The organism is Apibacter sp. B3935 (assembly GCF_009827705.1).
GTDB lineage: Bacteria > Bacteroidota > Bacteroidia > Flavobacteriales > Weeksellaceae > Apibacter.
Genome location: NZ_WINL01000001.1, coordinates 634,387 through 692,057, shown reverse-complemented (window position 1 = coordinate 692,057; position 57,671 = coordinate 634,387). Strand labels below are relative to the sequence as shown.

Genomic DNA, 57,671 nt, shown 5'->3' with positions numbered 1-57,671 from the left:
GAAAAGTTTCAGAATTCGAATAGAAAACTTCATTAAAATAAGTGTAAGCTTTATTATATCCACTATTATTTTTATATAAATCATTTAATGCATTTACTAAAGACAGATTTTTATTTTTAGTATCAAGATTTATTTGACTTTCTTCTACCAATTGATTTTCATACTCTTTTCTTTTTTCGATAGCATTTGATTTAAGTAACCCTTGATTTTCGCCGATCCATTTTTTCCATCCGTTAGCGATAGATGCATATTTTGCCGCATATTTTATTTTTATTTCTTTATTTGCACGCATCGCATGATCTAAAATTTTTAAAGATTCATTACGTAAAGAAATTCTTGATGGATTGGTTATTTCCAATAGTTGTTCAATAGCAGATGCCGGTAAATATTCTTGAGTTCTCCCGGGAAATCCGTATACAAATGAAAAGTCATTTTCTTTTTTCTCTTTAATTGAAATAGGCAAATAATACTTGGGGGTATAAGGAATATTATCTTTAGAATATTTTGCCGGATGATTATTTTTATCTGCATAAATCCTAAATAGGGAAAAATCTCCGGTATGCCTAGGCCACATCCAGTTGTCGGTATCTGATCCGTATTTTCCAATAGAAGATGGAGGAGCTCCCACTAATCGGATATCTTCGTAAGTTTCTGTAATAAAAGCATAATATTGATTACCGTTGTAAAAAGGCAAGATGGCAATGTCATGATAGTACTCTTTTTTAATGGTTGAACTAATTTTATTAATATTATTTTTAATAATAATGTTTCTTTGTTGTTCAGTAAAATTATCGCTTATACCCAATAATATTTGAGAAGTTACATCTATAATATCAACAATAAAAGTTGCTTTTAAGCCTTCGTTCGGTTTTTCTTCTTCATAGTTAGAAGCCCAAAATCCATGGGTTAACAGGTCATTGGTAACTGTAGAGTGTGATTGTATGCTAAAGTAACCGCAATGATGGTTAGTAAGTAATAATCCCTTAGGTGAAATAACTTCAGAAGTACAGCCTCCTCCGAAATGAGCAACCGCATCTTTTATGCTTGGATTATGGGTATTAAATATTTGTTTTGGAGATATTTTCAAACCCATTTCCTTCATTTCTTTTTCATTGAGCTGATTAGGTATCCACATACCCCCACCCGTTTGAGAGATTAAAAATGAAGCATTAAAAAAACAGGTTAATAAAAAAGATTTTAGCGTAATTTTTTTCATTGATATTATAATTAGTTTTTCAAAAATATAAATTTATTAATAATATAATAACATAAAAAAGTTAGAATGCATATTTAAAAGAAAAATTAATTAGCTTTGTGTAACTAATAAAAGTTAAGATTTTAACACATAAGTAATGATTAATGTTATGATTCGCATATAAATTGTAACCAGTAAAATAGACTAAATAGTGGTATGGACGAAATAGACTTAAAAAAAGAAGAAGAAGAAATAGTCAAACGTTACAAAGATATGCTTCGTAACACCTACAGAGATTTGACTACAGAAGATAAATCTCTGATTAGAAAAGCTTTTGAAGTTGCAAAAGAGGCCCATAAGGATCAAAGGAGAAAAACCGGAGAACCTTATATATATCACCCTTTAGCCGTAGCTAAAATTGTTGCTGATGAAATAGGCTTAGGAGCAACAAGCATAGCATGCGCTTTACTGCATGATGTTGTGGAAGATACTCAGTATACCATTGAAGATATTTCCAATTTATTTAACCCTAAAGTAGCTAAAATTATAGATGGACTTACCAAAATATCCAACATAGACCATCAAAATCTTTCGTTACAATCCGAGAACTATAGAAAGTTGTTACTTACCTTGTCTGAAGATGTTAGAGTTATTTTAATTAAGATAGCTGACAGACTTCATAATATGAGGACTTTAGACAGCATGAAAAGTTCTAAACAGAAAAAAATTGCTGCTGAAACCACCTATATATATGCTCCTTTAGCTCATAGAATGGGGCTATATACCATAAAATCTGAGCTTGAAGATTTGAGCTTAAAATATACCGACCCGGAATCTTATTCTTTAATCGTTAAAAAACTTGAGGAAACAGAAAAAGACCGTCAACGATATATTGAAGAGTTTTCAAGGATTATGCAAGAAAGCTTAAATGCCGAAGGTTTGAATTTTACTATTAAAGGACGACATAAATCCGTTTTTTCAATTTATAAAAAAATGAAAAAACAAGATGTTTCCTTTGAGGAAGTTTTTGATTTATTTGCTATTAGAATTATATATAAATCTGATTATAAAAATGAAAAATTCCTGGCTTGGAAAATTTATTCCATAGTTACGGATAAATTTATGCCTAATCCCAGCAGAATGAGGGATTGGATTACAACTCCCAGATCCACGGGATATGAAAGTTTGCATGTTACCGTCATTGGTCCGGAATCTAAATGGGTGGAAGTACAAATCCGATCGGAGAGAATGGATGAATTGGCTGAAAAAGGTATTGCCGCTCACTATAAATATAAAGAAGGATATAAGGGAAGAGAAGATAATCAAATAGAAAATTGGATATCTCAAGTCAGAGAAATGTTGGAAAACTTGGGAACGGCCTCTACAAAGGAATTATTAGATGATTTTAAATTAAACTTATACACAAAGGACATTTTTGTCTTTACTCCTAAAGGAGATTTAAAAGTACTTTCTGCAGGAGCAACGGCTCTAGATTTTGCTTATTCCGTGCATTCCGGTATCGGAGATCATTGTTTAGGAGCTAAAGTGAATAATAAATTGGTGCCGTTAAGTTATAAGTTATCAAGTGGAGATCAGGTGGAAATACTGACGTCCAATGTTCAAAAACCTAAAGCAGATTGGTTGGATTTTGTCGCCACTTCAAAAGCAAAATCAAGGATCAAAGCGGCATTGAATTCGGAAAAAAGAACATATACAGAAGAAGGTAAAGAATTATTAATTCGTAAGTTACGGCATTTAAAAATTAATTTTTCAGAAGAAGAATTAAATTCCATTCAAAAATTTTTCGGAGCAAAAACCAGTCACGATGTTTTTTATCAAGTAGCTACCGGTGTCATCGATAGTAAAGCACTAAAAAAATATAGAGATAGTAAAGGAGTTTTAACGAACTTATTATCCAAATTAAGAAAAAAAACCTCTATAATCACTGAAAATAATTTTCTAGAACCTAAAGAGGAGGAAAATTATGATATGATTGTTTTTGGAGACGATGAAGAAAAACTAAACTATCAATTAGCGCAATGCTGTAATCCAATTCCGGGTGATAATATTTTTGGATTTGTAACGATAAACAGTGGTATAAAAGTTCATAAAGAAAGCTGTTCCAATGCTATTGATATGCGAGCTAATTATGATTACAGAGTAATTCCGGCTAAATGGGTAAGTAGTTCAAGCAGGGATTTTCTGATAGAAGTTTCATTACAAGGAATTGACAGAAACGGTATTTTTAATGATATAACCACTCTTATTTCTAATAAATTTAAAATTAGTATAAAAAAAATAAATATTAATTCCGAAGATGGAATATTTTACGGAAATTTAATATTATTTGTAAAAAATACTCTTCAATTAGAACAAATTATAGAAGAGTTGCATAATATTGAAGGTATAACCAATGTTAAAAGATCTGAGATAAAAAAATAATTTATTATATAGTTCCTTTGTTATAATTTTGAGTATAATTTATAATTCTATTAAAAAAGTTTTTTTAATATAATATAGATTTAAGGTAATCTCAGCGAAGAAATTAATTATAAACTAGAAAAAACACTTTTTGTTTATCTCAAAGTTGAAAGAAACAATTATAAGATAATTAAAAATTGTTGAGCAATAAGATGGAAGTTGTTTGTTCTACTCAACTAAAATAAACAAAGTGTGAATTTTAATCTTTTTCATTGAGTAAATCTTGATAAGCAATTTTTAAAGCCTCCTTTTCTTGTTTATTTACCTCCGGATATTTCGGGTTCATAGATTTTAATGTTTCATTTATGATGTAAGCCATTATCAATTGCCCGTAAGATTTATTATCAAAAGGAACAATAAACCAGGGACAATTTTCAGTGGATGTTTTTTCAAAAGCCATAGCGAAAGCTTTTTGATATTCATTCCAAAATTTACGTTCTTTTAAATCAGAAGCTGAAAATTTCCAATTTTTTTCTTTTTCATTAATTCTTTTAATAAATCTTTTTTTCTGTTCGTCTTTACTTATATTGAGGAAAAATTTAATAATTCGAGTACCATTGTTAAACATACGATTTTCAAAATTTTTAATTTCCTCATATCTTTTTTCGAAAAAAACATCATTAATATCTTTGACAGAATTTATAGTAGGAATTTTTTCATTTAAAATAAATTCAGGATGTACTTTGCAAACTAATACGTTTTCATAATGAGAACGATTAAATATTTCTATTTTTCCACGTTCGGGCATTTTGATAATATGTCTCCATAAATAATCATGTTCATATTCTAAAGAAGAAGGTGTTTTAAAAGATGATACATTTACTCCTTGAGGATTTACTCCCGTCATGATTGCTCGTATGGAACTGTCTTTTCCGGCAGCATCAATTCCTTGTAAAATAATTAATAAAGATTGTTTGTTTTCAGCATTTAAAATATTTTGATAATAATCTATATTTTTAATTATTTTCTTTATCTCTTTTTTATTTTTTTTGAAATTTTCAGGTGATTGAGTAGTATAATTTTTAAGGTTTACTGATTTTCCTTCTAACACACGGAAATCATCTATGGTAATTTTCATAATATATTATATTTTAATTGTTTTTTATATTAATTGTTTAAACGAACAAAATAAACTAATTTTTTTATAAAATAGAATGTTATAAATAATTTGTAAATTTATTCTGATGTGTAGATGTGAAAATATTGTACCAAAGTATATTTTTATATTCTTATTTTTTTCTAAAAAATATATATCAGAATTTATAAAAGTATTACACACGAATGATCACATGTATAGGTAAAAATGTGTATAAAATAGGAAGTATAAAAAATATGATTTACTAACTAAGAAAAAACAATGCGAATATTAGTTCCTATGTATAAGCCCATTAGAGAACTGGCCCCTCCAACGGTTTTTAAATTACTCTTATACATGGAAATTTGTAAATAGCCCGAAGAATTAAATATAGCAAAAGCTTTTCCATGATATTTTTTGTCCTCAGAATCTGTCCCAAGTATATCGGTATATTTAGATTTAATTTCAGTGAATTGAACGTTTCTGGCAAAAATTATAAAGTCCTTTTTTTTTCCAAATTGGTGAAATTGTTCTTTACTAATGTTGGTTATTGCATTACCGAAATTATCTACATGAATAACCATTCCTGTTAACGAATTATCTTCGCTTTTTTCGACCGGTTTGGGTTGAGTTAATTCTTTATAAGAATTTATTTTTCTACCTATTAATTCTATTTTTCCGCCTCTGGCAAGATGACAGGCCACAGGAATGAAAAGATCTTTAGTTAAAAAATGAAGATCATCGTATTTATTAATCGTGATTTCATATACTTGATCGGGAATATATTCTTCAGCGATTAAAGAAAGAATGCCGTTATCATTGCATATAAAAAAATGACCGTTAATTTCTGCAGCTAAAGATTTTACAAATGGAGAAGGCAACGCGTCGATACCAATTATATGAATGGTTCCTTTAGGAAAATTTTTGTATGAATTTTGAATAATATAAGCAGTTTGAATTAAATCAAAAGGCATAATTTGATGTGAGATATCAACGACTATAATATCCGAAATTTGGCTGTATATAGCACCTTTAAGAGCAGCCACATGGTAATCGTCTAAACCAAAATCGGTAGTGAGTGTTATTATTCCCATTTTTTATTATCCTACACAAAGTTATTGCTTATTTTTGTTATGTAAAATTAAAAAAGGAGTTAAAATTTGAATCAAATACGAATTACTTTAGAAGGGGTGGATTTAAAAACTTTCTATGGTGAATATAATCAAAACTTTAATCTGTTGATTAATCATTTTCCCAAATTAAAAATTATAGGAAGGGATCGGGTAGTGTCGGCAGCAGGAAATGATGCGGATTTAACTTTGTTTAATAATAAAGTTAAAGAAATAACAGAATATATAAACAGATATAATAAGTTAAATGATATCGCTCTGGAGGGAATACTCTCTAATGGAGAAAAGCAGAATGAACTTAGAGCCGAATCTGAGGATATTATTGTTCACGGAATAGGAGGAAAACTTATTAGGGCTAAAACAGAAAATCTTAAAAAGCTGGTAAAAGCAGTTGAAAACAATGATATGGTATTTGCCATTGGTCCGGCAGGAACAGGTAAAACCTATACTAGCGTTGCTTTAGCTGTAAAAGCTTTAAAAGATAAACAAGTAAAAAGAATTGTGCTTACTCGCCCGGCTGTGGAAGCAGGGGAAAGTTTAGGATTTTTACCCGGTGATTTAAAAGATAAATTAGATCCCTATCTTCAGCCTTTGTATGATGCATTACGAGATATGATCAGTCATGAAAAACTGGCTTCTTATATTGAAAAAGGAGTCGTACAAATTGCTCCTTTGGCATTTATGAGAGGTCGAACATTAGATGAAGCCTTTGTAATTTTAGATGAAGCTCAAAATACGACCCATTTGCAAATGAAAATGTTTTTAACGCGTATGGGGGCTAATGCGAAGTTTATTATTACAGGAGATCCCGGGCAAATAGATTTGCCTAAACATCAGAAATCCGGATTAAAAGAAGCTGTTCATCTTTTAAAAAGAGTTAAGGGAATAGGTTTTGTGCAATTGACAGAAATTGATGTGGTAAGACATAAATTAGTAAGAAAAATATTAGAAGCCTATCATAAACAAGAAGAGATTGAAGAATAGTTTTTCATTTTCTTTTCTAAAACAAAAGATCTTATTGAAAAATAAAATCCTTATTAATTTACTTATTTATAAGTTTTAATAAGAAACAGATTAATAAAAATTAATCCTTCATACTATAAACAAATAGATATATTTTCGAATTTTTTAAAAATAAATTGAATAATCAGTAATAAAAAGATAAAGTAAAAAGAATTACTTTATAAATCAGATTTTAAATTTATCCTTAACAATTTGAACCATTTTATTATAGGTTTCTTCTTTGCTTAAATGAGTGTTATCGATAAGAATGGCGTCTGCTGCCTGAGTTAGTGGTGACACCGATCTGCTGCCATCAATGTAATCTCGTTGCTTAAGATTTTCTTGAACTTCTTCTAAAGAAATGTTTTTGTGTTGATTTTTATATTCAGTGAATCTTCGTTTAGCTCTTTCTTCTATACTGGCAGTAATAAAAAATTTTAAATCGGCATTTGGAAATACGACCGTTCCAATATCTCTACCATCCATAACAATCCCGCCGTTTTTTCCTATATTTCTCTGTTGTTTTACTAAATATTCTCTTACTTCAGGTATTTTTGCCACCCATGAAACATGTTCAGATATGTCAAAAGCACGAATTCTATTTTCAACATTTTTTCCATTAAGATAAATTTCATTGGTATTGGAATCAGAGTTTAGCTTAAAGTCCAAATGAATATCATTTAAATGGGTTAATAAAGCTAGCTCATCTATAGTATTATTTTTATAAAAATTTTCAATAGCATATAAAGTTCCGGCTCTATACATAGCACCGGTGTCTATATGAATCCATCCAAATTCTTTGGCTAACATTTTTGCATAGGAGCTTTTACCGGTGGAAGAATAACCATCTATGGCAATTATAGGTTTTATTTTGTTGTTTTTCATGTTATTACCAGTCATAACGAGGGGCAAACATATTTTCCAAGTCTATACGTAGTCCAAATGTATTGGTGTTTCCCGCAGCATTATATCGCCCCCAAGCGTAATCAAAGCGAAAATATGAAATTTTCACACCAAAACCAAGAGTTAAACCGGCAAATGAACGTTGATCTTCGATCGCCAATTCATTACCTCTCTTAAAATTATATCCGGCTCTGAGGTTGAATCCTGACTCGGGAAATAGTTCGGCACCTAACGAAATATGATCTATAATTTTTCTTCCTCCATTGATCTTTTCTCCCTTTTTATTAGTTGGAGATGAAATATCAAATTTTTGTAAGTCATGTAAGGTAAGAGTTAATTCCATCGGTAATTTTTCGAATCGTTGCGAGATTCCTAAATTTGCTTGAATGGGTAATTTTTCTCTTCTATCATTATAATAAGTTAATTGTCCTCCAAAATTTCTAACCACAGCAGAAACGGTAGTATAGTAGTCAATATCGTGAAATACCAACCCAAGATCAGCCAAAAGAGCGGAAGAAGTATAACTTTCAATTTTACTGGTAACATAAGATAAATTTCCGCCCACCGTAAAGAAATCAGAGATATTATAGGCATAACCTAAAGTTACTGCTGCGTCTTTTGCTGTAAATTTTCCGGTTACATTTCCAATTTCATCGGCGGCCTTAAGATCTCCATAATCTACATATCTTCCATGAAGGGAAAAAAAGTGCTTACTTTCTTTGGGATTATATACATAGGAAACAGCACCCAATTTGACATCTGCTAAATATGAGGAATAATTTATTCCCGCTTGGTTATGCATTTTATCGTTCATCATTGCCGGATTGAACATAGCCATATTAGGATCATTGTCCCAAGAAGAATTAGCATTACCTCCTAAAGCTGCTTGACGGGCAGATACGGTCATATTCATAAAAGTATATATTTCTTGCCCGTTTTGAGAATAGACAATGGAGTATAAACTAATGAATATAATTAGTATAAATTTATGCAATAGACGCATTATAGTAAAAATTACAAGAAAATAAATCAGGTACGCTTGATGGTACTTTTTTGTAATTATAAACTATGAATCTGTCAATTTATTGTATGGGGCTACTAATAACCTAAAAGATCTAAAATTTGCTTATAATTTTGTTCCTCTCGAAATACCTCATAAGTAAATTCGCCGTCTTTATTTTTATTTATCAAAATATGCTTTGGCTGAGGAACTAGACAATGGTGCACGCCTCCGAACCCGCTAATGGCATCTTGATAAGCTCCTGTATTGAAAAAACCTATATATAAAGGTTTTTCTTCACTGAAAATAGGAAGATAAATGGCATTAACGTGCTGTTCAGAATTGTAGTAATCATCGCTATCACAAGTAAGACCTCCTAAGAAAACCCGTTCATAGGAATCTTCCCAACGATTGATAGGAAGCATGGTAAAACGACGAGAAATAGCCCAAGAATCAGGTAATGTAGTCATAAAAGAACTGTCAATCATATCCCATTTTTCTCGATCATTTTGTCTTTTTTGACTTAAGATTTTGTAAACAATTCCTCCACTTTCTCCAACAGTGAATGAACCAAATTCGGTATATAAAGTAGGTTCTTCTACTCCTTCTTCTTCACAGAATTTTTTTATTTGGTAAGTAATCTCATTGACCATATAATAATAGTCGTAATCAAAATTCAAGGAATTTTTTATAGGAAAACCTCCTCCTATATTAAGCGAATCCACTTCGGGTGCGATTTTTTTCAATCGAGCATAAACTCGCAAACATTTATAAAGTTCGTTCCAATAATAGGAAGTATCTTTAATCCCCGTGTTGATAAAGAAATGCAACATCTTTAAACGAGCAAATGGATGATTTTGGATTTTTTGAGCATAAAAAGGAACAATATCTTTATATCCGATTCCCAAACGAGAAGTATAAAACTCAAATTTAGGTTCTTCCTCAGAAGCAATTCGAATACCTATATTAAAATTAGTATCTATGCTGTCGGAAAGCCGATCGATTTCTCTGAAATTATCCAATACAGGTAATATGTTAGAAAATCCGCCGTTAATCATTTCCGAAATAATTTTTAAATATTCATCGGTTTTGAATCCGTTGCAAACAACTTCTATATTTTTATCGACAATTCCTTTATCGTATAATCTTCGTATAATTTCCATGTCGTTTGAAAAAGAAGTTTCCAAACTAATTTTATTTTTTAAAGCTTCTTCAACCACGAATGAAAAATGACTTGATTTCGTACAATAACAATATCTATATTCATTATTGTAATTATTTTCCTTAAAAGCCTTTTTAAACCATTTTTTGGTTTGTTGTATGTTTTGCGATATTTTAGGTAAATAATTGAACTTAAAAGGAGTTCCGAATTTTTCAATTAAGTCCATTAAAGGGATGTCATGAAATAATAAATTTCCGTTATCAACCTTAAATTCGGGCTGTGGAAAATCAAAAGTTTGTTGAATTAAATCGTGATACTTTATTTTCATTTTAAATAGTGGAAAAAAATCAGATTACAAATATCTATAAATTTACTAGTTAATAAATGCTTTTTTAAAAAAATTAATAATTTTTTCCATCAAATATTAGATTTTAAAAATATTTTAACAATTTTAAGTTATCATTTATCAAATTCAGAAAATATTTTTTTATTGAGAATAATTATAAAAAACTGTTTATTAGCTCTTCATGCAAAACACCTTCACAAATTTGTCGAACTTCTCCGGTCATTCTTATTTGCCAATGATCATCAATTTCTATTTTAAGTTCACCTCCGGGCATTTTAATGGTTACTTTATTATTTATTAACCCTTTTTTTCTTAATACACTGGCTACTGCACAAGACGAACTTCCTGAGGCTAAGGTGAAACCGGCCCCTCTTTCCCAAATTAATATTTGAACTTCATCTCTATTCAGTACTTTTGCAAATTGAACATTTATACGGTTAGGAAATTTAGAAAATGTTTCAATTTTAGGTCCATATTTTTTTATTTCTTCACTATCTAGATTTTCTTTAAGAATCACACAATGTGGATTTCCTACAGAAACACAATTGATTAGAAACTCTTGATCATCGATAGTAATACGTTCATCTTGCACTTCTTCCGAATTAAAGGAAGTGGGTATTTGTTTTGAATCAAAAAAGGCATGACCCATATCTACTGTTATTAAAGCAGCCCTCTCATTTAAAGTTTTTTGTATGGTTGCACGAACTTTTCCTCCTTTGGTTTCTACTGTAAATTCCTTTTGAGGAATAATTTTATAATCGTATACATACTTGCAAAAAATTCGTAATCCATTTCCGCTTTTTTCTGCTTCGGAACCATCCGGATTAAAAATTTTCAGACCTATGTCAGCCGTTTCTGACTTTGTTTTTACTAATATTCCATCAGAACCTATTCCGAAGTTTACGTTACAGATTTTTTGAATGGCTTTTTCAGTTAAAGGAAAAGTAATAGCATCTTCATTGATTACTATGTATTCGTTACCCAAACCTTGGGATTTAATAAAAGAGTTTTTTTCCATCAGAACGGATTTTTTTTAATTAATAAGATGGTATTTGAGCATAAATATAAAATTTATTTTAATTCATGTTCTAAATTTTTACTTTTTAAATTTTTGATTGTGCTGTAGAGGTGACTATTGATTTAAAATTAAATTAAAGCCCTTTACATAAAAGCATCAATTGAATTCTTATTTACTAATTTTCGGAGTAAGAAATAAAGCAGAGAAATATATTATGATTGTTTAATCCACTTGAAAATTTCTTTTATAGTTACTTTTTTTCCATACATAAGTATACCAATCCTATAAATTTTACTTGCAATAAAAACCATTACTAATACCGATCCGACCATGGTAATAATTGATATTGCCAATTGCCAACCCGGAATACCATAAAAGGATCGGGTAACCATAGCCATGGGAGAGGTAAAAGGAATAATACTTAACCAAAAAGCCACAGGTCCTTCCGGATTGTTTATGATACTTATGCATCCATAAGCTCCTAAAAGTAAGGGGATTACAATTATTGGAATAAATTGTTGAGTTTCTGTATCATTATCCACAGCTGCTCCAATGGCTGCAAAAAAAGAACTGTAAAATAAATATCCCGTAAAAAAGAAGAAAAGAAAAACGAAAATAATTAACGGATAATTAAGATTGAAAAGGGCATTAATAGTGTCGCTAATTTGAATTTGCATTTCTTGATTAAGAATATTTCGTAAATCATTTTGTTGAATGGAAAGTGTTAATTCATGCCCTAATATCAGTTTACCCATACTAAGAAGGAGCAGGGTCATTCCAATCCATATACAAAATTGAGTTAAAGCAATTAACGTTGTACCCAATATTTTTCCCATCATTAATTCAAAAGGTTTAACGGATGAAATAATTATTTCAACCACCCTGTTATTTTTTTCTTCCATAATGCTTCTCATTACACGTGTTCCGTAAATAATAAAAAACATAAGATTTATATACATTAATGACAAAGAAAGAATTTCTTTAATTAAGTGGTTATCCTCAGATTTGCCTTCTTTAACATTAGTAATTTGTAAAGATATTTTGGAATTAATTTTATCTATATCGGATTGATTTATTCCTAATAATTTTCTTCTTTTTTCTTCAATTTTTTTATTGATGGTTTCTTCTAATGAATAGAGAAGATTTTTGTTCAGATTTTTGTTTGTATAAAGTTGGATATGATCTTGTAAATTATTTAAGAGAGAATCTTTGGTTTTGGGTATATACAAGATAGCATCTAATGAGTTACTTTGTGCTAACGAATCTTTTAAAGCTTGTAAATCATTATCTGTATAAAAATTAAAGATATTTTTTTCATTACTCTTGAAATCAGGATAAAATTCATGGGTTGAATCAATGATGGCAATACGTGAATTGCTTTCATTAATTTTAATCATAAAACCAATGATTGCTACGGCTAGGATTACTAATATCGGAGCAAAAAAAGTAATAAGAACAAAAGATTTTTTTCTTGCCTGAGTAAGAAATTCTCTTCTCATTACCAAAAAGATATTTCTCATAGATTTTTTGAATTTACAGCATTAATAAAAACTTCATTCATACTGGGTATTTCTTCATAAAAAGAAAGGATTGTTCCTTTAGATGAAAGTTCTGATAAAAGGGATTTTGAGCTCTCCCGGTCGGTTAGCTTAATTGAAAATGAATACTCATTATCCATTTTTATTAAATTTTCGATCGGATGATTAGATAGTAGATGTTCAATATCATGGGATTGTATATCAGTAATCCTGATATTAAATTTTCCTTGTTTAAATTTATGTCTAATATCTTTAACCGAACCATCTAAAATTTTTTTTGAATTATGGATAAGAGCAACGTAATCACAGAGTTCCTCAACAGATTCCATTCGATGAGATGAAAATAAAATAGTAGTCCCTTTTTCTTTTAGCTCTAGAATTTCATCTCTTATAAGATTGGCATTTACCGGATCAAATCCGCTGAAAGGCTCGTCAAAAATTAATAATTCGGGATTATGCAATACAGTAACTACAAATTGAATTTTTTGAGCCATACCTTTAGATAATTCACTCAATTTTTTATTCCACCATTTTTCAATTTTTAGTTTATCAAACCAATATTCTAAACGCGACTTGGCTTCCGTTTTATTCATGCCTTTGAGCTGGGCTAAATAAATTGCCTGTTCGCCAATTTTCATGTTTTTATACAGTCCTCTTTCTTCCGGCATATAACCTATATGTGAAATATGTTTGGGTTGTAGAGGCTCTCCATTAAAATAAATTGTACCGCTGTCCGGCTTAGTGATTTGATTAATGATTCTTATAAACGTAGTTTTTCCGGCACCGTTCGGACCTAAAATTCCATAGATACTGCCTTTAGGAATTTTTATGTTGAAGTTATCTAAGGCAATTTTGTCTTCATAAGTTCGGGTAACATTTTCAGCTACAATAAAATAATCCATTTTTGAGTTGTATTATTTATTCAATCACAAATAGCAAATGTACTATTTTTATAGAAATTTGTTTATGTTAAATACTTTATATTTGCCCCTAAAATAAAGTATGATTAAGTTTTAATTTTAAACTTAGTTGTAATACACTTTTATTTGACTATATGAAGAATTTTCCGGTTTATATTTTTTTGTTTTTTCAAATATTTATGTTCTCTCAGAATTTAGAGATGAAATATTATCTACCGGATCATCCTCATTCCCGTGTTTATAAAATTTTAAAAATGGTTAAAAAGAACGAAAAAATTAACCATCCTAACCATTTAAATTCTTATAATTATTTTTTATATACTAAATTCTATATTGATGATTTTAGTAATGTTATGCATAGTATGAATAGTGATTCATCTGAGATTGCTAAGTTAGAGAAAAAGGAATATATATTTTTAGGAGAGCGGGTGATGAAATGCAGATATGACAGAAGATACGGAAAAAAAAATATAATTTTAGCCGATCAGGTTTCGGGTTTTAAAAAAACTTTTTATGAGTTGTTTTCTGAACCTTTTTTTCAAGAAGAATTTCCTAATCTTTTCAAGAATAAATTCAATTCCTATAATTTTAAATTAATTGACAGTATTGTAATCGATACTAAAAAAAATTACATTATTTCATTCGGATCCAAGAAAAACTTGTTAGTAAAAGGGAGTAGGGGAACATTGTATATTGACGCTAAAAGTTTTGCAGTAGTTAAATATTCAGGTGAGGAATATAACTCAAATTATACTCGTTATTTTGAATATCAATGGAAATCGTTCAAAGGAATATGGTATTTAAAGTCTAAAACCAATAAAATAAGAATAAGTACCATTGATATTACCAAATTTTTGACAAATTCCAACAAGGAACAAAAATTTTTGTTTTCTCCCTGGATAGTTATCCAGATGACAACGTCTCATTTTACATCTAAGTCTTTTACAAGAAAAGATTTTAGAGGGTATGAATATGAATTGGAAAAAAATTTTAATACGAATACGGAATCTAAAATTAAAAACTTTCGTAAAACTCCTTTAACGCAACGAGAAAAGAATACCTATGCAAATTCCAGCTTTTTCAATGCGTTACCCATTGAAAAAAATGTTCGTCTTTTGAATTCGGTAAAAAATTGGAAATTACCTTTAGGTAAAGTGGATTTAAATGTATTGAATTTGATGAATTATAATGATTATGAAGGATTTAGGTTTCAGTTAGGAGGAAAAACCAATTACAAGTTTAGTAAAAATATATCCATACTCGGATATCTTGCCTTCGGGACGAAAAATACCAACATTAAAGGTGCGTTGGGAATGGATTTTAATGTCAACAAAAAAAATAATGGAAAAATAAAGCTTTTAGGATACTCTGATGTAAATCCGTTTTCTAAAACTATTGATAGATTTCCTAATCGTGAGGAACAAATAAAGGACGAATTAAATTACATTCAAAATTCAATTTTTTATACTTACAGAGGAGGAAAGCTCGCTTATGAACAAGATATAGTAAAGAAAGTTACTGCTTCGGTGGAAGCGAATTATGAAGTTCAAAAATCGGATTATGAATATTCATTTAAATCTTATACGCCTTCTCATAAATATACGTTATTTTCAACTTCTTTACATCTTAAATACGCACCATTTGCTAAATACCTGATTACTCCGGAAGGAAAAATGACGGTAGAAGATAAGCCCGTTTATTTTTATTTTGATTATACCAAAGGGTGGAAAACTTTAGGAGCTGATTTCAACTATGATCGCTTTGACTTAGCTGCTCATATATCTGTTACTAATCCAATAGGGGAGAGTTCCTTAGTTATGAATTCCGGATATATTTTCGGAAAAACGGTTTTATGGAATAATTATGGAAGTTTTGGTAATGCGAAAGTAGGGAAATCAATAGGAAATAGATTTTCAATGAAAGGCTATCGATCACTGGAAACCTTAGCACCCGGAGAGTTTTATGCGGATAAATATGTGGCTTTTTTCTTAACTCATTCTTTTAAAGACATAAATTTTATAGGAAACAGTAAGTTGCAATTTTCTTTAGTTTATAATGGATTACTAGGAAATATGAATCATAAAGAAATCCATAAATTAACTTCTTTTTCAGTTCCCGACAACTATTATCAAGAAGTTGGAATGGAGCTTAATAAGCTAATTTACTATTTTGGATTGGGAATTTATTATAGAATGGGAGCCTATCACCTTCCTACTTTCGATAAAAATTTATTTCTTAAATTAACTTTTAGTCTCTTTTAAATAGCATATTTCTTTAGATTTAATTATAAAATGCTATTTTTGTGTAGTTAATTTTATCATAATATCCAAATGAAAAGCTATATTTTTTTATTACTTTTTTTTATATGTATTTCTTTTAAAGCCCAGCAAATCATTACTAAAGTAGATTCAGCTACCGGGGGAAAGCTGATTATTAATGCTGATGAAGAAATATTGAAAATGGTTAGTGAAGATGAATTATGCAAAAAATTTGGAGACACCACGCGAGAATCTAAACCTATTTCTTCCACCGATAAAAAACCGGTGAATAGGCCTGTTTCTCCTGAAAACATTTGTGGCAGACGTAACGATATACCCGGTTTTATGATTAAAGTTGGAGAAGCTAAAACAGAGAAGGAAATTAATACGTTGACTACAGAATTTAGAAAGTTATTCCCTGAGTTACGGGTTGAAAAAAGTTATTTACGTCCTGATTGGAGACTTTTGGCCGGAGATTATTTTAAGAGAGAATCAGCAAAATCTGATTTAAAAAGAATTAAAAGGAATTTTCCTTCCGCCTTATTAGTTAATTGGAGAATTTATTGTAACCGGGCAAAATAATTTTTTTATTAAAAAAATATAAAACGAAAAGGGCTTATTAATTAAGCCCTTTTGTATTTTAAATTATATTTCTTTTCCTTCTTGATCGTAATATTCAAAGAGGAAATCATTATAAGGAAATCGTTGTGTATGGATATCTTTAACTTGATTATAAATAATTTTCTTCAATTCTTCATAATTTTCTTTAGTTAAAGCAGAAATAAAAACACTAGGATATTTGGATTTAGCCATCCATGTTTTTTTCCAATCGTCTAACGAATAATTTCTTTTGGTAACCGGTGTTAGATCATCTTCATCTTTTCTTTCATAAGAAAAATTATCAATTTTATTAAATACCATTATTGTTGGTTTATCTGCAGAACCTATTTCAGCCAATATGGTATTTACGGAATTAATATGATCTTCAAAGCTGGGATGAGAAATATCAACCACATGAATCAAAAGATCAGCCTCTCTTACTTCATCTAACGTTGATTTAAACGACTCTACCAGCTGAGTAGGTAATTTTCTTATAAAGCCGACTGTATCAGTTAGTAAAAAAGGAAGATTACCTATTACAACTTTTCTTACAGTTGTGTCTAGTGTTGCAAATAATTTATTTTCGGCAAAAACTTCTGATTTACTCAACACATTCATTAAGGTAGATTTTCCTACATTAGTATATCCAACCAAAGCTACTCTAACTAATTTTCCTCGATTGTTTCGTTGAGTTGACATTTGCTTATCAATAGATTTTAATTTTTCTTTAAGCAAGGATATTCTGTCTCTGATAATACGGCGGTCGGTTTCAATTTCAGTTTCTCCCGGCCCTCTCAATCCAATCCCTCCTTTTTGACGTTCCAGGTGAGTCCACATACGAGTTAAGCGAGGAAGAAGGTATTCATATTGAGCAAGTTCCACTTGTGTTCTGGCATAAGATGTTTCTGCTCGTTGAGCAAAAATATCTAATATAAGATTTGTACGGTCAATAATTTTCCTGTCTAATTCATTTTCTATATTTTTAAGTTGAGAAGGAGTCAATTCATCATCGAAAATAATTGTATCGATTTCATGTTCTTTAGCATAACTATTAATTTCTTCCAACTTTCCTTTTCCTACAAACGTTCTTGAATGTGGCTGATCTAGCTTTTGCGTAAATCTTTTATAAACTACAGCTCCGGCTGTATTTGCCAAAAACTCCAATTCATCCATGTATTCATTTAACTTTTCTTCATCTTGGTTTTGAGTAATCAATCCGATTAGAATAGCTTTTTCATATAATGCTTCTTTTTTTTCTAACATATAAAATTAATCTGCTTTAAACTCGATTTATTTATCAAATGTATTGTTTTTTAATAATGTGTAATACTATTAAATTTTATAAGGTATGTGTAATTACTGCATAATGTGATTTATCATAACAGATATCTTTCAATAATTATACAATTTTTTTAATTCTGTATTTTTACTGAATAGTACAATAGGTCCTAAGAGAAATTTTTTCTAATTAGTTATTAAATATAAAAGTAAATTGAAAAAAACATGTTTACAATCAACTAATGATTAACAGGATGAAATGAGCAAGTAAGAATATGATCATTAACCACTCCAACTGCCTGTAAAAATGCATAAATAATAGTGGTACCCACAAATTTAAATCCACGCTTTTTTAAATCTTTTGAAATACTATCGGAAAGTTGAGTTGAAGCGGGAACTTGTTTAATGGTCTCCCAGTGGTTGCAAATAGGTGTGTGGTTGACAAAGTTCCATAAATAATTGCTAAAACTTCCGAATTCATTTTGCACGTCCATATACTTTTGAGCATTGATTGTGGCAGCTTTAATTTTCAATTTATTTCTAATAACACCTTCATTGAGAAGTAAACGATCCATTTTTTCCTGAGTATATTGTGAAATTTTTTTATAATCAAAATTGTCAAAAGCTTCACGAATACTCTCTCTTTTTTTTAATACCGTAATCCAACTAAGACCGGCTTGAAATCCTTCAAGTAAAAGAAATTCAAATAGTAATCGGTCATCATATACCGGTTTGCCCCATTCCTCATCATGATATTTTTTGTAAATGTCATCAGATCCTACCCATTCGCATCGAATTATTTCTCTTTCCATACTAATTTATATTAATGTAAGATGCAAATATAGATATTTATATAGGTATCTGATAATTATCGATTGCTGATTTTTGCATTTTATTTTTTCTCTTCTTCCAATAGTTGCTCAATGGTTTTTCTAGGCTCGTTTTTATTATAGGGAAAGACATCCGGAAATATATCTTGCCATTTTTTTAATCTTTCGTCATCTCTCCATTCAAAGTCAGGTAAATATCTGTTTTGCTCGGGAAGCCTACTTTCAGGGTATAATTTTGATTCTGCACTGAGCTGACAAGAAACAATATCCATTTTGCGTTCAACAAACTCACCTTGTAAAATTCCACATACAGATATGCTGATTCCCGTACGTTGTTTACCTTTTGTTTTAGATTCTTCTTCTACATAAGTGATGGATTCGGCATTACCTTTTAAATCTACTAAATGAAGTTCTTCGTTTTGAAAATAGGCATGAAGCATTCTTCCTTTTGCTTGATTGAATTCCAATTTAGGACTTAAAGAATCTACTTTACTAATTACAAAAGCATGGGATCTGCCATAAATGGAATCTATGGCTTGACTGGAACTATTTAAATACGCAGAAAGAGTATCTGCGGTTAATTGTCTTCCTCCTGTTGACCAAAATATGGGTTTTTTATAAAAATCAATTCTACCAATGGTTTCTTGATACACCAGAGAATCGCTTTTTCCGGAAACATTCGATTTGAAAAGCCTTCCGTTATGATACCCACGAATGGTGGATTTTTTATCTTTTCCTTGAATGGCAATCAAGGTATCGGAATGAATGTATAAAGAATCTTTAGTAAATGCTTTTACCATATAAGGCCTTCCTGTAATCATTGCAGAATCCTTAAATTGGTATACTTCAGCATATTCACCGATTAAAAATCTTTTTTCTTTAGGTTCTTCCAATTTAACGTTTTTAATTCCTCTACCAAAACCTTTTATTTCATCAAAAAATAAATCATTGCCGGATAATATTTTCCCTTGGTAATAAACCTTTCCGTCATTTTTTAAATCGGATTGTTTGGTTTTGGTATTGTAAGAACCTGTACTTCCCGTTACGTAAACCGTAGGATCTTTTTTATTGGTTATGCGGGTAAATTTAGTAAATGTTGCAATTTCATTTTTAGCATCATATTTAATATCAGATCCTTCTAATATATATTCAGGAGATTCTAACGTGGAATTATCCCCTAATTCAATTCGATTATCTTTAACAAAATATTTTCCAACTTTCGTATGAGTTATATTTTCGCCTTTATAAACTGTTCCCCAATTGTCAAAATAGGCAACATCCCGATTGGCATCATAGATCATTTCCTCAGTTTCAACCGTTTGATCGGGGGTAACTAATTTTACGTTATGATAGGCGATGGCATTTCTAGTTATTCCGTTATAGGTCAATTTTTTACAATTCAAGGTAGATTGTTTATCCCTAAAAAAAACATTTCCTCTTGCTTCAATAAAATTTTTATCGCTAAAATAAATGATTGAATCTGCTTCTAAATGAGAAGTTTCGTGTTCTGCTATGACATGTCCTGAATAAACAATATTTCCGTTAAATACATGCTCATTCACCTCTTCCATGTCGGCATTGATAAGATTTATGGGTTTGGGATTATCTTTTTTTGAAGAAGCCGGAGGGGTAACTTGAGAAAATAAAAATACACCTGTGAATATAAAGAAAATAAAAAATATAATTTTTAAATTCATTTACTTGCTTTTCTTTTTTGCATAAAAATATAAAGAATGACTTTCGATTTCAATATTAAATATTTTTTCTAAAGAATCTTTAATTGTTTGAAGTCTAGGATCACAAAATTCAATAACTTCTCCCGAATCGATCATTAAGATATGATCATGTTGCTTAGCAAAATACGATTTTTCATATAAAGCTTGAAGTCCTTCTCCAAATTGATGTTTTCGGACTAACTTGGCATCTAAAAGAATTTCAATGGTATTATAAATAGTGGCTCTACTCACTCTATAATTTTTTTCTTTCATTCTCATATACAGCCAATCGATATTGAAATGTTCATCTGTTGAATAGATCTCCTCAACGATAGCAAATCTTTCAGGAGTTTTTCTATGACCTCGATCTTCTAAATATTTTATAAAAACATCTTTAACAATTTCAAAATTTTTATTTGCAGTATCTGTACTCATGTTATAGAATAGGTAATATGCAAAGTTAGCAAATTAATTACCTTAATCATACTTTCTTATAACATAATTTAGAATGATTTTCTAAACAAAATAAATATTTTTTTTATGGAATAATTTATTTATTCAAAAAAAAATATAAATAAATCCTTTTGTTTATCTAAAATATTTAAAAAAAAATAAATTTTAGTACAGTTTTTGTTTAATAAAGAATAATATTAAATACTTAAATTTTTATAACTGTTTTATAAATATGCAACTAGTTCTAACAAATAATATAAAAAAGAAATTATTTATTTTTTTTAATGCTATTAATTTACTTTTGTTTAGTTGTCAGACCAATCAATCACAAGAAAAGAAAACGGATATAATGAGAAAAAAATTAGAGAAAATTACATTAGGAGGAGGATGTTTTTGGTGTTTAAGTCCTTGTTTTGAAATGTTAAACGGTATTACTAAGGTTACGGCAGGATATTCCGGAGGAAAAAAAGAAAATGCTAATTATAAAGATGTTTGTACTGGCACTACGGGACATGCGGAAGTAATTGAAATTGAATATGATCCTGAAGAAATTTCTTTTTCAGAAATATTAGATGTTTTTTGGTTTTTACATGATCCGACTCAATTAAACAGACAAGGAAATGATATTGGCACTCAATATAGATCTGTTATCTTTTATAGAAACGAAGAACAAAAAATTCTTGCTCAAGAATCTTTAAAAAAATCAGAATCTTCTGACTTATGGAAAGGTAAATATGTGACAGAGATAGTACCTTTTAAAGAATTTTATCCGGCTGAAGATTATCACCAAAGATATTATGAACAAAATCCAAATCAACCTTATTGCAGCTATACCATTGTACCTAAAATCCAAAAATTTAAAGCGCGATTTAATTATAAACTGAAAGCAGAATATCAAAAAAGAAATGTGGATAAAAATCAAGCGTAAGAAATTCACAATATAAAAAATTGTAGTAAGAATTAATTTAAATTATTTTAATTGTAGAAAAAAAATATTTATAATTTTAATAAAAATAAATCCAAAATATCTATATCAATTTAATTTATTTTTATAAATAATTAGTCTTTTTATAAAAAATTACCTGTTATTTTATTATGTATTATTTTGATTATATACTTTTTTTAAAAAATTAAATTATTTTTTTAGAAAAAAAATTATATATTTGCTTGGCAAAAAACAATATGTCGCTTAGTTCTAAAATTGTAGAAGAAGCTATCACATTTGATGATGTTTTGCTTATTCCTTCTTATTCAGAGATTCTACCTTCTCAAGTAAATTTAAAAACCCAGTTAACTAAAAGAATTCAATTAAACATTCCAATAGTTTCAGCAGCTATGGATACTGTAACTGAATCAGGTTTAGCCATTGCTCTTGCCAGAGAAGGAGGTCTCGGATTTATTCACAAAAATATGCCGATAGATCAACAGGCTGTTGAAGTAAACAAAGTTAAGAGGTCAGAAAACGGCATGATCTCCAATCCCATTACCTTAAGTCGAAACCATACCTTACAGGATGCGCTCATGTTAATGAGAGAATATAAAATATCCGGCTTGCCTGTAATAGAAGAAGATGATACCTTAGTCGGAATAATTACCAATAGAGATATTAAATATCAATCGGATTTAAATCAGAAAGTAGAAGATGTCATGTCCAAAGAACATATTATTACTTCTTCAAAAAATACTTCTTTGGAACAAGCCAAGCAAATATTATTAAATAATAGGATTGAAAAGCTCCCTATTATAGATGACCACAACAAATTAATAGGGTTGATTACCATAAAAGATATTGATAATTTGTTGGAATATCCCAATTCATGTAAAGATTCTGAAGGAAGACTTAGAGTGGGAGCAGGGGTAGGAGTAGGAGATGATACCTTAGAAAGAGTCGAAGCATTAGTTAAAGCCGGAGTGGACATAATTGCGGTAGATTCCGCTCATGGACATTCAATCAATGTATTAAATAAAATCAGAGAAATCAGAGCTTCTTTTCCTGATTTAGATATTGTTGGTGGAAATATAGTTACCGCACAAGCGGCAAAAGATTTAATAGATGCCGGAGCCAATTCATTAAAAGTGGGTGTAGGTCCCGGATCTATATGTACCACTAGAGTAGTAGCGGGAGTGGGAGTGCCTCAATTATCTGCTATATATAATGTCTATGAATATGCAAATCAGCATCATATACCGGTGATTGCAGATGGAGGAATTAAACTTTCGGGAGATATAGTTAAGGCTATATCCAGCGGTGCATCCTGTGTCATGCTGGGATCTTTATTTGCCGGAACAGATGAAGCGCCCGGAGATGAAATTATTTTTCAAGGAAGAAAGTTCAAAAGTTATCAAGGTATGGGTTCAATTTCTGCCATGAAAAGAGGAAGCAAAGATCGTTACTTCCAGTCGGGAACAAAAAAATTAGTACCGGAAGGAATTGAAGGAAGAGTTCCTTATAAAGGAAAATTATCCGATGTGGTTTATCAATTATGTGGAGGAATTCGTGCAGGTATGGGCTATTGCGGTACAGAAGATATAGTAAAATTGCAAAAAGAAAGTAAAATGGTTAAAATTTCTTCAGCAGGACTAAAAGAAAGTCATCCTCACGATGTTATAATTACTCAAGAAGCACCAAATTATTCTAATTAAAAAAAATATAATATTTTGTTAAAATTTTGGCATAGGTTTTGTCGTTTACTATGGTGTATAAAAATAATATAATAATTATGAAAAAAGTACTTTTATTGTTTACTATTTTTTTAGGTAGTATAGCAATATCAAATGCACAGATTGTAACTACACCACAAACTTCGGCTAACGTAGGTTCTACACCAATTCAAAAAGGAAGCTGGTTGACCGGAGCAGGTATTACAAATCTCGGCTATGATTTCGAAAACAAAGGATTTTCATTTAATTTAACTCCTAGAGTTGGGTATTTTCTTTCTCATGGAATAGCCGTTGGTGCAGCTATAGATTTCGGGGCAGTATTTCAAGATGATGAAAAACCTATTTGGAACTATGGGGTTATGCCTTTTGTAAGGTATTACTTCCCTGAAGGTGCTAAAGAAACCGGAAGATTTTTTGCTGAAGGTGATGTTGGATTCAAAGGAGCAGCAGTTAACGGAAGCTCAGACAGTGGATTTGCCTTTGGTGTAAATGTGGGTTACGCTCATTTTATTACCCGTTCTGTAGCGTTAGAAGGTACCATCGGATATAACTATGCAGCTGCAATTCAAAATATTAACAACGGAAACAAACAAAGTGGTTTAGGTTTTGGTTTAGGATTTCAAATTTATATTCCACAATCCAAATAATTTAGCTGCTGTTAAAAAAAAATTAAAACTCCTAGAAAATAGGAGTTTTTTTTATGAAATAAAGTCAGTTACCACCGGTTTAATGAATTAAATAATACTTGTTTATTTTATACTATCAATAATTACAAAAGAAATAAACTAACAATACATTATCGTTTTATTGAAAGTAAATGGAATATTAACATTATTATAGCGAAAAAACTACCTACACTAATGACACCGGTCCAATTATAAATTTCAAAAGCATAGGCGGAAATAAAGGTTCCCAGTGATCCACCGATAAAATAACTGGTCATATAAATAGTATTAACACGATTACCTGCTTCCGGGTGATTTGAAAAAATAATAGATTGATTAGTAATTTGGGTAGATTGCACCCCAATATCAATTAATATAATTCCAATAGTTAAACCCAAATAAGAATAACCTCCATAGTAGAATATAATCCATGAAAGTAAAATCAATAATGCAGTAAAAACAAGTATTGTATTTTTATTGAATTTAGATATAACTTTTCCCATGAGGGCAGCAGCCAGAGCTCCAAATGCACCTACTAAGCCAAATTTTCCGGCTATATTACTTGCTGTTCCGTCGCTTAAATGAAAATTTTCTTCAAGATGGAAAACCAAAGGAGTCCAAAAAGCACTTAAAGAAGCAAAACTAAGTCCTCCTCGTAAAGCGGCAGAGCGTAATGATGAATCTGTTTTAAAAAGCTCAACGAGTGAAAGCATTAACTTTTTATAATTTCCTTTAAAATTCGGGTAGATTTCCGGTAAATTAAAATATATCAAAAGATACACAACACCCATTAATATAGCTGCGATATAAAACATTTCCCTCCATCCTAAAATATCGCCGATATATCCACTTAAAACTCTCGATCCCAATATACCAATAAGTAATCCGCTCATCACAAATCCAACGGCTTTAGGTTTATCTTCCGGAGCTGCCAAAGTTGCAGCCATGGGTATAAACAATTGTGGAATAACTGAGGTAAAACCTATTATAAAACTTATAGGAAATAATAATTCTATGGAAGGACTGACAGCCATAGCTAATAAACTACTAATAATGAATATAAAATCAATAAGAATAATTTTTTTTCTACGAAACATGTCACCTAAAGGAATCAGAAAAAATAGTCCAAAGGCATAGCCGATCTGCGTAAACATTGTTATACCGCTTATTTTTGATTCACTGACATTAAAATCATTGGCCATTAAACCCAATAGTGGTTGGTTATAATAGTTATTTGCTACTACTAGTCCTGAACTAATAGCCATCAGCCAAAGTATTTTAGGAGTAAGTTTTGGTTGAGAAAGATTCATTGATAATAGTGTTTAATCCATAAAAATATTAAATTAATTTTAAGTATATGAAATTTTTTATGAATGAATTATAAATACGATAATAATTGTAACTTTAATTTTAATATTTTAATGAATTTTAAAGAAATTTAAGAAGATTTAAAAGGAAACGTTTTTAGTTAGCAGATCTTAATTATATTTAGGGGTATTCATTTATTGTCACATTATGAAACTAGCTAACAATAAAGAAATTTGAAATGTGTACGAATATAGTTATTTTTGTACATTCAATACTAAATTATGGGCAAGGATAAACTTCGTAAATTTGCTGAAAACAAGACTTTTAATAATGTAATACAGCCTACGAGAGATGAAATACTTTCTAATTTTCATTATAAAGGTAAATGGAAAGAAGAATTTTTTAAAAATGATAATCCCATAATCATTGAATTGGGTTGTGGAAAGGGCGAATATTCCGTTGGTTTAGCGCAACATTTTCCTGATAAAAACTTTTTAGGAATAGATATTAAAGGAGCACGTTTTTGGAGAGGAGCAAAAACAGCCATAGAACAACAAATAAAAAATGTTGGTTTTTTGCGCACTCAAATTGAATTAATTGAACATGTATTTTCTCCCGGAGAAGTAGATGAAATTTGGATAACATTTCCGGATCCACAAATTAAATATAAAAGGACAAAGCACCGATTAATAAATTCTATTTTTCTTGAAAAATATAAAAGAATTATGAAAGAAGGAGGTAGTATCCATTTAAAAACGGATAGTGAATTTTTACATGGTTATGCCAACGGATTAATACATGGTTTGGGATATACCATGTTATCTTCTCACCATGATATTTATGGAGCGCCGGAATATGAATTACCTTCTTACGTAAGAGAAATAAAAACTTTTTATGAGAATATGTTTTTGAAAGAGGGTAAACCTATCACTTATCTAAATTTTAAAATATAACTATTAGCGGATTCTCTTGCTATATTAATTAAGAAATTATAAATATCTTAACTTAATACTAATTTATATATAATAAAAAAGGATTGAGTAACAATCCTTTTTTATGTTATTATAATATTATTGTATAAATAATTTAATCACAAAGTATTATACCTTTATTGTTATTAAATTCTAATAATCCGCTCTTAATAGTGAATGTTTGGTATTTGCCATCATTCGTTAATTTAGTAGCGTTGGAAGAAGAACTTACATTTTCCAGCTTAATGATTCCGGGTTCAAGAGTAGAAACAATAGAAGCATGGTTTTCCAACATTTGAAATTCACCCAATGAACCGGGAACTGTTATAGATGACACTTCACCGTCAAAAATAACCTCTTCCGGAGTAAGTATTTGTATTTTCATCAAAATTTAAAATTATTCAACAAATTATTTTTTTAATTCAGCTAATAGTCTTTCACCATGTTCAATAACTTCTTCGATAGTTCCTTTCAAGTTAAAGGCAGCTTCCGGATATTGATCTAATTCTCCGTTAAGAATCATATTAAACCCTTTAATGGTGTCTTTAATATCCACTAATGCACCGGGAGTTCCCGTAAACTGTTCTGCAACATGGAAAGGTTGTGAAAGGAATCTTTGTACTTTTCTAGCTCGATAAACCACTAATTTATCTTCTTCACTCAATTCTTCCATACCTAAGATGGCAATAATATCTTGTAAAGCTTTATATCTTTGAAGGATTTCCTTAACATTTTGAGCACATTCATAGTGATCATTTCCTAAAATTTCAGGAGAAAGAATTCGCGAAGTAGATTGTAGTGGATCTACGGCCGGATAAATACCCAATGAAGCAATTTTCCTGTCTAATACAGTAGTAGCGTCCAAATAAGCAAATGTAGTTGCAGGGGCAGGGTCAGTTAAATCGTCTGCCGGAACATAAACCGCTTGAACAGATGTAATAGAACCGTTTTTAGTTGAGGTAATTCTTTCTTGAAGTGCCCCCATTTCACTGGCTAAGGTAGGTTGATATCCTACCGCAGAAGGCATACGACCCAATAAGGCAGAAACTTCCGATCCGGCTTGAGTAAAACGGAAAATATTATCTATAAAAAACAATACGTCCCGACCTTTTCCGGCTCCTAATCCGTCTCTATAGTATTCAGCTAAGGTTAAACCGGATAGAGCTACTCTGGCACGAGCACCGGGAGGTTCATTCATTTGACCAAAAACAAAGGCAACTTTCGATGATTTTAAAGCTTCAAAATCAACTTTTGAAAGATCCCATCCGCCTTCTTCCATAGATTTCATAAATTCATCTCCATACGAGATAATTTTAGATTCCAGCATTTCCCGTAATAGGTCATTACCTTCACGAGTTCGTTCTCCAACACCGGCAAATACAGATAACCCACCGTGTCCTTTAGCAATATTGTTAATCAATTCTTGAATCAATACGGTTTTACCAACTCCCGCACCTCCGAAAAGTCCAATTTTACCTCCTTTGGAATAAGGCTCAATTAGATCGATAACTTTAATACCGGTATATAAAACTTCTGCAGAAGTAGAAATATCTTCAAAATTCGGAGAAGGCCTGTGTATAGGTAATTCATGAGTTTTGGGAACATCACCGATTCCATCAATAGCTTTTCCGATAACGTTGAATAAACGTCCGTTAATTTCTTCACCGATAGGAACCGTTATAGGTTTATTGGTTGCTATAACTTCCTGACCTCGATATAAGCCATCGGTAGCATCCATAGCGATACATCTAACTGTATCTTGACCTATATGTTGCTCAACTTCCAGTACTAAATTGGGTTCGTCGTTATCTTTAATAACTTCTAAAGCATCATATATATTGGGAAGTTGTTCTACGTCATCAAAAACAACGTCTATAACCGGACCTATTACCTGAGATATTTTACCTTTATTTTCCGTTACCATATAATTTAAAATTCAAATAATTACATTTCCTTTGTGGAATTACAAATATACTATTTTAAAGCTTATAGGCGTTGAAAAAAAACCAAAAAAATATCATATTTTTGCAGACAATTTGTTTTCATTACCGGTGAATATTCATACTAAAAATTTCAGAGTAGCTAAAGAAAATAAAATTATACTAACTTTAGGTATGTTCGATGGTGTGCATTTGGGCCATCAGTTTGTTTTAAACTATTTGCATGATATTGCAAATAAAGAGGGAGCTGAAACAGCAGTTATGACATTCAATCCACACCCCCGATTCGTTTTGCAACCCACGACTGAACTTAAGCTTTTAACTACTTTAAATGAAAAAATACAACTTTTGGAAAAATTTAATGTGCAGCATTTATTTGTACAAGAATTTACGAAAGAGTTTAGCCGGTTAAGTGCTTTAGAATTTGTTAGAGATCTATTAGTATCCCAATTACACATACATTCATTAGTTATTGGTTATGATCATCAATTTGGAAATAATCGGGATGGAAATTACGAACGTTTGCAAACATATTCCGAACAATTTGGATTTACTCTTTACAAACTTCCTTCGGTAAGTGGATATACTTCTGTTATTAGTTCCACTAAAATTAGAAATAAAATTAGCGAAGGTAAAATAGGTAAAGCAAACGAGTATTTAGGATATAATTTTTTCATGCAGGGCAAAGTGGTTACCGGTGATAAGATAGGAAGAACCATCGGTTTTCCTACTGCAAATATTGAAATTGATCCACACAAGATATGCCCAAAAAATGGGGTATATTACGTCAAAGTTAAGATTAAAGATGATTTTTTTTACGGGATGATGAACATAGGAATGCGTCCTACCATACAAGGTTTACAAAAACAAATTGAAGTTCATATACTTGAATTTGATAGGGATTTATATGGAAAAGAAATTGAAATTTATTTCTATGATAGAGCACGTGATGAGATCAAATTTTCTTCATTAGATGAACTTAAGGCTAGATTGACTTTGGATAAAAAAAATACACAAAACTATTTTAAAGATTTATATAATTAATTTTTTAAAATAAGTGTATCCTCCCAAATTTTATAAGATAATCATTTCGATAATTTCGATAAAGGTTTAATGTCGATTAAAGTCAGGGTTACTAAGAGGGGAACATTCGATCCAATTTTATTTTCATCACCATATAAACCATAGGCAGAGAAGGAGGGGAGGACTATTTCAGCTATATCTCCTTTTTCCATCATGTACAATGCTGACTCAATTCCTCTTATCTCTTTAAATTTTCCTAAAACTCCCTGCTTTTCACCAAACTCATCAAAAGAATAAATTACATCTCCTGAAAGTGTTTTTATTTCAGCAGAATATTTAATCCAACTATTATTTTTAGGTTGTGGAGATTTTTTATGTGAAATATATCGAATCCATATACCCGAAGAAGTAGGCATAAATTTTAAATGTAAAGAATCCTCTCGTTTACTAATCCAGTTTTGCAAGAAATCCCTTTCCTTATCTTCTCTAGCTTTAGAGTTTTCTAATAATTTTTTGCCATATGCAGATTTTGAATTAGTAACCGGAAGGAAAATTTCTTTTTTCTGACACGAGAATAAAATGCCTATACAAAATGAGTATATAATTGCAATGTTAAGAAATTTCATGGATTTCGTTTTCAATTATATTTTTAAATCTTGAAATAGAATCTTTTAAAGAAAGATCACTTCTGCCACCGGCAGCATTAATATGTCCACCGCCATTAAAATAGCTTCGAGAAAACGCGTTAACGTCAAAATTACCTTTGGAACGGAAAGAAATCTTAACAAAATCATTTTGCAGATCTTCCATAAAAAATGCAACAAATTTAATTCCTATAATTGAAAGTCCGTAATTAACAAATCCTTCCGTATCTCCTTTTTGATAACCCAATTCTAACAATTGATTTCTGGTTACATACAATATTGCAGTATTTTTATTAGGAATAAGTTCAATGGATTCTAAAACACAGCCTAAAAGTTTTAGTCGTTCCGGTGTATTACAATCAAAAATATTGGAAGCTATAAGATCCGGTTTAGCTCCTTTTTCCAAAAATACGGATATAATTTTATGAGTTTCAGCGGTGGTATTTCTAAACCGAAAACTTCCGGTATCAGTTAAAATTCCGGTATATAGACAAGTTGCTATTTTTTCATCGATTTTCGATACTTCACCTAAGGCATCAATAAATTTATAAATCATTTGGCAAGTAGCCGGTTGAGAAGTATCTGAATATATATAATCAAAATTATCCGGGTTTTGATGATGATCAATCAAGACTTTAATGGCTCTTGATTCATTTAATTTTGTTTCCAATTGATTAATCCTTGAAGAAGTATTGAAATCAAGACAGAAAATTAAATCTGCATTTTTAAAAGCTATTTCAACGAATTTTACCCGATATTCACCAATGATAATATTTTTGGCTTCCGGCAACCATTTTAAAAATTTAGGAAATTCATTTGGTACAATTATCGTGGATTGAACTCCAAGGGTACGTAAAAAATGATATAATCCTAAAGAAGAACCAATGGCATCGCCATCCGGATTCTGATGAGCCAAAATGAGTATATTTTTTTTTGTTTTTATTAATTGTTTTAATTCATTGAGTTTTTCAGGTGTAAACATCGTACTGTATAATTTTGGTAAATGTAAAAAAAATCACTCTTTTATACAGAGTGATTCTTACTATAGGTTAGATATTTCAGTTGAAATTTTAATAATTGTCGTAAGCATTGGTTGCATCACCACCAAAATCCCACGTCAATCCAAATCGTAACGTATTGTCTAAAGCATTATTAACACTTGAAGTTGTAATCAGATAAGAAAAATCAATACCGAACGATTGATATTTAAGACCCGCTCCTAGTGTTACATATTGTCTACCTCCTTTGTCAGGATTCTCGTAGAAATAACCGGTACGAAAAGCAAATGCGTTATTGAAAGTATATTCACCTGCAATACTGTACGTAATTTCTTTGCCCACATCTTTATTACTAAATGAGTTAAACATTCCGGAAATAAAGCTTTTATCTGGAACTTGATATGTTATGCTACCATCGGGATTTTTAACTTCTTCGGGTGCAGGAACAAGTAATTTTGTAGCTTCAAAAGTCAATCCCAATTTATTATCGTCATCGAAATATAGGTCATAACCCACACCTAATCTTAAATTAGTAGGCAAATAGCTGGAATTTTCTTTGCTGTCTGAGTAGTCTAATTTAGGTCCCATATTAAATAATCCCCAACCAGCTCTCCATCTTCCTTCATAATTGCCGAAAGAACTGCTTTTTTCAGATTGGAAATATCCGGTTACATCAACTGCAAATGTATTGGCTGCCTTTGTTTGGGCAGATGAATTATCAACATTGTTAAATAAATCGGAACGAACATACCTTGCGGTAACCGCCATGGAATATACATCCGCTAATTTAAGTCCATAAGACACATCTAATGCAAATTCATTAGGTTTAGAAATACCTTTTTCAACAATGTTATTTCCCAATAATTCGTTAAGTTGGATTTCACCCATGTTGAAATAATAAATACTTGCGGCTAATGTGCTTCTTTCTTCTTCACCGAGGAATGTATAAAAAGTTCCGTTTAATAAAAATACATCGCTAGTTAGTTTATTCATATAGGGAGTATATGAAAGACCTACTCCGGAATAACTAGTTCCAAAAACATATTTTGAAGGATTCCAAAATTGGGAGAACCCATCGGGTGAAGTTGCCACCCCTTGATCACCTAAACCGCCAGAACGAGCATCAGGTGATATTCTTAAAAAGGGTGCTCCGGTGACTATGGCGTAATTTCTATTCTGAGCCTTAAAGGCGCTAAATAATAACAACGTCAGAATTAAAATTCTTTTTTTCATGAACTATTTGAGTTAAAATGATATAAATTTTTTTTATTATAGCGTTTTTCTAATGCAAAAATAAATTTTATTTTAATATTACCAATTTTTCCACTTGAGAAACTGAACCCTTACAAAATTCAGATGTTCCTTTTATTTTTACACGATAAATATACACACCTTTTCCGATTTTATCTCCAAAATCATCCAATCCGTCCCATTCAATTCCGAATTTGTCGGTTCTGTATCCTTCATTAAAAGGTTGAGAAGTAACGGTTTTGTTAATGGTTTTAACTAATTTTCCGGATACGGTAAAAATTTGGACTTGAACATCAAGAATATCGGGACAATTATGTTCAAAATGAAAAAATGTTTTAGTTGTAAATGGATTAGGCCAGTTTAATAATTTTTTTATTATTAATCCCTGATCACCGTTATCAACAACTAAAAAATCTAAGGTAGCAGAAGATGAATTATTATTAATATCCCAAACTTTGAATTTAATTGAATGATTTCCTGTTTCAAGATTTTCTAATCGATACCAAACTTTTCCTTTTTGATAATCTTTTAAATTCGGATTTAGACAAGGAGAAGATTCTCCTCCGGTATAAAAATCATTCAGAATAATGGTACCGTTTACATTATTATTTAACACGCCCGTGATATCATGTCCAATTCCTAAACCGGTCGAATTAATACCGGTACTATCCGTTACACAGGCTAAAAGATACGGTGAGCGATCAGTTATTCCTCCATTAGCAAAATTTAGATTATTCATGTATAAACCTATTTTTGGGCCTTCCGAATCATTTATTCCATTGGGATTTATATCTCCAATTTTTAAATCATTTTTAAAATATAAGGCATCAATTTCAGAATTATCGGCATATAAAAGTAATTTGCCATCACCGATATCATAATTAATATCTTTAGGAACGTAAAATTCTATTTTAAAATTTCCATCTTTCACTTGTGAACCTCCTTTATATATAGCATTAACCTGTTCTTTATATTCAAGAGGTGGTTTAAGTGAATTATAATTAAAATTATTTAGAGTTTTTTTATCCACAGGTTTATCATATAAAACAGTTTGGATATTTCCTGAAAAAGAGGGATCAACATCTCCATTTTCATTTAGTACTTGGCCTTCAATGGTAATAAAGTCAAGGGCTTTTATAATACCCGAGAAATGATCTGCATCCAATCCGTTTATTTTAGTGACCTTAATTTTACGTTTTGGGTATACCAATGATTGCGCGGGATCTCCGAACAAATTTATTTTTCGACTTTCTCCACTTAAGATTTCTTTTTTGGAAAGTCGAAGTGCTTCACCTAGAGCTATATATTGATTACTTTCAGTTTTTTTTGTGAATATGTTTTTCATGATTATAGGATTCATATTCAACCCATAATATATTGATAGCGCCCTATTAGTTGTAATCATCGAATTTGCTCCACCATTTTTTTTGAGATATAATAAATCCCCTAAAGAATTTAAAGAAGGATTGTCCCATACGGAAACATCGCATGAGATAGTAATAAATAAAGGCAGTCGAGAAAAATCTCTGTTAAAATTAGACAAGCTGTTTACATCTTCTTTTGAAAATAGCCTATATTGAGAAAGAGATAATGTCCCGCCATGTCCAAAATAATTTATTACTAAATTACCATTGTTAAAAGCGGCTTTTATAGCTTCATTTACCTGTGGAAATCTGGCTCCACCTGTAGTGTAATCTGCATTATAAGAATCTATATATAATTTTTTAAGTGTATATTCTTTTAAAGATTTATCAAAAATATTTTGAGCAATAGTTTCTTCAATTTTTTTATGGAAATTGTTATCACTGTCAATGTCTACAATAACAGTGGCGTTTAATCTCCAATTTCCAAAAGGAGTACCTTGAGGAGCTTGTCCATTATCGTATTTTACACTTTTATCTACACACGCTGTTGCTTCGGATAGATTTTTTGCAATCATTCTTCCCACTGCTATATCTAATTGAGTAGCTGAAAGATTGGCATCTTCTCCTATTAAATTAGCTTCATCATCATCCAATATCGTTATAAAATCATCTGTTGCATAAGAGTAATTAAGACCGGTGCTATTATAACTTTGATAGGTAGGAATTAAGTTATGTCCGGTTCCGGTTTTATTTTTATAATCATACGAGGCAGAGCCCAGTAGAAGCACATATTTTAATTTTCCATTGTCTTTCTTATATAAATAACGTAAAAAATCCCTTATTGCGGTTAAATCTTGTCCCCCGGAGCTAAATTCATTATAAATTTGATTTACTGTAACTACTTCTACTTTTAATCGATTTTTAGATTGATGTAAATTTTTAATGCGATTTGCCTGAGAAACAAATTCAAGAACAGTTATGACAATATAATCTACATCGGAGATGGAATGTAAAGCCTGATTTGAAATTTTACCAACAACTTCCGGAATGTAGGCAGCTGAGTGCTTAAAGGCAATCATTTCGTTTTTAAAATTAGTTGATAATAGTTGATAGGAATACGTAAAAGCATTTGCTGATCGTTCCAGTTTTTTTGCGTTGACTACATCTGAAACATCCCAAACTTCGAAATCTTCAGAAGGAACAAAAGTAAATCCATATATTTTTCCATCTTCAATGGGATCAAATGTTCTGAAATTCATTTGACTACCATTAAATTTAAGCTTTTGCTTATATAAGACTTCAAAATAATCGGGATAAAATTCAGCCGAGGGATTGGCCGAATTATCAAATCCTAATGTAAATTTTAATTGATTATTAGTTGGAGTAATAGTTTGTGTTTGGCTTCCAATTGCAAAATCAATTTCATTAGGGGATGGCCTTAAAATCGATGAATATACCGGATTATCATTATACGACACATTTATTTTTCCATTAATACCGTTTCTTGATACCCAAGCATATTTCCAAGTTATGCTTGAACCCGGAACTAAGTCATGAACCGGAAATAGGATTTCTTTATAATTTTTCAAACCCAAATTTTCGTCCACCCATATTTTACCTAATTGATTTAAATTTAGTCTATCTTCTTCAAAGAATTGATGATCATCGTACTCTACATATACATTAGCGTTTGGTGTTTTGTAAGGATTGGATTGAATTCTTTTTCCCGAAGTTTGATTGACGTTAATAAAATAATATGCATAATCTTCATATATATTTTTTTTATGCCTAACCTTTGAATTTCTTATCCAATAGTCCGGTCCTTGCCCATAAAATAATATATAATCATCTGAATCAAAAATTCCATCATTTTCTCCTCGGACAAAAATGGCATTTTCTTTTAGGTTATCGTATCTGAACGATGAGGTTGGTTCCGGAAGCATTTTTCCTCCATTACCAAATATTCGTATAGTTTTGGGATCTAAAGAATTACAATTTATTCCTAAAGATTGTAATAAATTACGATCAATTTTATAAATTCCTGTTTTAGCTATTTTAATTTTATACCATGATCCGTTTTTTAGAACACTCTCAATATTCAAAAAGGAATCTGTAGATGAAAAATTTTTACTATACAAATTTTTTTTCTCAATGGTAAAACGTACCAGTTTAAAAATGGTATTGCCTGTTTTCTTTAATGTTTTAATGGTTACGGATATAAATTTTTGATCTCGTGACTTAGTAATTGACGCGCTAAAAATATCATTATCAGGAATGAAGTCCAAAGGCGTATCGCCAAGTTGCGATTTTTCAATAGGTTGCCATTGTAAATTGGTTAGATATACATCTCCATTAAAATCAGTTTTCTCGGCATAATATAAAGTAGGTATTCCTTCATCAATGGAATAGTTATCATTGGTAAAGAAAGGATATTTTTTTACTTGCTCAGTTGAATAATAAAAATTCTTTATACCGTCCCAATTAATCGTAATAGTTTGTGCCACAGGGATAAATGTGAACACTTGAATGAAAAACGCTATAAAAATGTATAAAAATCTTTTCATTTACCTCTAAATAACGAATAAGTAGAAATAATATTTTACTAAATATACAATATCTACAAATAAGTTAACGTTATTTGAGGTTATGTAATATAAAGTAGAAAAAATTTTTCTTTCAGTAATATTATATTATTTTTGCATGATCTTAATTATGAAAATAAATACAATGAGAATCGGGAAATTCATATTATTAATATCCGTTGTTTCTTCAATTTCCTTAGCATTAGTTAGTTGCGGTGGTGGGAGAACTAAACCTGGCGGTGGAACTAAAAATACAAAAAGTTTGACCGGATGGAAGGCCAATGATAGAAACGGCTGGTTTTATAGTAAAAAGAAAAAGACTGAAAAAGGTTGGGTTGGAATGGTCTTCGTGGAAGGAGGAGCTTTTACTATGGGATTAGTTAAAGACGATGTAATGCATGATTGGAACAATACCCCTAACCGAATGCAAGTAAGATCTTTTTTTATCGGTGAAACTGAAGTAACAAATTATGAATATCGTGAATATGTAACTTGGTTAAAGTATGTATATTCACCAACGGATGAGAATTATAAAGATATTTATTATGGAGCCCTTCCTGATACTCTTGTTTGGAAAAATAAATTGTCCAGAAACGATGTTTATTCAGAAGATTATTTCAGAGCCCCTCAATTTGATAACTACCCGGTAGTTGGAGTAAGTTGGTTACAAGCACAAAGATATTGTGATTGGTTGACCGATAGAGCCAATGAAAGAGAATTAATGAATAAAGGTATTATCCCAAAAGATTTTTATAGTAATCCGGCCAATAATGTGGGTTCAAATTCATTTAATGTTGAAAAATATAAATACAATGATCCTGAATTGGAAGGTATTGTTAATCAAGATAAAATCGCTAAACAAAGCGGTATAACCAGCAAAAATGAAAGAATTATAGCAGTTAATAAAAGTGCTCAAGGAAATTTAGTACAAAAATTCAGATTACCTACAGAAGCTGAATGGGAATATGCTGCACTGGCTGAAGCAGATAACAGACAGTATAACATCATTGAAGGTAAAGACGTAATGATCAATAGAATGCGTGCTAAAAAAGGAAGAAATAGAGGTCAATTCCTGGATAATTTTAAATCCGGTGGACAAGGAGATTATTCCGGTAGTGGAGGTTGGGCTAATGATGGGAATGCAATTACTTCCGATGTTAGAGCATATCCATCCAACCCTTTTGGATTGTATGGTATGTATGGAAATGTTGCTGAATGGACACAAGACGTTTATAGACCGTTAATAGATACTGATTTTAATGATTTCAACTATTATAGAGGAAACGTTTATCAACAATTTATTAGTGAAGAAGGAAATCCCGGAAGATTTAAAAAAGTTGATGACGGTTCAATTCAATACGATACTTTGGCAGACGGAAGAAAATTGTATAGAAATTTATCAGGAAAATTTGAAACAGAGATTGTAGATGATGCAAGAAATTTTAGAGATGGAGACTTACAATCATCTTTAGAATCGGGAGATGGTCGTGTTGATTCAACCGGTACTTTTAATTACTACAATTCACCTATTAGAAACTGGACAGTAGATAAAAACGGAAGAGTTGTGTTAGATAAAGATTCCAAACAAAGAACTTCTCAAATCAGTAATGATTTAAGGGTAATTAAAGGAGGATCTTGGAATGATACCGCTTATTGGTTAGATCCGGGACAAAGAAGGTATATGCTTGAAAATGAGTCTGCCGTATGGGTTGGATTTAGGGTAGCTCAAGATCATAAAGGTAAAGAATCTTCTTCTAAAAGAACCAAAAGAGGAGCCAGCAATAGAGTTCCCAGAAAATGATGTAAAATAAATTAAATAATATAAACAACACAAATAAGGCTATCCTCAAGATAGCCTTATTTATTAATTCAATCTGTATGAAGATCGGGGATAAAGTTAAACTACTGGATGAAGAAGGAATTTTTACTATAAAAAATTTTATAGGAAATAAAGCAGTTTTACTAGATTCTTATGGATTTGAAGTTACACATTTACTAAATAACTTAATTGCCTATGATAAATATGCAAACATGTATACTGAAGTTACCGATTTTAATGCTAAAAAAGAAGATGTAACTTCTAAAAAGACAAACAATGTAGCAAAAGAAATTATACAAGAAAGAATTATTGATTTGCATATAGGAAATATTGTTGATTCATTTAAAAACATGATGCCTCATCAAATGCTTGAAAAGCAAATTAATAAAGCTATGGAGGAAATAAAATCAGCCAAGAAAGATAAGGTTAAGAAGTTAATATTAATACATGGCAAGGGAAAAGGAGTATTAAAAAAAGAAATTTATAAAATATTAAATAGTATGAATGATATTGAATATTTTGAAGCAGATATAATTAAATATCGTTTTGGAGCCGTTGAAATAAGATTTAAATAGTAATCATCTGCTATGACTTCTTGCTGTTAACTATGAAAATTCTAAGAATCTTATCGAATATAATTTTAGTAATTTTACCTGTTTTGTGCTTTTCACAAAGTGACAAAATACTTATATCAGCAACCTTAGACAGCCTAACTAAAAATATATCCGTAAAACAAAAGATCGTTTTTTATAATAATACGGGTATAACTTTAGATAAAATATATTTACACGCAGCCGCTAATTCCTATTCTAATACTAATACGGTATTAGGAAAACGAAAATTAGAGGATAGAAATAAAACTTTATATTTTTCTAAATATATGGATAGAGGTCGAATCAATGATTTGACCATCTTTATAAATAAACGACAACCCGTTTTTTTACTTAGAGATTTTGAATTTTACGAAGTAAATCTTTTTTCTCCTTTATTACCCAATGATAGTATATCTTTGGATTTAAATTATAATATAAAAATACCTTCCAATAAAATTACCGGATATGGATTTTCTTCGAAAGGTACTTATGTATTAAAAAACTTTTTTATACAGCCTCTAGATTTTATCAATTCAAAACCCAAATTGGAGCCATTTACCGATACTGAGTTTAATCCCTATAGAAAAACCAATTATACTATTAACTTTTACTATCCTATGGGTTTATATATGGATGGAGATCTTACAAAAGCGGGAGAAAATCAATTACAGGGAACATCCGGTGATGCTGTGACTATGATCCTTACTAAAAATAAACCAATTTCTTTTATTTATACTATAAACGGATCGCAAACCGAAGTAGTAATTGGATATTCCATTAATGAAGAATTTAAAGAAATTTATTATAAAAATATTAAACGCGAATTACTATTTTTAAATGAAAAATTAGGCAAACTACCCTCAAAATTATTAATTAGCTCTAAAATTAAAAAAGATCGCAATTTTATAGGAGTTGATGATATTAAATTATTGGGTTTAAAAGAATGGAAACTTTTTCCTGATGATGTAAAAATTGATCTTAAAATGTTTCAGCAAATAGCCTATTCAGTTATCAATCAGGTAATACAAGTGGATAAAAATAAATATCATTGGATACCTAACGGTTTGCTAACTTATTATCAATTAAATTATTTAAAGAAGTATTATCCTGACACTAAATTATTAGGTAATCTTCCTAAAGAACTTAGCATAATAAAAATTAAACCGTTACAATATTTTTTCATATCTAAAGTTCCTATAACCGATCGATATAAATTAGGTTATAGATATATAGCAACTCAAAATTATGATCAGCCGATAAGTGAAGATTTTTTAGAATTGAGCAATATCAACCAGTATATAATTAGTGGATTTAAATCGGGATTAAGTTTTAATTTTCTATCCGCCTATTTGGGAGCGGATCTTTTCGAAAATTCAGTTAAAAAGCTTATAGAAGAAGGAAAAGATCGTGAAATTACTTCATCAGACTTTCAAAGGATTTTAGAAATAAACTCTCAAAAAAATTTAGCATGGTTTTTTCAAAATTATATAGTTACCAATGATCGTATTAATTTTAAGATTAAAAAATTTTATGAGGATAAGTATGAAAAAGATACTATAAAAGTACGTATCACTAATAAAACGGCTTTACCGATTCCAATATTAATCACGGGAGAAAAAAACAAGAAGATAATCAATCAGAAATGGGTGTTTTCAACCAATAAAGATTCTTTATATTCATTTAAAAATGGAGAATATGATCGTTTACTTATAAATAAAAATTACCTGTTTCCGGAAATTAACGATAATGATAATTTATTGAATACAGAGGGTATCTATAAGAACAGAAAGAAATTGCAAATGAAATTCTATGCAGACGTTGATAATCCTAATTATACACAAATTTTTTATGAACCCAATATAAACTGGAACAATTACGATAAATTTATACTAGGATTACGTTTTTATAATAGTTCTCCATTTTCAAGACCTTTTGAATATTCATTTTCTCCAACCTATTCCACAGGAACCAAAAGTTTAACGGGTTCAGGTGCCTTAAATTACAATTACGATATGGAAGAGGGCTTATTCAGAAGAATGTCTATGGGAACAGGATATACTTATTATCATTATGATAAGAATTTGAGTTATAAAAAATATTCAGGAAATGTAAATCTTATATTTAAAAAGAGGCCCAGATCAGATATTAACAGAACCATAGGAATTTCATTTAATAGTGTTGAAAGAGAAAAAGATCCGTTTAAAATTCTTGAAAAAAATGATTATTCCCATTATAATCTGCTGGATCTGTCGTATTCGCATTCAGATAAAAGAATCATCAATGAATGGTATAGTAAAACGAACTTCCAACATTCTAATATTTTCAATAAAATAAGTACAGAAATATATTTTAGACATGAATATGCGCCGAATAAAAAAATAAGTTTACGCTATTTTGGAGGATATTTTATTAACAATCATTCCAATTCTACTTACTTTGATTTCGGAGTAGATCATATCACAGATTATAGTTTCAATTACATGGATTATTTAGGAAGATCTGCAACCGGTGGATTGTTTTATCAACAATATATAATGGCTGAAGGAGGGTTTAAATCCATGTTGGATAAATCAGCCAATAAATGGATTACTTCATTAAATGGAGAAATACATTTATGGAAGCCTTTTGACTTATATGCAGATATGGGATTGTATTCGAATAAAAAGAAATCTACGTATTTTATCTACGATTCAGGAGTTAAATTGAACATAATACCTGAATTTTTAGAATTGTATTTACCCATTCAATCAACGTTGGGATTTGAACCGGCAAAAAATAATTATTTATCCCATATTCGATTTACCTTTAATTTTAACTTAAGCGCGGTGGTTACCCATTTTCGGCGGGGATGGTATTAGTTAAATTCTTTTGTATCTCAGAAAGAAAATTGATCAAAACATCTATTTCTTCTTTTGTATTATAATGGCTGTATGAAATGCGTAACGTCGTTGTATTTTTTAATTCTTCTTCAGTATAAAGCTGCAACATGGTTTTTGACGGTTTGGAAGCACCGGAAGCACAGGCGCTTCCTTGAGAAACGGCGATACCCTTCATATCGAGTTGAAAACCAACTAAAGTATTGGGAAAAGGAAGTAAAATACTTAAAAGTGTATAGTTACTTTTAGTAAAATCTGTTCCATGCCCATTAAACAAAACCCCTTGTATATTTTTAGACAATTGATCAATCGTATATTGTTTTAAATCTTCAATTAGCCTTCTTCTTTCCTTTAATTCTTGCATAGCATAATCAAAAGATTTACCTAAGCCAACAATCCCGTAAACATTTTCGGTTCCGGCTCGTAAATTACGCTCCTGTGTTCCTCCGGTAATAATACCTTTTAAACCGCTTGATTTTCTTATAAAAGCCATTCCTATTCCTTTAGGACCATGAAATTTATGGGCGCTGCAAGAAGCAAAATCAATGGGTGTTTTAGAGAAATCTAAAGGATAATGAGCCATGGTCTGAACAGTATCTGAATGAAATAAAGCTCCATATTTTTTACATAATTGAGCAATACAATCAATATCCGTTAAATTTCCAATTTCATTATTGGAATGCATCAAAGAAACTAATGTAGGAGTATTTTCTTCTAATAAATCTTCTAAAAAAGCAATATCCAAATCTCCTTTTTTATTCTTCAAGGGAAGAAAAACAACTTCAATTTCAGGATGTTTTTCTTTTAGATCTCTGATGGTTTCCAAAACAGATTTATGTTCTAAGGGAGAAGAAATGATTCGTTTAATGGATAAGTTTTCTATACAAGAACGTAAAATTAAATTATTAGATTCAGTACCGCAGCTTGTGAAAATGATTTCATTAGGATTTACATGCAACCATTGAGCTATATTTTTTCTGACCATTTCTATTTTTGACTTACTTTCTTGCCCAAAGCTGTGTATAGCAGAAGGGTTACCAAAATCTTCTTTCATAGATTGAATCATTGCTTCAATAACTCTTTCATCTATAATGGTTGAAGCGGCACTGTCTAAATATATTTTTTTCATTGGTTAATTGCTTAATTATAATTCAAAAGTTGCTCGTATTCTATTTTAAATGCTTGAAGATAATTTATTTATCGAAATAAATTACTTCATAAGATTAACATTTAAAATATAAATAAAAACTAACATAGTAAAACTTTTATATTTTCTAATAATAAATTTTATTAATCTAAAATTTCAAATTTCTTTTAAAAAATTTAATATTATGCTAATCCATAGTATTACAAAAATAAAAAATATATGTTCATAAATTTACGTAAGCCTGCGTTAAAAAGAATATTTATAAATAAGTCGAAGTAAAAAATAGAAAATTTACTAAGAAAGCCCTAGTAAATTATCTACCAGGACTTTCAAAACTAGTATATTTTATACAAATCTATTTTTAATTTATAATTTTACCAAAAAAATGATAATATTTATTTAACAAATTATATTTTTTAAAAATAAATTAAAAATCACACTTAAGACTTATTGGATATTAATATGCTTTCAGCTTTATCGTAATTAAATTCATTTTCCCTTCTGGCAACAACAATAGTAGCTGCTGCATTACCTATTAAATTAGTTAAAGCTCTTGCTTCACTCATGAATTTATCAATACCGAATATTAACGCCACAGCTTCAACCGGTACATGTCCTACTACCGGTAGGGTAGCGGCAAGAGTAATAAAACCACTTCCTGTTACCCCGGCTGCACCTTTTGAGGTTAAAAGCAATACTAAAAGAAGCGTAATTTCTTGTTGTAAATTCAAATGCATGTCTAAAGCTTGAGAAATAAAAACAGCAGCCATGGTAAGATAAATGGAAGTACCGTCGAGATTAAAAGAATAGCCGGTTGGTATAACCAAACCAACGACAGACTTAGAACATCCTATCTTCTCCATCTTGCTCATAATTCCCGGTAATGCTGATTCGGAAGATGAGGTGCCGAGCACTATTAAAAGTTCTTCTTTAATATATTTAATAAATTTGAATATGTTGACTTTATTGTAATAAAGAACTGCTCCGATAACTCCGAAAATGAAAACAATACACGTTAGATAAAAGCATAAGATTAACATTCCTAAATTACTCAATGCTTTCAATCCGTAAACTCCAATGGTATATCCCATAGCACCCATGGCTCCTAAAGGTGCCAGATACATAATTATTTTTATAATAGCAAAAAGTCCATCCAGGAAAGATTGCATTACGGATAGAACCGGTTTTGAAGATTTAGGTCCAATTTTCGTCATGGCAAAACCAAAAAGAATGGCAAATACCAACACTTGAAGTAAATTATTAGAAGCAATTGAAGCAATAACATTTTCAGGAATCATATCTAAAATAAACGTAATAATTCCGTGATCTTCTTTACTTTTTTCTATATAATGGGACATAGATGAAGAATCTAATGCATAAGGATCTACATGCATGCCGTTTCCGGGTTTTAGCACATTAACGAAAACCAAGCCAATGATTAAAGCTATTGTTGTCATAATTTCAAAATAAACAATAGCTGTTAAACCAACCTTACCTACCTTCTTAGTATCTTCCATTCCTGCAATACCCAGCACAATGGTACAGAAAATCAAAGGTCCTACAATCATTTTAATTAGCTTGATAAATCCGTCTCCTAATGGTTTTAGCATTTCACCAAGTCCCGTACTGTGTTGTTTAACTCCATTAACTATAATATCTTCACTTGGGAAAAAATATCCAATAAGAATACCTATAATTATAGCAATTATTACTTGTACGTAAAGACTTTTAAGTATTTTCATAATGTTTTTATTTTATTAAGGACAGTAATATATGAATAATATATTTGAATTGTTATAAATTGTAATTTTTTTCTTTAAAAAACATTTTTTGAAAATGTAATTGTTTGAAATTTAGTATTTTGCGCTAATTTAATTAAGAAAAAATTCATTAAAAATTCACTTATTTTTCTTAAAAAATGCGTTAAAAATGAAAAAAAAGCGTAAAAAAAAGTGCCTTAAAAATTAATTTTTTATTTATCAAATGAAAAAAATCATGTATTTTTATGAAAAATATTAGTAAGGTAATAGTTTGTAAAAACTCAAAAATACAACTTAAAATTTATGAAACTTACTATTTTAGGATATAACTCAGCGGTTCCCACTGTTCGTACCAATCCTACATCTCAGTTATTAGAATGTAATAACCAATATTTTCTAATAGATTGTGGAGAAGGGACTCAAGTACAACTTAGAAAAGCAAGAGTAAAATTTACCCATATAAATACTATATTTATTTCTCATCTGCATGGCGATCATGTTTTTGGTTTGATCGGGCTTATATCTTCCTTTCATTTATTGGGAAGAACCGAACCTTTAACCATTTATGGGCCTAAAGGAATTAAAAAATTAATTGAAATTCAATTACTATTAACTGAGAGTAGTAATCATTTTGATATTAACTTTATTGAACTGACTTCTTTAAAAAGTGAATTAATTTATGAAGATAATAAATTGTGTGTTTGGACGATTCCATTAAACCATCGTATTTACACCAATGGGTTTTTATTTAAAGAAAAAGTAAAGCCGAGAAGGCTTAATATGGATGTAATTAAATACAATCCCGAAATTGAAGTATGCGATTATCATAATTTGAAATTAGGTAAAGATTTTATAACTCAATCCGGAGATATCATAAAAAATGAGTATCTTACCCTTCCTCCTAAACATTCTTACAGCTATGCTTTTTGTTCAGATACTAAATTCAGTCCCAATATAGTCCCGTTAATTAAAGGGGTAGATGTTTTATACCATGAAGCTACTTTTTTAGATGAATTAAGAGAATTAGCTTCTAAAACAGGACATACCACAGCACATCAAGCCGCAGAAATAGCAAAAATGGCAAACGTTAAAGTATTAATATTAGGGCATTTTTCCAATCGTTATACCGATATATCCATACTAAAAGAAGAAGCCAATCAAGTCTTTTTTAATACGATTTTACCCGAAGAGCTTTTAACTTTAGATTTTAATGAACTGATAATTAATTAAATAAAAAATGCAATTGATTAAATGAGTGGAAAGGCAGCCTTTACACACAAAAACACTAACCAATATTACTTATTTGTTAGTACTTTTGCTTTTTACTAAACTAAACTAAACTGATAACATGAAAACTTTTCTAGACGGATATTTTAAGCTATCCGAAAATGGTACAACTATTAAAAAAGAATTAGTAGCCGGGATCATCACTTTTTTAACCATGTCCTATGCTTTGATTGTCAATCCTAGTATTTTATCGGAAACGGGAATGGATAGAGAAGCTCTTTTTACAGGAACTACGTTAGCTATTATTTTTGCGACGTTGTTAATGGGAATATTGGCAAAATTGCCCATAGCTCAAGGACCCGGAATGGGACTGAACAGCTTTTTTGCTTTTTCTGTAGTTTTAGGACTTGGATATTCTTGGCAATTTGCTCTAACAGCTGTTTTTATAGAGGGGCTTATATTTATAATTCTTACTTTTTTGAATGTCAGGGAAATGATAGTTAAAAGCATTCCTAGAGTACTGAAAGAGGCAATCCCTGTCGGAATTGGATTATTTATTACCTTAATTGGACTAAAAGGAGCGAATATCATTGTTTCAGATCCCAATACTTTTCTTGCTTTAGGTGATTTTAAACAACATTCGGTATGGATTGCTTTTGCGGGATTGTTGGTTACGGCTGTACTTCATTCGCGCAATATAAATGGATCCATCTTAGCGGGAATTGTAGTTTCCACTTTATTCAGCTATTTGTTGGGCGACATACAATTACCAGGTTCATTGGTAAGCATGCCTCCTTCCATTGAACCGATATTTGGTAAAGCTGTCGAACCAATGTTTTCTTCTGAAGGATGGGACAAAATATTTTCAGTGGATATGTTGATTGTAGTTTTCACTTTTCTATTTGTTAATTTGTTTGATACGATTGGAACATTAATAGGAGTTGTATCTAAATTGGGATTCACGGATGAAGAAGGAAATTTTCCTCAAATGAAAAAAGCATTATTGTCTGATGCATTGGGAACGACGGTTGGAGCGATCTTGGGTACCAGCACGATTACTTCATATGTAGAAAGTGCTTCCGGAGTAGCCTCCGGAGGACGTACCGGTCTTACAGCAGTTAGTACAGCTTTGATGTTCTTTTTATCTTTATTTTTAGCTCCTATATTTTTACTGGTTCCGGCAGCTGCCACAGCTCCGGCATTAATTATTGTCGGTCTCTTTATGATTTCTTCTGTTGTAAAAATTAATTTTAATGATATCACGGAAGGTTTACCCGCATTTTTAACCATAATTTTTATGCCTTTTACATTTAGTATAGCGGAAGGTATTGTATTTGGTATGCTAAGCTTTACTTTATTAAAAGTATTAGGAGGCAGAAGAAAAGAGGTTACTCCAACGGTTTATATTGTTTCGTTATTGTTTTTAGTGAAAATAGTTTTGGATGCTTCGAAGATTTTAGGATGAGATTGAAAAACGGTGATGGAAAAATAAATAATTTATAGAAAGATATATTTGATTAAGAATTTATTCTACTAAATATATATTTTGTAATGGATGAATTAAATTTTACTTTCTAATTAAAATTTAATTCATCCATTGCCTTTTATTATTTTCAAAATTTATATTTAATGAAATTTTTTACATATAAAGATAAATCATTCATCTTTTTTAAATTCCAATTTTTATACTGAATTTAAAAACCGAAAAGTTTATTAATTTAAGAAATAAAAATGGTATAGCTACTATCTAAATTATTTACGGTCTTATTTGACCGTTACCTTCTACAATCCACTTATAAGAACATAATTCATCCAGAGCCATAGGACCTCGTGCATGCATTTTCTGCGTGCTGATCCCTATTTCTGCACCCATTCCGAATTGTGCGCCATCTGTGAAGGCAGTAGAAGTATTAACATAAATACAAGCGGCATCTACCAGCTTTTCAAAAATTTTTATACATGATTTATTTTCACTTATTATTGCTTCGCTATGTTTGGATCCGTAGTTCGCTATATGTTCAATTGCTTCCTTAATAGAATTTACCGTTTTTATAGACATTTTATAATCCAAGAATTCCATTCCGTAATTTGCGGAAGTTGCTTTATGCAGTAAATTGGATGGATAAGAGTTTTCTAATTGAGCGTATGCAGGTTCATCCGCATAAATAACTACTTTTTTCTCAATTAATTTTTTACACAATTCGGGAAGGTCCTGTATTCTTTCTTTATCAATAAGTAAGCAATCCAACGAATTGCAAACGCTAACTTTTCGCGTTTTAGCATTAAAGATGATCTCTTTTCCTATTTCTAAATTACCTTCCCGGTGGAAATAAGTATGACATACTCCTGCACCGGTTTCGATTACAGGGATTTTCGAATTTTCACGAACAAAATTAATAAGCTCTTTACTTCCTCTCGGAATAAGAAGATCAACATAATTACATGCGTTCAATAATTGTAAAGTCGAAGAACGATCAGCGGGCAATAAATTACAAATATCGGGACTCAATCCCTCCTGTAGTAAAACTCTCTTAATAATCGAAACAATCGCTGTATTAGAAAAAAAAGCATCAGAGCCTCCTTTCAAAATACAAACATTACCCGATTTTAAACACAAAGAAAATACGTCGAAACTTACATTCGGTCTGGCTTCATAAATAATTCCTATAACTCCGAAAGGAACCGTAATTTTAGATAACTTAAGACCATTGGAAAGAATTTTTTCTGAAATTATTTTTCCTACAGGTGAGGGAAGAGAGGCAACTTTGCGAATATCTTTTGCTATATCTTGTATGCGTTCTTCAGTTAAAAGCAACCGATCAAATTTCGGATCGGAAGTAGACATCCTTTCTATATCTTTCTTATTTTCAGAAAGAATATAGGGAATTGAATTTTCAGTTTCTTTGGCAAGAACTTCTAAAACTTGGTTGATTTTATCAATATCAACTAAATTTAGTTCATTTACCGCTTTAACGGATGAGGTAAAAATATTTTGTTGTATAGAAGACATCATTTATTTTTCAATATATAAATAGTCGTAATGTATGATCGGCTTGTTGTTGGCCTGTCCTAAAATTTCTTTCGCTTTTTCGCTGGAATAGGAAGATCGGCCTATTCCAATTTGTTTTCCGGTGTGATCAATAATACGAACAATATCATCACTTTCAAAATTTCCGACTATCCGAGTTATGCCTACAGGCAATATGCTGACGGCTTTAAAATTTAATAAAGCTTTTCTTACTCCTTCATTAATATGTATTTCTCCTTTAGCGAAACCTTCAGAATGGGCGATCCATTTTTTTACGCCCGAAATTTCTTTAGACGCGGGAATAAATCGTGTGGAAGGTGTGTCAACGCCATTTACAAGTCGAGAAATGATGTTTTTTATTCTTCCATTGGCGATAATAACTTCTATACCTTCTTCTGCTACTTTTCTAGCTATATTATATTTGGTTTTCATTCCGCCCCTTCCGGTAGTCGACCGCTTAGATTGTATATAATCCTCAACAGAATCACTTGAACTGTCTATTTCTTTTATAAGCTTAGATTCAGGGTCTGAAGGATCGCCGGTGTAAATTCCATCGATATTACTTAAAATGATCAATTTTTTGCAATCCATCATAGCAGCTATCAAGCCTGATAATTCGTCGTTATCCGTAAACATTAGTTCATTAACGGAAATCGCATCGTTTTCATTTACAATTGGAATCACATGATTTTCAAGCATAATATTCATGCAATTTCTTTGATTTAGATAATGCCTGCGTGTTGAAAAATCTTCTTTAGTTGCTAAGATTTGTCCGCATAGAATTTCGTGTTGATTAAATAGGTCGTAATATCTATGAATTAGTTTTACCTGTCCAACAGAAGAATATAACTGGCGAGCTGAAATACTGTCAAGCTTTGAATGGATTTTAAATTCATTTTTACCGGACGCTACCGCTCCGGATGATACCAGAATGATTTCCGTATTATTTTTATGTAATTCGGCAATCTGATCGACGATATCAGACATTTGGGTAATGTCAAAAGTTTCATCATTACGGGTTAACAGCTGACTTCCAATCTTTACAACAATTCTATCTTTCATGGTAAATGAATTTGTCGAAATAAAACAAAGGTAAACTTTTTTATTTTGACAAAAAGAATCTTATAAATTAAAGAATAATTTATATAGTTATAAAAAAAATTATAAATACATGTTTTTAAAAATTTTGAAAAATACTTTGTAAATAATTAGAAAAAAGAATAATATAAATGTAATAGTAAATTGAATATTTGTTCTCTGCGTTTAAATAAGTTATATTTGCAACCCAATTAAATTTAGTAATCTTTAAAAAGAAAAAATAATGACAGATGTTTTAAAGTGCCCAAAATGTTCAATGGAAAATGTTTATTTTGATGGTACTTCCTACGTATGCCCGGATTGTTTTTATGAATGGTCGGGAGAAGAATCGGCAGGTAATTCAATAGTTAAAGATAGCAACGGAGCTGAACTTCAAGATGGAGATGCGGTTACAGTCATTAAAGATCTTAAAGTAAAAGGTTCTTCTATGGTAATTAAAAGAGGAACTAAAGTAAAAAGCATCCGATTAACTCATAATCCGGAAGAAGTAGATTGTAAAATTGACGGTTCAAGTATTGTTTTAAAGACCTGTTTTCTTAAGAAATAAAATTTATAAATATATTTATACTTATGAAAGAGCTGCTTTAGTAGCTCTTTTTTTGTTGTAACATTTCTTTGAATTCCTTTTTTAAAATCTATTTTTTTAAGGTCTGTATAACAAGTAAATAAAAGTTATATATCGGAAACTAATTCATTTTGAAATAGAGACAATACAAAATAATTAGAATAATAGTTTACTAATTTATTTTAATAAATATTAAATAACTTAATAAATATGTAAATATTTTATAAAAAAAGCTTATATTTGAACTGTAATTAAAAATATTACAGTAATGAATGACCGCCATTTTACAGTTTCCATGCATATACTTACTCTTTTGGCAAAAAATTTGGATCAATGGCTACCGTCAGCTTATATAGCAGGAAGTTTAAATCTTAATCCTGTTATAGTCAGGAATGAATTAACAAACCTTCAAAAACATGGTTTTATAGAAACAAAAGAAGGAAAGAACGGGGGAAGTAGATTATTAAAATCTCCTGAAAAAATTGCATTGTCTGAAATTTATTTAAGTGTTTACAATCAATCGCTAGTAGGAAAACTTTTACCATCTCCCAATCCTTTATGTTGTGTCGGAAAAAAAATTAATGAAAACATTAGCGAATTGAATGAAACTATTGAAGAGGTAGTATTTAAAAAACTGGAAGGAGTAACCCTTCTAGATTTCAGCATGAAATTTTAGGGAAAACAAATATGGAAATCTCATTTATTATATGAAAATAAGTTATCAAAGAATAAATTATTAATATTAGTATACAAATTATGAAAAAAGTAGCATTAATAGGTGCCTCAGGATTTATAGGGTCACAATTAGTAAAAGAATTACTGAGCAGAGGGTACCAAGTAACAGCAATCGTTCGTTCGGCTGATAAAATTAAGAATGACGATAAAAATTTAAAAGTGGTAAGTGCAGATGTATTTGACACAGATAAATTAGCTGAAGTATTAAAAAATAATGATGCAGTAATAAGTGCATATAATCCGGGCTGGACTAATCCCAATATTTACGATGATACAATAAAAGGATATCAATCAATAATTGAGGCAGTTAAAAAAGCGGGTATTAAGAGATTACAAGCGGTTGGTGGAGCAGGAAGCTTATTGGTAGCTCCGGGTAAAACCGTTGTAGATTCAGGAGCCATTCCGGACGAAATTTTACCGGGAGTTAAAGCCTTAGCATTAGTCTTAAAAGATCAATTTTTACCGGAAAAAGAACTAGATTGGGTTTTCTTTTCACCTGCCGGAACTATAGAGCCGGGAGAAAGAACAGGAAAATATCGTTTAGGATTAGATAACCTTATTACAGATGATCAAGGGAACAGTAAAATATCTGTTCAGGATTATGCGAAAGCTATGGTTGACGAACTTCAAAATCCAAAACATCATCAACAAAGATTTACCATAGGATATTAAAAAAGGGAGTGTTTAAACTCCCTTTTTCTTTTTATATAGTAATGTATATTTTAAATTTTTAAAATGAAATGGTCTAACTTCTTAATTAATTTATAAATTTAGGTTATAAAGTAAAGGCATAAAATGATTTAAAGTTTTTCACTTTTAAGTTTAGGGATTTGCAAATCCCATCTAACTGCTATATATCTTAATAAAACTACAATTCCGATAGTTACAGCACTAATAAAAGGTAAATTAAAGTTGAAGAATTGAAGCGTTACAAAAAAAATACCTCCAACTATACAGGGAGAAGCATAAATTTCACGCTTAAAGATTCGAGGGACTTTATTTAAAAGAATATCACGAATTACTCCACCTAATACAGCTGTAATAGTTCCCATAATCACTATGACCCAAGAGTCATATCCTAGCAACATGGCCTTTTCAGCGCCTACCACAACAAATAATCCAAGACCGATACTATCACTCCAAAAAAAGAAACTATTTAAATGATTAAGATGCTCACGTAGAAATATATAAAATAACAAAGAGAAAAGAGTACACCATACATAAATACTATTAAGCATCCAAAAAGGAGTTATACCCAAAAGAAGGTCTCGAAAGGTTCCCCCTCCAACGGCAGTAACAAAACCTAAAACAAAAGCACCAAACCAATCGCATTTTTTTGTTGCAGCACCCCGAACACCACTGATTGCAAAGGCAAATGTTCCTATAAATTCAATAATGTCAACGAAGCGGATTTGTCGAACTAATTCAAAAACGTATTCTTTCATGGTTATCAATTCAATTAAAACTTGCAAAATTACAATAATTTAGCATTAGCCGGTTTGAACGTTACTAATTTAATTAACTAAATTTTGATTGGTTAAAATTATAAAATATCAAAAACTAAAACTTTTAATTAGAGGGATATATAAGAATTATTTCCTCTATAAAATACGGGATTTAATTATCTCATTACTACTTGCTTGTAATGTATATTTTATAAAATTGGAATAACCCTTGATGATTAATTATAGGTTCAAATTTACCTAATTTTTCAGAACATATATATGTCAAAGATTTGGTATGATTATTTGTGTTATTTATACATAATATGTTAACTACAGATTTAAATAAAAAGAAGCAAATTTTCATATCTTTGCGCACTACTATAATTTAAGTCAGTTAATTAATTAACTTGAGATAACCTATAATGAATCAGGATTATATAAATATTTATGGAGCAAGAGAACATAACCTCAAAGATATTTCTCTTAAAATTCCCAGAAATCAATTAGTAGTAATTACCGGTTTAAGCGGAAGTGGAAAATCTTCGTTGGCTTTTGATACAATATATGCAGAAGGTCAAAGACGATATATTGAAACATTTTCAGCCTATGCACGTCAATTTTTGGGAACTTTAGATCGTCCGGATGTAGATAAAATAGATGGATTATCTCCCGTTATAGCTATTGAACAAAAAACCACATCGAAAAACCCACGTTCAACTGTAGGAACCGTAACAGAATTGTATGACTTTTTTCGATTGTTATATGCCCGAGCTTCGGACGCATATTCATACAAGACGGGGGAAAAAATGGTTACTTATTCGGAAGATCAAATTACTGATTTAATTTATAAGGATTTTTCAGGAGAAAAGGTGTTGGTTTTAGCGCCTTTAATTAGATCAAGAAAAGGACATTATAGAGAGTTGTTTGCAAATCTTGCTAAAAAGGGCTTTTTACAAGTTAGAGTTGATGGAGAATTATTGGATATTGTTCCGGATATGAAGTTAGACCGTTACAAAATTCACGATATTGAGGTTGTAATAGATAAGCTGATTATAGATACAAAAGAGAATACTCAACGAATCATACAGTCGATACGTTTAGCCATGCAATATGGAGAGGGTACCATAATGCTTTTGAAGCAAGGAGAGGAGCAGGGAAAATATTTTAGTCGTAATTTAATGTGTCCCAGTACCGGGATTTCTTACCAAATGCCCGAGCCAAATACTTTTTCTTTTAATTCTCCTAAAGGAGCTTGTGAGCACTGTAACGGATTAGGAAGAGTTAAGGAAATCAATATAAATAAGTTGGTGCCCAATCCCAAATTATCTTTTGACAAAAACGTTTTTCCAATTTTTGAAGAACTTAGTCATACCGGATGGATTTTATCTCAAATAGATGTTATCCTAAAAAAGAATGGTTTTACAATGTCTACTCCGTGGGAAAAACTTTCAGAACAGGCAAAAGATGAAATCCTCTATGGAATAAATGATAAGGTTACCTTAGATTTAGATTATGCTCAAATTAAGAAGACCTATAAAGTAAATTTTGAAGGAATCATTGATTATATAACTCGTTTGTCCACTGGAAAAGATGAAGAAGAATCTCAAAAATTTAAAACTCAGGTATTTGAAGACAGAATTTGTCCGGTTTGTGAGGGAGCTCGTTTAAAAAAAGAAAGTTTATTTTTTAAGATTGATAACAAAAACATTTCGGAAATAGCCCGTTTTTCTTTACAAAAATTAAGTGAATGGATTCATGAATTGCCTTCAAAATTATCTGAAAATAACCAAAAAATTGCTAAAGATTTAATTCAAGAAATTTCCAAGAGACTTAGTTTTTTAGTTGACGTTGGTTTAGATTATCTTAGTTTGGATCGGCCCTCGCAGACCTTATCCGGTGGAGAATCTCAAAGAATACGTTTGGCTACACAAATTGGTTCACAATTAGTCAATGTTTTATACATTTTGGATGAGCCCAGCATTGGATTACATCAACGCGATAATATTAAATTAATAGACTCCTTAAAAAAACTTAGAGATTTAGGAAACTCTGTTTTAGTAGTGGAACATGATAAAGATATGATCCTAAATGCAGACTATGTAATTGATATGGGACCGTTGGCCGGAAAGGGAGGAGGTGAGGTAGTTTGGGAAGGAAAACCACAAAATATATCAAAAGCAAATACATTAACTGCAAAATATATTAATGGAGAGTTACAAATTCCCATACCCGAGGAACGAAGAAAAGGAAATGGAAATCATTTAAAATTGATAGGATGTACAGGAAATAACTTAAAAAATGTAACCCTCGATATACCTTTAGGGTCATTGGTTTGCATAACCGGAGTTTCCGGTAGTGGAAAATCTTCGTTAATAACTAATACATTATATCCTATATTAAACAAACATTTCTATCGTGCTGAAAAAGAACCTCTTCCTTATAAGAAGATAGAAGGCATAGAATTTTTAGACAAGATTGTAGATGTAGACCAATCGCCAATTGGTCGAACTCCAAGATCCAATCCTGCAACCTATACAGGAGTTTTTACAGATATACGAAACTTGTTTGCTCAATTGCCTGAATCAAAGATAAGAGGATATCAATTGCGTAGGTTTTCTTTTAATGTGAAAGGAGGAAGATGTGAAGTTTGTCAAGGTTCCGGATTGAAATTGATTGAAATGAATTTTTTACCGGATATATATGTTCATTGTGAAGCCTGTCATGGAAAACGATTTAACAGAGAAACTTTAGAGGTAAGATACAAAGGTAAATCTATTTCAGATGTATTGGATATGACCATAGATGAAGCTGTAGATTTTTTCCAGCCAATCCCTAAAATTCATCACATCATTAAAACCTTACAAGAAGTAGGTTTAGGTTATATTACTTTAGGACAGCAATCAACAACCCTATCGGGAGGGGAAGCTCAACGAGTTAAATTAGCTAAAGAATTAAGTAAAAAACAAACAGGGAATACCATTTATATATTGGATGAGCCAACTACAGGCTTACATTTTGAAGATATCAGAATTTTAATGGAAGTAATTAATCGTTTGGTAAATTTAGGTAATTCAATTATTATTATAGAGCATAACCTCGATGTTATTAAGGCAGCAGATTATATTATTGACATCGGACTGGAAGGGGGAGATAAAGGAGGTAAAATAATTGCACAAGGTACTCCGGAAGAAGTAGTTAAAAATAAAAGCAGTTATACTGCAAAATTTTTAAAAGATGAATTATAATTATTGCTAAATTATTTATAAACAAATTGTGTATTAATTGCTCCGGCTACCCCGTTCATAATTTACCTATTTATCTTAATTTCTATCAAGATTTTTAAAATTTGTTTCCGTGAAATAAAGAAATATTACTTTTCAATAGTATTAATTTTATTAACATTTATTTTTTTCTTAAGATAATTTTAAGAAATCAATAAAAAATTTTCATCAGATTTTTACTTGAGTTTTTTAATGTATTTAATTGTATTGTAATTTTTTACAAAATATTTTTTTGCTAACTTAAAGTTAAAATTATTTACAATTGTGAATAAAAATTAAAATTTCTGTTGGTAAACTGCTAAATAGTACCTATATTTGTTAAAGAAATCTTAATAAAGATTTAACTAAAACACACAAACAATATTATGAGTAAGAAAAAAATTGCAATAGGCTGCGATGAGGCAGCGTATGCTTTAAAAATTGTCTTAAAAGATCATTTAGAAAAATTAGGATATGAAGTCAAAGACTTTGGTGCTGAAAAAGGAGAGGTGGTTTTATATCCGGATGTTGCAGCAAAAGTAGCAAAGGCTGTAGCAGCAGGAGAATTTGAAAGAGCTGTGTTAACGTGTGGAACGGGTATAGGAATGGCAATAACAGCCAATAAAATACCGGGAGTTAGAGCAGCGGTTTGTCATGATCCTTTTTCTGCTGAAAGAGCAAGAAAAAGTAATAATGCACAAATTATTTGTTTTGGTGAACGAGTAATTGGGCATGAACTTGCAAAAAGTTTGTTGAATACTTGGTTAGAGTCAGAATTTAGCGGTGGCGGTTCTGCTCCAAAAGTTCAACGAATCTGTGATTACGAAGAAGAATATTTCAAAAAATAAATTTTGAAATTTTAAAAAGATATTTTTATTTATTTTTAAATAGTTATTAATAATTATTCAATCAAAAAAAGAGTAAGTTAAATTAAACGTTACTCTTTTTTTTATTTTATTATTTTAGCTAAAAAAAACAATCCTCTTTATCTATTTGGATAATTTTTTTCCAAAAGCCAAATCACCGGCATCTCCTAATCCCGGTACGATATATTTGTTTTCATCTAGTTCATCATCAACAGACGCAATCCATAATTCTGAATTTTCAGGTAATTTAGTTTTAATGTAATCAATTCCCGGTTTGGAGCCTATGGCTGCAACAATATGTACTTTCTTGGGCTTTCCTTGACTTAATAAAACTTCATAAACATTTGCTAAAGATTCACCGGTAGCCAGCATAGGATCTGAAATTATTAATGTTTTATCTTGCAAAGAAGGGGTTGCCAAATATTCAACTACTATCTCAAATTCTTTATTACTGTTCGGATGATGTCTAAATGCGGATACAAATGTGGTTTCTGCTTGATCAAAAAAATTCATCATTCCTTGATGTAAAGGTAATCCCGCTCTCAAAATAGTACATAGTACAGGTTGCTGGATAATCAATTCTGTAGGCTTACTACCTAAAGGAGTAGCAATGTTAACAGTCTGGTATTCTAACGTCTTACTTAGTTCGTAACCTAAAATTTCACCTATTCTTTCCAAATTTTTTCTAAATCTCATTCTGTCTTTCTGAATAGTAACATCTCTTAATTCTCCTACAAAATGATTTAAAATGGATTTAGATTTACTGAAATCGTGGACTATCATAAATATTATTTTTGTAAATATAAGTTATTTGCTCTAAAAGTTTATAAACTAAGTGTTGATCTACAAAGAAGATTCAGTTATTCTATTTAACAGAAGGTTCTGTAAAAACCTCTATATAAATTTTATTTCTTTTATCTTTTTGATATTTCTGCTCTTTA

The 57,671-nt window shown here is 30.5% G+C and carries 46 protein-coding genes (2 of these 46 only partly in view); 19 read left to right on the top strand and 27 right to left on the bottom strand.

Annotation, left to right across the window (positions count from 1 at the left end; genetic code table 11):
- Positions 1 to 1,216, bottom strand: partial view of a S46 family peptidase gene (locus tag GFV00_RS02920; protein WP_160556237.1) — the 5' portion only. The gene continues 932 nt to the left of window position 1, outside the view; only the first 1,216 of its 2,148 coding nucleotides appear in the window; the start codon lies at positions 1,214 to 1,216; its stop codon lies beyond the left edge, outside the window.
- Positions 1,217 to 1,411: 195 nt separating this feature from the next.
- Here GFV00_RS02920 and GFV00_RS02915 point away from each other — a divergent pair, with 195 nt between their 5' ends.
- Positions 1,412 to 3,637 carry a bifunctional (p)ppGpp synthetase/guanosine-3',5'-bis(diphosphate) 3'-pyrophosphohydrolase gene (locus GFV00_RS02915; protein WP_160556239.1) on the top strand — a complete coding sequence of 742 codons (2,226 nt, stop codon included), beginning with the start codon at positions 1,412 to 1,414 and terminating at the stop codon, positions 3,635 to 3,637.
- Positions 3,638 to 3,875: 238 nt separating this feature from the next.
- Here GFV00_RS02915 and GFV00_RS02910 read toward each other — a convergent pair whose 3' ends face one another.
- Both GFV00_RS02910 and GFV00_RS02905 read right to left on the bottom strand, forming a co-directional pair.
- Positions 3,876 to 4,754, bottom strand: coding sequence for a PPK2 family polyphosphate kinase (locus tag GFV00_RS02910; RefSeq protein ID WP_160556241.1), 879 nt, complete (start codon positions 4,752 to 4,754; stop codon positions 3,876 to 3,878).
- Positions 4,755 to 5,020: 266 nt separating this feature from the next.
- The gene (locus GFV00_RS02905; protein WP_160556243.1) at positions 5,021 to 5,845 is read right to left on the bottom strand and encodes an S-adenosyl-l-methionine hydroxide adenosyltransferase family protein; all 825 of its coding nucleotides are present in this window, start codon (positions 5,843 to 5,845) and stop codon (positions 5,021 to 5,023) included.
- Between the two features lie 66 nt (positions 5,846 to 5,911).
- Here GFV00_RS02905 and GFV00_RS02900 point away from each other — a divergent pair, with 66 nt between their 5' ends.
- A complete protein-coding gene (locus tag GFV00_RS02900) occupies positions 5,912 to 6,865 on the top strand; it encodes a PhoH family protein (protein ID WP_160556244.1) in 954 nt (317 codons plus the stop codon).
- 204 nt (positions 6,866 to 7,069) lie between these two features.
- Here the strand turns inward: GFV00_RS02900 and cmk are convergent, their stop codons facing one another.
- From cmk to GFV00_RS02870, 6 genes are all read right to left on the bottom strand, one after another.
- Positions 7,070 to 7,768 carry a (d)CMP kinase gene (gene cmk, locus GFV00_RS02895; protein ID WP_160556246.1) on the bottom strand — a complete coding sequence of 233 codons (699 nt, stop codon included), beginning with the start codon at positions 7,766 to 7,768 and terminating at the stop codon, positions 7,070 to 7,072.
- A gap of 4 nt (positions 7,769 to 7,772) precedes the next feature.
- Entirely contained in the window at positions 7,773 to 8,789 is a 1,017-nt protein-coding gene (gene porQ, locus GFV00_RS02890; RefSeq protein ID WP_160556248.1) for a type IX secretion system protein PorQ, read from the bottom strand.
- 95 nt (positions 8,790 to 8,884) lie between these two features.
- Complete coding sequence (locus tag GFV00_RS02885) at positions 8,885 to 10,276, bottom strand: arginine decarboxylase (protein WP_160542388.1); 1,392 nt, start codon at positions 10,274 to 10,276, stop codon at positions 8,885 to 8,887.
- A 172-nt stretch (positions 10,277 to 10,448) separates the two neighbouring features.
- Positions 10,449 to 11,312, bottom strand: coding sequence for a diaminopimelate epimerase (gene dapF / locus GFV00_RS02880; RefSeq protein ID WP_160556250.1), 864 nt, complete (start codon positions 11,310 to 11,312; stop codon positions 10,449 to 10,451).
- Between the two features lie 212 nt (positions 11,313 to 11,524).
- Positions 11,525 to 12,832, bottom strand: a complete 1,308-nt coding sequence (locus GFV00_RS02875) for an ABC transporter permease (RefSeq protein WP_160556252.1) — start codon at positions 12,830 to 12,832, stop codon at positions 11,525 to 11,527.
- Complete coding sequence (locus GFV00_RS02870) at positions 12,829 to 13,752, bottom strand: ABC transporter ATP-binding protein (RefSeq protein ID WP_160542385.1); 924 nt, start codon at positions 13,750 to 13,752, stop codon at positions 12,829 to 12,831. The genes GFV00_RS02875 and GFV00_RS02870 overlap by 4 nt, the downstream gene beginning before the upstream one ends.
- 197 nt (positions 13,753 to 13,949) lie before the next feature.
- Here GFV00_RS02870 and GFV00_RS02865 point away from each other — a divergent pair, with 197 nt between their 5' ends.
- Together GFV00_RS02865 and GFV00_RS02860 are read left to right on the top strand one after the other, a co-directional pair.
- Positions 13,950 to 16,031, top strand: a complete 2,082-nt coding sequence (locus GFV00_RS02865; protein ID WP_160556254.1) for a DUF5686 family protein — start codon at positions 13,950 to 13,952, stop codon at positions 16,029 to 16,031.
- A 69-nt stretch (positions 16,032 to 16,100) separates the two neighbouring features.
- Entirely contained in the window at positions 16,101 to 16,610 is a 510-nt protein-coding gene (locus GFV00_RS02860) for an SPOR domain-containing protein (protein ID WP_160542383.1), read from the top strand.
- 63 nt (positions 16,611 to 16,673) lie between these two features.
- Here the strand turns inward: GFV00_RS02860 and hflX are convergent, their stop codons facing one another.
- From hflX to GFV00_RS02840, 4 genes are all read right to left on the bottom strand, one after another.
- Complete coding sequence (hflX, locus tag GFV00_RS02855) at positions 16,674 to 17,891, bottom strand: GTPase HflX (protein ID WP_160556256.1); 1,218 nt, start codon at positions 17,889 to 17,891, stop codon at positions 16,674 to 16,676.
- Between the two features lie 254 nt (positions 17,892 to 18,145).
- Entirely contained in the window at positions 18,146 to 18,718 is a 573-nt protein-coding gene (locus GFV00_RS02850; RefSeq protein WP_160556258.1) for a DNA-3-methyladenine glycosylase I, read from the bottom strand.
- A gap of 80 nt (positions 18,719 to 18,798) precedes the next feature.
- Positions 18,799 to 20,433 (bottom strand): OstA-like protein, encoded by a 1,635-nt coding sequence (locus GFV00_RS02845; RefSeq protein WP_160556260.1) that lies wholly within the window; start codon positions 20,431 to 20,433, stop codon positions 18,799 to 18,801.
- On the bottom strand, positions 20,434 to 20,886 hold the full coding sequence (locus tag GFV00_RS02840; RefSeq protein WP_160542379.1) for a Fur family transcriptional regulator: 453 nt from the start codon (positions 20,884 to 20,886) through the stop codon (positions 20,434 to 20,436).
- Positions 20,887 to 21,253: 367 nt separating this feature from the next.
- Between GFV00_RS02840 and msrA the strand changes: the two genes are divergently transcribed.
- From msrA to GFV00_RS02825, 3 genes are all read left to right on the top strand, one after another.
- A complete protein-coding gene (msrA, locus tag GFV00_RS02835) occupies positions 21,254 to 21,832 on the top strand; it encodes a peptide-methionine (S)-S-oxide reductase MsrA (RefSeq protein WP_255448737.1) in 579 nt (192 codons plus the stop codon).
- Positions 21,833 to 22,086: 254 nt separating this feature from the next.
- On the top strand, positions 22,087 to 23,547 hold the full coding sequence (gene guaB / locus GFV00_RS02830; RefSeq protein WP_160556264.1) for an IMP dehydrogenase: 1,461 nt from the start codon (positions 22,087 to 22,089) through the stop codon (positions 23,545 to 23,547).
- Between the two features lie 77 nt (positions 23,548 to 23,624).
- Positions 23,625 to 24,212, top strand: coding sequence for a hypothetical protein (locus tag GFV00_RS02825; protein WP_105297090.1), 588 nt, complete (start codon positions 23,625 to 23,627; stop codon positions 24,210 to 24,212).
- A 149-nt stretch (positions 24,213 to 24,361) separates the two neighbouring features.
- On the opposite strand, the gene GFV00_RS02820 is transcribed toward GFV00_RS02825, so the two are convergent.
- Positions 24,362 to 25,540, bottom strand: a complete 1,179-nt coding sequence (locus GFV00_RS02820; RefSeq protein WP_160556266.1) for an MFS transporter — start codon at positions 25,538 to 25,540, stop codon at positions 24,362 to 24,364.
- Positions 25,541 to 25,819: 279 nt separating this feature from the next.
- On the opposite strand from GFV00_RS02820, the gene trmB reads away from it, so the two are divergent.
- Positions 25,820 to 26,491: a tRNA (guanosine(46)-N7)-methyltransferase TrmB gene (gene trmB / locus GFV00_RS02815; RefSeq protein ID WP_160556268.1), complete on the top strand. Its 672-nt coding sequence runs from the start codon at positions 25,820 to 25,822 to the stop codon at positions 26,489 to 26,491.
- Positions 26,492 to 26,624: 133 nt separating this feature from the next.
- On the opposite strand, the gene GFV00_RS02810 is transcribed toward trmB, so the two are convergent.
- Together GFV00_RS02810 and atpD are read right to left on the bottom strand one after the other, a co-directional pair.
- Positions 26,625 to 26,894 (bottom strand): F0F1 ATP synthase subunit epsilon, encoded by a 270-nt coding sequence (locus tag GFV00_RS02810; protein WP_105297064.1) that lies wholly within the window; start codon positions 26,892 to 26,894, stop codon positions 26,625 to 26,627.
- A 24-nt stretch (positions 26,895 to 26,918) separates the two neighbouring features.
- Positions 26,919 to 28,433 (bottom strand): F0F1 ATP synthase subunit beta, encoded by a 1,515-nt coding sequence (gene atpD / locus GFV00_RS02805; protein WP_105297063.1) that lies wholly within the window; start codon positions 28,431 to 28,433, stop codon positions 26,919 to 26,921.
- Between the two features lie 31 nt (positions 28,434 to 28,464).
- Here atpD and GFV00_RS02800 point away from each other — a divergent pair, with 31 nt between their 5' ends.
- Positions 28,465 to 29,493, top strand: a complete 1,029-nt coding sequence (locus GFV00_RS02800) for a bifunctional riboflavin kinase/FAD synthetase (RefSeq protein ID WP_255448738.1) — start codon at positions 28,465 to 28,467, stop codon at positions 29,491 to 29,493.
- Between the two features lie 41 nt (positions 29,494 to 29,534).
- Here GFV00_RS02800 and GFV00_RS02795 read toward each other — a convergent pair whose 3' ends face one another.
- The 4 genes from GFV00_RS02795 to porU all read right to left on the bottom strand — a co-directional run bounded on the left by GFV00_RS02795 (position 29,535) and on the right by porU (position 36,293).
- Positions 29,535 to 30,098 carry an FKBP-type peptidyl-prolyl cis-trans isomerase gene (locus tag GFV00_RS02795; RefSeq protein WP_160556270.1) on the bottom strand — a complete coding sequence of 188 codons (564 nt, stop codon included), beginning with the start codon at positions 30,096 to 30,098 and terminating at the stop codon, positions 29,535 to 29,537.
- A complete protein-coding gene (locus GFV00_RS02790) occupies positions 30,085 to 31,098 on the bottom strand; it encodes a bifunctional oligoribonuclease/PAP phosphatase NrnA (protein ID WP_160556272.1) in 1,014 nt (337 codons plus the stop codon). The genes GFV00_RS02795 and GFV00_RS02790 overlap by 14 nt, the downstream gene beginning before the upstream one ends.
- 88 nt (positions 31,099 to 31,186) lie before the next feature.
- On the bottom strand, positions 31,187 to 32,347 hold the full coding sequence (gene porV / locus GFV00_RS02785) for a type IX secretion system outer membrane channel protein PorV (RefSeq protein ID WP_160556274.1): 1,161 nt from the start codon (positions 32,345 to 32,347) through the stop codon (positions 31,187 to 31,189).
- Between the two features lie 67 nt (positions 32,348 to 32,414).
- Complete coding sequence (gene porU, locus GFV00_RS02780; protein WP_160562685.1) at positions 32,415 to 36,293, bottom strand: type IX secretion system sortase PorU; 3,879 nt, start codon at positions 36,291 to 36,293, stop codon at positions 32,415 to 32,417.
- A 169-nt stretch (positions 36,294 to 36,462) separates the two neighbouring features.
- On the opposite strand from porU, the gene gldJ reads away from it, so the two are divergent.
- The 3 genes from gldJ to GFV00_RS02765 all read left to right on the top strand — a co-directional run bounded on the left by gldJ (position 36,463) and on the right by GFV00_RS02765 (position 41,581).
- Positions 36,463 to 38,112: a gliding motility lipoprotein GldJ gene (gldJ, locus tag GFV00_RS02775; protein WP_373455239.1), complete on the top strand. Its 1,650-nt coding sequence runs from the start codon at positions 36,463 to 36,465 to the stop codon at positions 38,110 to 38,112.
- 77 nt (positions 38,113 to 38,189) lie between these two features.
- Positions 38,190 to 38,705 (top strand): Smr/MutS family protein, encoded by a 516-nt coding sequence (locus GFV00_RS02770; protein WP_160556278.1) that lies wholly within the window; start codon positions 38,190 to 38,192, stop codon positions 38,703 to 38,705.
- Positions 38,706 to 38,737: 32 nt separating this feature from the next.
- Complete coding sequence (locus GFV00_RS02765; protein WP_160556279.1) at positions 38,738 to 41,581, top strand: M1 family metallopeptidase; 2,844 nt, start codon at positions 38,738 to 38,740, stop codon at positions 41,579 to 41,581.
- On the opposite strand, the gene GFV00_RS02760 is transcribed toward GFV00_RS02765, so the two are convergent.
- Both GFV00_RS02760 and dctA read right to left on the bottom strand, forming a co-directional pair.
- The gene (locus GFV00_RS02760; protein ID WP_160556281.1) at positions 41,553 to 42,728 is read right to left on the bottom strand and encodes a cysteine desulfurase family protein; all 1,176 of its coding nucleotides are present in this window, start codon (positions 42,726 to 42,728) and stop codon (positions 41,553 to 41,555) included. The genes GFV00_RS02765 and GFV00_RS02760 overlap by 29 nt on opposite strands.
- 458 nt (positions 42,729 to 43,186) lie before the next feature.
- Positions 43,187 to 44,488, bottom strand: coding sequence for a C4-dicarboxylate transporter DctA (gene dctA / locus GFV00_RS02755; protein WP_105297054.1), 1,302 nt, complete (start codon positions 44,486 to 44,488; stop codon positions 43,187 to 43,189).
- A 321-nt stretch (positions 44,489 to 44,809) separates the two neighbouring features.
- Here dctA and GFV00_RS02750 point away from each other — a divergent pair, with 321 nt between their 5' ends.
- Positions 44,810 to 45,736 (top strand): ribonuclease Z, encoded by a 927-nt coding sequence (locus tag GFV00_RS02750; protein WP_160556283.1) that lies wholly within the window; start codon positions 44,810 to 44,812, stop codon positions 45,734 to 45,736.
- Between the two features lie 118 nt (positions 45,737 to 45,854).
- Complete coding sequence (locus GFV00_RS02745) at positions 45,855 to 47,198, top strand: NCS2 family permease (protein WP_160542365.1); 1,344 nt, start codon at positions 45,855 to 45,857, stop codon at positions 47,196 to 47,198.
- Between the two features lie 291 nt (positions 47,199 to 47,489).
- On the opposite strand, the gene GFV00_RS02740 is transcribed toward GFV00_RS02745, so the two are convergent.
- Both GFV00_RS02740 and proB read right to left on the bottom strand, forming a co-directional pair.
- A complete protein-coding gene (locus GFV00_RS02740; protein ID WP_255448739.1) occupies positions 47,490 to 48,746 on the bottom strand; it encodes a glutamate-5-semialdehyde dehydrogenase in 1,257 nt (418 codons plus the stop codon).
- Positions 48,747 to 49,823, bottom strand: coding sequence for a glutamate 5-kinase (gene proB, locus GFV00_RS02735; RefSeq protein ID WP_160556285.1), 1,077 nt, complete (start codon positions 49,821 to 49,823; stop codon positions 48,747 to 48,749).
- Positions 49,824 to 50,082: 259 nt separating this feature from the next.
- Here proB and GFV00_RS02730 point away from each other — a divergent pair, with 259 nt between their 5' ends.
- The 3 genes from GFV00_RS02730 (at position 50,083) to GFV00_RS02720 (ending at position 51,831) form a co-directional block, all read left to right on the top strand.
- Positions 50,083 to 50,406, top strand: coding sequence for a zinc ribbon domain-containing protein YjdM (locus tag GFV00_RS02730; protein WP_160556287.1), 324 nt, complete (start codon positions 50,083 to 50,085; stop codon positions 50,404 to 50,406).
- A 286-nt stretch (positions 50,407 to 50,692) separates the two neighbouring features.
- Positions 50,693 to 51,100 carry an Rrf2 family transcriptional regulator gene (locus GFV00_RS02725; RefSeq protein ID WP_160542363.1) on the top strand — a complete coding sequence of 136 codons (408 nt, stop codon included), beginning with the start codon at positions 50,693 to 50,695 and terminating at the stop codon, positions 51,098 to 51,100.
- Between the two features lie 80 nt (positions 51,101 to 51,180).
- Positions 51,181 to 51,831, top strand: a complete 651-nt coding sequence (locus tag GFV00_RS02720) for an NAD(P)-dependent oxidoreductase (RefSeq protein ID WP_160556289.1) — start codon at positions 51,181 to 51,183, stop codon at positions 51,829 to 51,831.
- A 128-nt stretch (positions 51,832 to 51,959) separates the two neighbouring features.
- Here the strand turns inward: GFV00_RS02720 and GFV00_RS02715 are convergent, their stop codons facing one another.
- Positions 51,960 to 52,631: a trimeric intracellular cation channel family protein gene (locus GFV00_RS02715; protein ID WP_255448740.1), complete on the bottom strand. Its 672-nt coding sequence runs from the start codon at positions 52,629 to 52,631 to the stop codon at positions 51,960 to 51,962.
- A gap of 395 nt (positions 52,632 to 53,026) precedes the next feature.
- Here GFV00_RS02715 and uvrA point away from each other — a divergent pair, with 395 nt between their 5' ends.
- Both uvrA and rpiB read left to right on the top strand, forming a co-directional pair.
- A complete protein-coding gene (gene uvrA, locus GFV00_RS02710) occupies positions 53,027 to 55,849 on the top strand; it encodes an excinuclease ABC subunit UvrA (RefSeq protein WP_160556291.1) in 2,823 nt (940 codons plus the stop codon).
- A 401-nt stretch (positions 55,850 to 56,250) separates the two neighbouring features.
- Positions 56,251 to 56,712 carry a ribose 5-phosphate isomerase B gene (gene rpiB, locus GFV00_RS02705; RefSeq protein WP_105297045.1) on the top strand — a complete coding sequence of 154 codons (462 nt, stop codon included), beginning with the start codon at positions 56,251 to 56,253 and terminating at the stop codon, positions 56,710 to 56,712.
- A gap of 141 nt (positions 56,713 to 56,853) precedes the next feature.
- On the opposite strand, the gene upp is transcribed toward rpiB, so the two are convergent.
- Both upp and GFV00_RS02695 read right to left on the bottom strand, forming a co-directional pair.
- Positions 56,854 to 57,513, bottom strand: coding sequence for a uracil phosphoribosyltransferase (upp, locus tag GFV00_RS02700; protein WP_160556293.1), 660 nt, complete (start codon positions 57,511 to 57,513; stop codon positions 56,854 to 56,856).
- An 82-nt stretch (positions 57,514 to 57,595) separates the two neighbouring features.
- On the bottom strand, positions 57,596 to 57,671 hold the 3' portion of the coding sequence (locus GFV00_RS02695) for a DUF4919 domain-containing protein (protein WP_160556295.1). Its footprint extends 596 nt past the window's final position; 76 of the gene's 672 nt are visible here — the last part of the coding sequence; its start codon lies off the right edge, out of view — the gene reads right to left on this strand; its stop codon occupies positions 57,596 to 57,598.

Bases quoted from the DNA above. Each gene is read 5' to 3' on its own strand.
- GFV00_RS02915 (WP_160556239.1), top strand. From the start codon at position 1,412: ATGGACGAAATAGACTTAAAAAAAGAAGAAGAAGAAATAGTCAAACGT.
- GFV00_RS02910 (WP_160556241.1), bottom strand. From the start codon at position 4,754: ATGAAAATTACCATAGATGATTTCCGTGTGTTAGAAGGAAAATCAGTA.
- GFV00_RS02905 (WP_160556243.1), bottom strand. From the start codon at position 5,845: ATGGGAATAATAACACTCACTACCGATTTTGGTTTAGACGATTACCAT.
- cmk (WP_160556246.1), bottom strand. From the start codon at position 7,768: ATGAAAAACAACAAAATAAAACCTATAATTGCCATAGATGGTTATTCT.
- porQ (WP_160556248.1), bottom strand. From the start codon at position 8,789: ATGCGTCTATTGCATAAATTTATACTAATTATATTCATTAGTTTATAC.
- GFV00_RS02885 (WP_160542388.1), bottom strand. From the start codon at position 10,276: ATGAAAATAAAGTATCACGATTTAATTCAACAAACTTTTGATTTTCCA.
- dapF (WP_160556250.1), bottom strand. From the start codon at position 11,312: ATGGAAAAAAACTCTTTTATTAAATCCCAAGGTTTGGGTAACGAATAC.
- GFV00_RS02875 (WP_160556252.1), bottom strand. From the start codon at position 12,832: ATGAGAAATATCTTTTTGGTAATGAGAAGAGAATTTCTTACTCAGGCA.
- GFV00_RS02870 (WP_160542385.1), bottom strand. From the start codon at position 13,752: ATGGATTATTTTATTGTAGCTGAAAATGTTACCCGAACTTATGAAGAC.
- GFV00_RS02865 (WP_160556254.1), top strand. From the start codon at position 13,950: ATGTTCTCTCAGAATTTAGAGATGAAATATTATCTACCGGATCATCCT.
- GFV00_RS02860 (WP_160542383.1), top strand. From the start codon at position 16,101: ATGAAAAGCTATATTTTTTTATTACTTTTTTTTATATGTATTTCTTTT.
- hflX (WP_160556256.1), bottom strand. From the start codon at position 17,891: ATGTTAGAAAAAAAAGAAGCATTATATGAAAAAGCTATTCTAATCGGA.
- GFV00_RS02850 (WP_160556258.1), bottom strand. From the start codon at position 18,718: ATGGAAAGAGAAATAATTCGATGCGAATGGGTAGGATCTGATGACATT.
- GFV00_RS02845 (WP_160556260.1), bottom strand. From the start codon at position 20,433: ATGAATTTAAAAATTATATTTTTTATTTTCTTTATATTCACAGGTGTA.
- GFV00_RS02840 (WP_160542379.1), bottom strand. From the start codon at position 20,886: ATGAGTACAGATACTGCAAATAAAAATTTTGAAATTGTTAAAGATGTT.
- msrA (WP_255448737.1), top strand. From the start codon at position 21,254: ATGAGAAAAAAATTAGAGAAAATTACATTAGGAGGAGGATGTTTTTGG.
- guaB (WP_160556264.1), top strand. From the start codon at position 22,087: ATGTCGCTTAGTTCTAAAATTGTAGAAGAAGCTATCACATTTGATGAT.
- GFV00_RS02825 (WP_105297090.1), top strand. From the start codon at position 23,625: ATGAAAAAAGTACTTTTATTGTTTACTATTTTTTTAGGTAGTATAGCA.
- GFV00_RS02820 (WP_160556266.1), bottom strand. From the start codon at position 25,540: ATGAATCTTTCTCAACCAAAACTTACTCCTAAAATACTTTGGCTGATG.
- trmB (WP_160556268.1), top strand. From the start codon at position 25,820: ATGGGCAAGGATAAACTTCGTAAATTTGCTGAAAACAAGACTTTTAAT.
- GFV00_RS02810 (WP_105297064.1), bottom strand. From the start codon at position 26,894: ATGAAAATACAAATACTTACTCCGGAAGAGGTTATTTTTGACGGTGAA.
- atpD (WP_105297063.1), bottom strand. From the start codon at position 28,433: ATGGTAACGGAAAATAAAGGTAAAATATCTCAGGTAATAGGTCCGGTT.
- GFV00_RS02795 (WP_160556270.1), bottom strand. From the start codon at position 30,098: ATGAAATTTCTTAACATTGCAATTATATACTCATTTTGTATAGGCATT.
- GFV00_RS02790 (WP_160556272.1), bottom strand. From the start codon at position 31,098: ATGTTTACACCTGAAAAACTCAATGAATTAAAACAATTAATAAAAACA.
- porV (WP_160556274.1), bottom strand. From the start codon at position 32,347: ATGAAAAAAAGAATTTTAATTCTGACGTTGTTATTATTTAGCGCCTTT.
- porU (WP_160562685.1), bottom strand. From the start codon at position 36,293: ATGAAAAGATTTTTATACATTTTTATAGCGTTTTTCATTCAAGTGTTC.
- GFV00_RS02770 (WP_160556278.1), top strand. From the start codon at position 38,190: ATGAAGATCGGGGATAAAGTTAAACTACTGGATGAAGAAGGAATTTTT.
- GFV00_RS02765 (WP_160556279.1), top strand. From the start codon at position 38,738: ATGAAAATTCTAAGAATCTTATCGAATATAATTTTAGTAATTTTACCT.
- GFV00_RS02760 (WP_160556281.1), bottom strand. From the start codon at position 42,728: ATGAAAAAAATATATTTAGACAGTGCCGCTTCAACCATTATAGATGAA.
- dctA (WP_105297054.1), bottom strand. From the start codon at position 44,488: ATGAAAATACTTAAAAGTCTTTACGTACAAGTAATAATTGCTATAATT.
- GFV00_RS02750 (WP_160556283.1), top strand. From the start codon at position 44,810: ATGAAACTTACTATTTTAGGATATAACTCAGCGGTTCCCACTGTTCGT.
- GFV00_RS02745 (WP_160542365.1), top strand. From the start codon at position 45,855: ATGAAAACTTTTCTAGACGGATATTTTAAGCTATCCGAAAATGGTACA.
- GFV00_RS02740 (WP_255448739.1), bottom strand. From the start codon at position 48,746: ATGATGTCTTCTATACAACAAAATATTTTTACCTCATCCGTTAAAGCG.
- proB (WP_160556285.1), bottom strand. From the start codon at position 49,823: ATGAAAGATAGAATTGTTGTAAAGATTGGAAGTCAGCTGTTAACCCGT.
- GFV00_RS02730 (WP_160556287.1), top strand. From the start codon at position 50,083: ATGACAGATGTTTTAAAGTGCCCAAAATGTTCAATGGAAAATGTTTAT.
- GFV00_RS02725 (WP_160542363.1), top strand. From the start codon at position 50,693: ATGAATGACCGCCATTTTACAGTTTCCATGCATATACTTACTCTTTTG.
- GFV00_RS02720 (WP_160556289.1), top strand. From the start codon at position 51,181: ATGAAAAAAGTAGCATTAATAGGTGCCTCAGGATTTATAGGGTCACAA.
- uvrA (WP_160556291.1), top strand. From the start codon at position 53,027: ATGAATCAGGATTATATAAATATTTATGGAGCAAGAGAACATAACCTC.
- rpiB (WP_105297045.1), top strand. From the start codon at position 56,251: ATGAGTAAGAAAAAAATTGCAATAGGCTGCGATGAGGCAGCGTATGCT.
- upp (WP_160556293.1), bottom strand. From the start codon at position 57,513: ATGATAGTCCACGATTTCAGTAAATCTAAATCCATTTTAAATCATTTT.